The organism is Acidimicrobiia bacterium (assembly GCA_036271555.1).
Taxonomy (GTDB): Bacteria; Actinomycetota; Acidimicrobiia; order IMCC26256; family PALSA-610; genus DATBAK01.
In genome coordinates this window covers 1-57,671 of sequence record DATBAK010000008.1, presented here as the reverse complement: position 1 = coordinate 57,671, position 57,671 = coordinate 1, and the positions used below count along the sequence as shown (strand labels likewise).

Annotated in this window: 53 protein-coding genes and 1 tRNA gene (1 of these 54 running past the window's edge); 23 read left to right on the top strand and 31 right to left on the bottom strand. The window is 70.0% G+C overall.

The features are described from left to right. The 3 genes from VH914_03185 to ligD form a co-directional block, all read right to left on the bottom strand. A protein-coding gene (locus tag VH914_03185) for a helix-turn-helix transcriptional regulator (protein ID HEX4490186.1) crosses the window boundary here: on the bottom strand, positions 1 to 290 show its 5' portion. It extends 205 nt beyond the left edge of the window; the window shows 290 of its 495 coding nt (coding positions 1–290); its start codon is at positions 288 to 290; its stop codon lies off the left edge, out of view. An 86-nt stretch (positions 291 to 376) separates the two neighbouring features. After that, the gene (locus VH914_03180; protein HEX4490185.1) at positions 377 to 1,093 is read right to left on the bottom strand and encodes a dienelactone hydrolase family protein; all 717 of its coding nucleotides are present in this window, start codon (positions 1,091 to 1,093) and stop codon (positions 377 to 379) included. Between the two features lie 141 nt (positions 1,094 to 1,234). Next, positions 1,235 to 2,191: a non-homologous end-joining DNA ligase gene (gene ligD / locus VH914_03175; GenBank protein ID HEX4490184.1), complete on the bottom strand. Its 957-nt coding sequence runs from the start codon at positions 2,189 to 2,191 to the stop codon at positions 1,235 to 1,237. Between the two features lie 81 nt (positions 2,192 to 2,272). Between ligD and VH914_03170 the strand changes: the two genes are divergently transcribed. Next, positions 2,273 to 2,656 (top strand): limonene-1,2-epoxide hydrolase family protein, encoded by a 384-nt coding sequence (locus VH914_03170; protein HEX4490183.1) that lies wholly within the window; start codon positions 2,273 to 2,275, stop codon positions 2,654 to 2,656. A 19-nt stretch (positions 2,657 to 2,675) separates the two neighbouring features. Here VH914_03170 and VH914_03165 read toward each other — a convergent pair whose 3' ends face one another. Continuing rightward, positions 2,676 to 3,293: a GNAT family N-acetyltransferase gene (locus tag VH914_03165; GenBank protein ID HEX4490182.1), complete on the bottom strand. Its 618-nt coding sequence runs from the start codon at positions 3,291 to 3,293 to the stop codon at positions 2,676 to 2,678. Positions 3,294 to 3,350: 57 nt separating this feature from the next. On the opposite strand from VH914_03165, the gene VH914_03160 reads away from it, so the two are divergent. Next, a complete protein-coding gene (locus VH914_03160) occupies positions 3,351 to 3,833 on the top strand; it encodes a VOC family protein (protein HEX4490181.1) in 483 nt (160 codons plus the stop codon). A gap of 46 nt (positions 3,834 to 3,879) precedes the next feature. Next, complete coding sequence (locus VH914_03155) at positions 3,880 to 4,695, top strand: hypothetical protein (GenBank protein ID HEX4490180.1); 816 nt, start codon at positions 3,880 to 3,882, stop codon at positions 4,693 to 4,695. A gap of 31 nt (positions 4,696 to 4,726) precedes the next feature. Here the strand turns inward: VH914_03155 and VH914_03150 are convergent, their stop codons facing one another. Together VH914_03150 and VH914_03145 are read right to left on the bottom strand one after the other, a co-directional pair. Further along, positions 4,727 to 5,056 carry an STAS domain-containing protein gene (locus tag VH914_03150; GenBank protein HEX4490179.1) on the bottom strand — a complete coding sequence of 110 codons (330 nt, stop codon included), beginning with the start codon at positions 5,054 to 5,056 and terminating at the stop codon, positions 4,727 to 4,729. 19 nt (positions 5,057 to 5,075) lie between these two features. Next, complete coding sequence (locus VH914_03145) at positions 5,076 to 5,936, bottom strand: tyrosine-type recombinase/integrase (protein HEX4490178.1); 861 nt, start codon at positions 5,934 to 5,936, stop codon at positions 5,076 to 5,078. Between the two features lie 478 nt (positions 5,937 to 6,414). On the opposite strand from VH914_03145, the gene VH914_03140 reads away from it, so the two are divergent. The 6 genes from VH914_03140 to VH914_03115 all read left to right on the top strand — a co-directional run bounded on the left by VH914_03140 (position 6,415) and on the right by VH914_03115 (position 11,278). Continuing rightward, positions 6,415 to 7,260: a class I SAM-dependent methyltransferase gene (locus tag VH914_03140; GenBank protein HEX4490177.1), complete on the top strand. Its 846-nt coding sequence runs from the start codon at positions 6,415 to 6,417 to the stop codon at positions 7,258 to 7,260. 105 nt (positions 7,261 to 7,365) lie between these two features. Next, complete coding sequence (locus VH914_03135) at positions 7,366 to 8,187, top strand: ferritin-like domain-containing protein (GenBank protein HEX4490176.1); 822 nt, start codon at positions 7,366 to 7,368, stop codon at positions 8,185 to 8,187. Then, complete coding sequence (locus VH914_03130) at positions 8,184 to 8,495, top strand: hypothetical protein (protein HEX4490175.1); 312 nt, start codon at positions 8,184 to 8,186, stop codon at positions 8,493 to 8,495. Before VH914_03135 ends, VH914_03130 begins: the two co-directional genes overlap by 4 nt. A 66-nt stretch (positions 8,496 to 8,561) precedes the next feature. Further along, entirely contained in the window at positions 8,562 to 10,064 is a 1,503-nt protein-coding gene (locus tag VH914_03125) for a class F sortase (protein ID HEX4490174.1), read from the top strand. Positions 10,065 to 10,102: 38 nt separating this feature from the next. Then, on the top strand, positions 10,103 to 10,663 hold the full coding sequence (locus VH914_03120; GenBank protein HEX4490173.1) for a dihydrofolate reductase family protein: 561 nt from the start codon (positions 10,103 to 10,105) through the stop codon (positions 10,661 to 10,663). A gap of 45 nt (positions 10,664 to 10,708) precedes the next feature. Further along, entirely contained in the window at positions 10,709 to 11,278 is a 570-nt protein-coding gene (locus VH914_03115) for an amino acid transporter (protein ID HEX4490172.1), read from the top strand. A 36-nt stretch (positions 11,279 to 11,314) separates the two neighbouring features. On the opposite strand, the gene VH914_03110 is transcribed toward VH914_03115, so the two are convergent. Continuing rightward, positions 11,315 to 12,457 (bottom strand): hypothetical protein, encoded by a 1,143-nt coding sequence (locus tag VH914_03110; GenBank protein HEX4490171.1) that lies wholly within the window; start codon positions 12,455 to 12,457, stop codon positions 11,315 to 11,317. A 288-nt stretch (positions 12,458 to 12,745) separates the two neighbouring features. On the opposite strand from VH914_03110, the gene VH914_03105 reads away from it, so the two are divergent. Continuing rightward, entirely contained in the window at positions 12,746 to 12,994 is a 249-nt protein-coding gene (locus VH914_03105; protein ID HEX4490170.1) for a Calx-beta domain-containing protein, read from the top strand. Between the two features lie 53 nt (positions 12,995 to 13,047). Here the strand turns inward: VH914_03105 and VH914_03100 are convergent, their stop codons facing one another. Beyond that, positions 13,048 to 15,234 (bottom strand): ATP-binding protein, encoded by a 2,187-nt coding sequence (locus VH914_03100; protein HEX4490169.1) that lies wholly within the window; start codon positions 15,232 to 15,234, stop codon positions 13,048 to 13,050. Between the two features lie 212 nt (positions 15,235 to 15,446). Between VH914_03100 and VH914_03095 the strand changes: the two genes are divergently transcribed. Then, on the top strand, positions 15,447 to 16,277 hold the full coding sequence (locus tag VH914_03095) for an acyl-CoA thioesterase domain-containing protein (GenBank protein ID HEX4490168.1): 831 nt from the start codon (positions 15,447 to 15,449) through the stop codon (positions 16,275 to 16,277). A gap of 1,269 nt (positions 16,278 to 17,546) precedes the next feature. Further along, positions 17,547 to 17,619, top strand: a tRNA-Arg gene (locus tag VH914_03090). A gap of 41 nt (positions 17,620 to 17,660) precedes the next feature. Here the strand turns inward: VH914_03090 and VH914_03085 are convergent. Together VH914_03085 and VH914_03080 are read right to left on the bottom strand one after the other, a co-directional pair. Beyond that, complete coding sequence (locus VH914_03085; protein ID HEX4490167.1) at positions 17,661 to 17,996, bottom strand: hypothetical protein; 336 nt, start codon at positions 17,994 to 17,996, stop codon at positions 17,661 to 17,663. Positions 17,997 to 18,109: 113 nt separating this feature from the next. Further along, positions 18,110 to 22,402, bottom strand: coding sequence for an alpha-(1->3)-arabinofuranosyltransferase family protein (locus VH914_03080; GenBank protein ID HEX4490166.1), 4,293 nt, complete (start codon positions 22,400 to 22,402; stop codon positions 18,110 to 18,112). Positions 22,403 to 22,571: 169 nt separating this feature from the next. On the opposite strand from VH914_03080, the gene VH914_03075 reads away from it, so the two are divergent. Together VH914_03075 and VH914_03070 are read left to right on the top strand one after the other, a co-directional pair. Further along, positions 22,572 to 24,131, top strand: a complete 1,560-nt coding sequence (locus tag VH914_03075; protein ID HEX4490165.1) for a hypothetical protein — start codon at positions 22,572 to 22,574, stop codon at positions 24,129 to 24,131. Next, a complete protein-coding gene (locus tag VH914_03070; protein ID HEX4490164.1) occupies positions 24,128 to 26,179 on the top strand; it encodes a hypothetical protein in 2,052 nt (683 codons plus the stop codon). Before VH914_03075 ends, VH914_03070 begins: the two co-directional genes overlap by 4 nt. A gap of 1 nt (position 26,180) precedes the next feature. Here VH914_03070 and VH914_03065 read toward each other — a convergent pair whose 3' ends face one another. The 9 genes from VH914_03065 to VH914_03025 all read right to left on the bottom strand — a co-directional run bounded on the left by VH914_03065 (position 26,181) and on the right by VH914_03025 (position 34,587). Further along, positions 26,181 to 26,987 carry a hypothetical protein gene (locus VH914_03065; protein ID HEX4490163.1) on the bottom strand — a complete coding sequence of 269 codons (807 nt, stop codon included), beginning with the start codon at positions 26,985 to 26,987 and terminating at the stop codon, positions 26,181 to 26,183. Positions 26,988 to 27,003: 16 nt separating this feature from the next. After that, positions 27,004 to 28,905: an acyltransferase family protein gene (locus VH914_03060; protein ID HEX4490162.1), complete on the bottom strand. Its 1,902-nt coding sequence runs from the start codon at positions 28,903 to 28,905 to the stop codon at positions 27,004 to 27,006. Between the two features lie 66 nt (positions 28,906 to 28,971). Further along, positions 28,972 to 30,891: an acyltransferase family protein gene (locus VH914_03055; GenBank protein ID HEX4490161.1), complete on the bottom strand. Its 1,920-nt coding sequence runs from the start codon at positions 30,889 to 30,891 to the stop codon at positions 28,972 to 28,974. A gap of 72 nt (positions 30,892 to 30,963) precedes the next feature. After that, positions 30,964 to 31,395, bottom strand: coding sequence for a universal stress protein (locus VH914_03050; protein ID HEX4490160.1), 432 nt, complete (start codon positions 31,393 to 31,395; stop codon positions 30,964 to 30,966). Positions 31,396 to 31,467: 72 nt separating this feature from the next. After that, complete coding sequence (locus tag VH914_03045; GenBank protein ID HEX4490159.1) at positions 31,468 to 32,274, bottom strand: hypothetical protein; 807 nt, start codon at positions 32,272 to 32,274, stop codon at positions 31,468 to 31,470. 81 nt (positions 32,275 to 32,355) lie between these two features. After that, positions 32,356 to 32,916, bottom strand: coding sequence for a DinB family protein (locus VH914_03040; GenBank protein HEX4490158.1), 561 nt, complete (start codon positions 32,914 to 32,916; stop codon positions 32,356 to 32,358). A 10-nt stretch (positions 32,917 to 32,926) separates the two neighbouring features. After that, on the bottom strand, positions 32,927 to 33,328 hold the full coding sequence (locus VH914_03035) for a VOC family protein (protein HEX4490157.1): 402 nt from the start codon (positions 33,326 to 33,328) through the stop codon (positions 32,927 to 32,929). 34 nt (positions 33,329 to 33,362) lie between these two features. Next, positions 33,363 to 34,139: a helix-turn-helix domain-containing protein gene (locus VH914_03030; GenBank protein HEX4490156.1), complete on the bottom strand. Its 777-nt coding sequence runs from the start codon at positions 34,137 to 34,139 to the stop codon at positions 33,363 to 33,365. Between the two features lie 10 nt (positions 34,140 to 34,149). Then, positions 34,150 to 34,587, bottom strand: coding sequence for a hypothetical protein (locus VH914_03025; GenBank protein HEX4490155.1), 438 nt, complete (start codon positions 34,585 to 34,587; stop codon positions 34,150 to 34,152). A 90-nt stretch (positions 34,588 to 34,677) separates the two neighbouring features. Between VH914_03025 and VH914_03020 the strand changes: the two genes are divergently transcribed. The 6 genes from VH914_03020 (at position 34,678) to VH914_02995 (ending at position 44,101) form a co-directional block, all read left to right on the top strand. Then, complete coding sequence (locus VH914_03020) at positions 34,678 to 35,994, top strand: alkaline phosphatase family protein (GenBank protein ID HEX4490154.1); 1,317 nt, start codon at positions 34,678 to 34,680, stop codon at positions 35,992 to 35,994. A gap of 83 nt (positions 35,995 to 36,077) precedes the next feature. Continuing rightward, positions 36,078 to 37,508: an aldehyde dehydrogenase family protein gene (locus VH914_03015; GenBank protein HEX4490153.1), complete on the top strand. Its 1,431-nt coding sequence runs from the start codon at positions 36,078 to 36,080 to the stop codon at positions 37,506 to 37,508. A gap of 82 nt (positions 37,509 to 37,590) precedes the next feature. Next, positions 37,591 to 38,409 (top strand): SDR family oxidoreductase, encoded by an 819-nt coding sequence (locus tag VH914_03010; protein HEX4490152.1) that lies wholly within the window; start codon positions 37,591 to 37,593, stop codon positions 38,407 to 38,409. A 130-nt stretch (positions 38,410 to 38,539) separates the two neighbouring features. Then, a complete protein-coding gene (locus VH914_03005; protein HEX4490151.1) occupies positions 38,540 to 38,965 on the top strand; it encodes a proteasome activator in 426 nt (141 codons plus the stop codon). Positions 38,966 to 38,984: 19 nt separating this feature from the next. After that, positions 38,985 to 40,340 (top strand): 3-deoxy-7-phosphoheptulonate synthase class II, encoded by a 1,356-nt coding sequence (locus VH914_03000; GenBank protein HEX4490150.1) that lies wholly within the window; start codon positions 38,985 to 38,987, stop codon positions 40,338 to 40,340. Positions 40,341 to 40,420: 80 nt separating this feature from the next. After that, positions 40,421 to 44,101, top strand: a complete 3,681-nt coding sequence (locus VH914_02995) for a multifunctional oxoglutarate decarboxylase/oxoglutarate dehydrogenase thiamine pyrophosphate-binding subunit/dihydrolipoyllysine-residue succinyltransferase subunit (GenBank protein ID HEX4490149.1) — start codon at positions 40,421 to 40,423, stop codon at positions 44,099 to 44,101. A gap of 127 nt (positions 44,102 to 44,228) precedes the next feature. Here VH914_02995 and VH914_02990 read toward each other — a convergent pair whose 3' ends face one another. The 4 genes from VH914_02990 to dapA form a co-directional block, all read right to left on the bottom strand. Further along, entirely contained in the window at positions 44,229 to 44,795 is a 567-nt protein-coding gene (locus VH914_02990) for a TetR/AcrR family transcriptional regulator (protein ID HEX4490148.1), read from the bottom strand. Continuing rightward, the gene (locus tag VH914_02985; protein ID HEX4490147.1) at positions 44,792 to 46,405 is read right to left on the bottom strand and encodes an MFS transporter; all 1,614 of its coding nucleotides are present in this window, start codon (positions 46,403 to 46,405) and stop codon (positions 44,792 to 44,794) included. Before VH914_02985 ends, VH914_02990 begins: the two co-directional genes overlap by 4 nt. Positions 46,406 to 46,509: 104 nt before the next feature. Further along, the gene (locus VH914_02980; GenBank protein ID HEX4490146.1) at positions 46,510 to 46,770 is read right to left on the bottom strand and encodes a hypothetical protein; all 261 of its coding nucleotides are present in this window, start codon (positions 46,768 to 46,770) and stop codon (positions 46,510 to 46,512) included. Positions 46,771 to 46,882: 112 nt separating this feature from the next. Then, positions 46,883 to 47,803: a 4-hydroxy-tetrahydrodipicolinate synthase gene (gene dapA / locus VH914_02975; GenBank protein ID HEX4490145.1), complete on the bottom strand. Its 921-nt coding sequence runs from the start codon at positions 47,801 to 47,803 to the stop codon at positions 46,883 to 46,885. A 35-nt stretch (positions 47,804 to 47,838) separates the two neighbouring features. Here dapA and VH914_02970 point away from each other — a divergent pair, with 35 nt between their 5' ends. Next, positions 47,839 to 48,648 carry a sulfite exporter TauE/SafE family protein gene (locus tag VH914_02970; GenBank protein HEX4490144.1) on the top strand — a complete coding sequence of 270 codons (810 nt, stop codon included), beginning with the start codon at positions 47,839 to 47,841 and terminating at the stop codon, positions 48,646 to 48,648. Here VH914_02970 and VH914_02965 read toward each other — a convergent pair. Then, positions 48,641 to 49,330 carry a uracil-DNA glycosylase gene (locus VH914_02965; GenBank protein HEX4490143.1) on the bottom strand — a complete coding sequence of 230 codons (690 nt, stop codon included), beginning with the start codon at positions 49,328 to 49,330 and terminating at the stop codon, positions 48,641 to 48,643. The genes VH914_02970 and VH914_02965 overlap by 8 nt on opposite strands. A gap of 58 nt (positions 49,331 to 49,388) precedes the next feature. On the opposite strand from VH914_02965, the gene VH914_02960 reads away from it, so the two are divergent. After that, complete coding sequence (locus VH914_02960; GenBank protein HEX4490142.1) at positions 49,389 to 50,303, top strand: diacylglycerol kinase family protein; 915 nt, start codon at positions 49,389 to 49,391, stop codon at positions 50,301 to 50,303. Here VH914_02960 and VH914_02955 read toward each other — a convergent pair. Continuing rightward, positions 50,300 to 51,007 (bottom strand): glycerophosphodiester phosphodiesterase, encoded by a 708-nt coding sequence (locus VH914_02955; GenBank protein ID HEX4490141.1) that lies wholly within the window; start codon positions 51,005 to 51,007, stop codon positions 50,300 to 50,302. The genes VH914_02960 and VH914_02955 overlap by 4 nt on opposite strands. 207 nt (positions 51,008 to 51,214) lie before the next feature. Here VH914_02955 and VH914_02950 point away from each other — a divergent pair, with 207 nt between their 5' ends. Next, the gene (locus VH914_02950; GenBank protein ID HEX4490140.1) at positions 51,215 to 51,505 is read left to right on the top strand and encodes a WhiB family transcriptional regulator; all 291 of its coding nucleotides are present in this window, start codon (positions 51,215 to 51,217) and stop codon (positions 51,503 to 51,505) included. 12 nt (positions 51,506 to 51,517) lie between these two features. Here the strand turns inward: VH914_02950 and VH914_02945 are convergent, their stop codons facing one another. The 6 genes from VH914_02945 to VH914_02920 all read right to left on the bottom strand — a co-directional run bounded on the left by VH914_02945 (position 51,518) and on the right by VH914_02920 (position 57,587). Next, the gene (locus VH914_02945; protein ID HEX4490139.1) at positions 51,518 to 52,363 is read right to left on the bottom strand and encodes a sulfotransferase domain-containing protein; all 846 of its coding nucleotides are present in this window, start codon (positions 52,361 to 52,363) and stop codon (positions 51,518 to 51,520) included. A gap of 144 nt (positions 52,364 to 52,507) precedes the next feature. Beyond that, entirely contained in the window at positions 52,508 to 53,962 is a 1,455-nt protein-coding gene (locus VH914_02940; GenBank protein HEX4490138.1) for a sensor histidine kinase, read from the bottom strand. Then, complete coding sequence (locus tag VH914_02935) at positions 53,959 to 55,206, bottom strand: ArsA-related P-loop ATPase (GenBank protein ID HEX4490137.1); 1,248 nt, start codon at positions 55,204 to 55,206, stop codon at positions 53,959 to 53,961. Before VH914_02935 ends, VH914_02940 begins: the two co-directional genes overlap by 4 nt. After that, positions 55,203 to 56,168, bottom strand: coding sequence for an ArsA family ATPase (locus tag VH914_02930; protein HEX4490136.1), 966 nt, complete (start codon positions 56,166 to 56,168; stop codon positions 55,203 to 55,205). Before VH914_02930 ends, VH914_02935 begins: the two co-directional genes overlap by 4 nt. A 9-nt stretch (positions 56,169 to 56,177) precedes the next feature. Next, the gene (locus tag VH914_02925; protein HEX4490135.1) at positions 56,178 to 56,405 is read right to left on the bottom strand and encodes a DUF3107 domain-containing protein; all 228 of its coding nucleotides are present in this window, start codon (positions 56,403 to 56,405) and stop codon (positions 56,178 to 56,180) included. Positions 56,406 to 56,462: 57 nt separating this feature from the next. After that, entirely contained in the window at positions 56,463 to 57,587 is a 1,125-nt protein-coding gene (locus VH914_02920) for an Mrp/NBP35 family ATP-binding protein (GenBank protein ID HEX4490134.1), read from the bottom strand. Positions 57,588 to 57,671 lie beyond the last annotated feature (84 nt).

The window sequence follows — 57,671 nt, the reverse complement described above, 5'->3', positions numbered from 1 at the left end:
CCGACGTTCGGCATGATGCGCACCGACCCCCGCGTGACGCCGGTGCCGCTCTCCAACAGCTTCCACTCGCGCTCGGACACGTGTGCGCGGCGCGCCGCCTCCCTGCGGCTGAGGCCCAGATCCTCGCGGCGCTCCGACATCACCCGGCTCAGCTCGGCCCAGGGCAGCGGCTCGCGCCGGCGAAAGTCGTCCTGACCCGGCGTGCTCGCGCTCCGCAGCCGACGCCGGCGCCGCGCCGGCGGCTCCGACTCGCGCGTGGCCGACTCGACGCGATCGGCAGGCTCCGACATCGCGACCTCCTCGGCTCGGACCCTGCCCAATCTCGCGCGCGGTTACGCCCGTGTCCGCGCGCGCGATCTCAATTTTCGCGATTCGTTCACGCGTCGATCGTCTCCGCGAAGAGATCGCGCATCGCGCGCCACGAACGCTCGTCGGTCGGCCGGTGATACGCGAGGCCGGGCAGACCCGTGTTCGCCGAACGCGGGTGCGTGAAGCTGTGCTGCGCGCCGCCGAACACGTACATCCGCCAGTCGATCCCTGCGGCGCGCATCTCGGCTTCGAACGCCGTACGCGCGTCGATGCCGATCAACGGATCGTCGGCGCCGATGCACACGAGCACCGAGCCGCGGATTCGGGCGGAGTCCTGCGGTCGTGACGTCATCAGCCCGGGATGAAACCCGACGATTGCCTTCAGGTCCGCGCCGCTGCGCCCGAGCTCGAGCACGAGCGCGCCGCCGAAGCAGTAGCCGACCGCGGCGACGCGTGCCGCGTCGGTGTGCTCGTCGGCGAGCAGGATGTCGAGACCGGCCTGCGCGGTCGCGCGGGCGAGCATCGCGTCTTCGGCCAGCTCGGTGATGCGCGCGCTGATCGCGGCGCGCTCGGTGAGCGGCACGCCCCCGCCGTGGTAGTCGAGCGCGAACGCGACATAACCGAGCGCGGCGAAGTGCTCCGCCCGCTCCTTCTGGAAGTCGTCGAGCCCGTTGCCCTCGTGCGCGATGAGCACGCCGGGCCGGCGGCCGTCGCCGTCGGGCACCGCGAGCCGGCCGATCATCGTCGTGTCGCCGACCTCGTATTCGATGTCTCGGATCTCCACGTTGCCGGCCTCCTGAATCTGCAACTCGACGGTTGCATGTTAGGCCTGGGCCGAACCTCCGGCGACGTTCGTCGCGCGTGAGCAGAACGGCGCGGTCGTCGCACCGAGCGGCCGCCATCCGCTCGATCTGCGTCTCGCGACCTAGGACTCCGACGCGCGGCGCGACCGGGCGCGGCGCTTGCCTTCGTGCATCGCCTCCACGCGCGCGATCGGGATCTCGTGACCTTCGTCGAGCAGGTCGGCGGGAAGTTCCTGCGGTTCGGGCATCTGCTCGGCCCACGGGTCGGCGTCGCCGAGCCGGTCGAGCGCGGTGTGCACGGTGAAATCGGCGGGGGTGACGGAGTCGAGCTCGTCCCACGAGAGCGGGAACGAGACCGGCGCGCCCGGCCGCACGCGCGGGCTGTAGGCCGCGACGACGGTCGCGCCGCCGGCGCGGGTCGAGTCGACGAACACCTTGCCGCCGCGGTCGTCCTTGATGAACGCGGTCGTCGCGATGTCGGGATCGAGCTGCTCGGTGCGCGCCGCGATCGCGCGTGTCGCCGCGGCCGCGTCGTGCGGTGATGTCGTCGTCGCGATCGGCACGAACACGTGCACACCCTTCGCGCCGCTGGTCTTCAGCGCGCCCACGAGCCCGACATCGGCGAGCGCCCGCCGCACGAGGTGCGCGACGCGCGCGGCCATCGCGAACGAGTCGCCCTCGGGTGGATCGAGGTCGAGCACGATGTGCGTCGCGCGGTCCGGATCCTCCATGCGCATGAGCGCGGGGTGATACTCGACCGCGCGCTGGTTCGCGAACCACAGCAGCGTGCGCCGGTCGTTGCAGAGCGCGTAGCTCACCTCGCGCTTCGAGCTCTCCGCCCACATCGTGACCCGCTGCACCCATTCCGGCGTGTACTTCGGGACGTTCTTCTGCATGAACGCCTCTTGCCCGCGGTGCACGCGGATCACCGAGAGCGGACGCTGCTCGAGCACCGGCACGATCCGATCGCGCACGGCGTCGAGGTATTCGACGAGATCGCGCTTCGTCGCACCCGCACCATCGAACAAGGGCTCGTCGAGATGAGTGAAGCTGACGCCCTCGCGTTCCTCGCCGGCCATCTCCAGACGGTAGCGACCGTGCGTTGGCCCCGTTGACGGCCGGAACCTAGGGTCACGAGACTCACGACCGGGGAGCGAGCGATGAGCGCCGAAGCGAACGAACGACTGGTCCGCGACTTCTGCGACGCGTTCGCGAAGCACGACGCCGAGGCGATGCGACCCTTCCTCGCCGACGACGTCGTGTACCACAACATCCCGATGGACCCCGTCGTCGGCGCGGACGCGACCGTCGGGTTCATCGCCGGGTTCTTCGGCATGTGCGACAGCATGACGATCGAGACCCTGCACCTCGCCGTGCGCGACGACATCGTGCTGACCGAGCGGATCGACACGTTCACGATCGGCGACGTCGTCGCGCCGCTGCCGGTCATGGGCACCTTCGAGATCCGCGACGGCAAGATCGCCGCGTGGCGCGACTATTTCGACATGGCGCAGATCACCGCCGCGATGTCCGGTTCGTCGTAGACGCGAGCGACGCGCGATCTCAGAAGTCGATGCGCATCACGAAGCGGCGCGTCGTCGGGTGGCTCACCTCGGTGAAGCCCGCATCCGCGAAGCTGCTCCGACTACCGACGCGCAGCTCACCCCACGTGATCACTTGCTCGGGGTGCGTGATCATCGGATAGCCCTCGACCGCACGCGCGCCACGCTCGCGCGCGAACTCCGCGGCCGCGTGCACCAATGCCGCGCTGACTCCGCGTCGACGGAAGCCGACGCGTGTCACGAAACACGTGATCGCCCACACGCCGTCGTCGTCCGCATTCTCGGCGCGCCCCTTCCAGGCCACGGGCGAGCCGCGCAGGTGCACGTAGACGTTCCGCGGCTCGACCGCGCACCAGCCCACGGGCTCACCGTCGAGGTACGCAACGAGACCACTGGTCTCCGGCGAGCGCGGGTCGCCGCACGCGGTCTGCTCGTGCAGGCGCGCCTTGCGTTCCTCGATCGGAATCGAACGCCACTCGCTCGCCGGCGTCTTGTTCCACTGGCAAGAGCAACGCGCGGGGTCGCCGCGCGTGCCGAACACGAGCTGCAGGTCGTCCCACGACGCTTCGTTCGCGGGAACGATCTCGATCCCACCGGCCTTCTTCTGCGCGTGTGCCATCGCGCGAGCACCGTACCCCTAGGCTCGCGGCGCGGCGGTGGGTGGAGTGGAGTCGCGATGACCTCGACGATCTGCGCGAACTGTGAGCAGAGCCCGGGCGCGATCCGGCTCTGGTCGGATCGCGATCTGTGGATCTGTTACGAGTGTCTCGATTGGATGAACGACCAGCGTGCGCGCCAGACCGCCGGGCGACCGCAACGGCAGGAAGTCGCCGGCTTCGATCCGATCTTCTCCGTCGCCGACGTCGGCCGCGCGGTCGAGCACTACCAGCGGCTCGGCTTTCAGACCCGCTTTCACGACGACACGTATGCGTTCGCGCAGCTCGGCTCGCTCGTCATCCAGCTCGCGCAGCAGGCCGACCCGCCGACGAGCAGCGCGCTGTACATCCACGTCGACGACGCGGATCGGGTCGCGAACGCGTGGCGCAGCGCGGGGATGAACGTCGTCGGTCCGGTCGACGAGGAGTACGGCAAACGCGAGGGCCGGCACGTCGATCCCGACGGCAACCTCATTCGCTTCGGCGGCCCGATCCGCCGCTGACCGCCGCGTCTTGACGGACGCGCGGCGCTGCCGCCACCCTGCTCCGATGAAGGCCTGGGCCGCGACCGCCGCGCTCGTCGCGTTCTTCGCCGTCGGCGGCTGGTACTTCTGGCACGGCGACACGCCCACCAACCCGACGGCGACGCCGACACCCGTCACCGTTCCCAATGTGGCGGTGCAGGCCGCCACCGACGCACGCGTGAACGGCGCTCCCGACGCGACGCGGATCATGCTCGTCGGCAACTCCCTCGCGTACGAGCTCGCGCCCGCGTTCAAGGCGTTGCCCGGTGCGAACACCTTCGACGCCGCGGTCGTCGCGTGCGCGTTCCCGCCGTCGGTCACCGCGACCTACCGCAACCCGGCGACCCGCGCCGAGATCGCGGAGCGGCCGTGTCACCCGAGCGGCGAGTCGGCCGAGCTCGAGGCCTTCCGGCCGAAGATCGTGCTCTGGCTCGTGAGCGATCCGCCCGAGCCGTGGAGCTCGAACGGGAAGGCGCTGCACGCGTGCTCGCAGCCGTACGACTCGATCTACGAATCGAGCCTCGAGCACGAGATCACGCGCCTGCGCTCGACGGGCGCGTCCGTCGTCCTCACGACCGAGGCGTACGTGCGGTTCGTCGTGCCCGGCGGCGGGCTGGGCGCCGCGTCGCTCCCCGATCGCACGGTCGACTGCAACAACCGACTTCGACGCGCGGTCGCGACGAAGACGCACTCCACGATCGTGGATCTGTTCGGTTACACGTGCCCGAACGGCGAATGCATCGTGCGAACGAACGGCGTCACGTTGCGACCCGACGGACTGCACTACTCCGGCGCGGGCGGCACGCTCGCGGCGCGCTGGATCTTCGACCAGATCCGCTGACGGTCCCGCTTGCAGCGACCGTGGTCGCCCCCTACTGCTCGCGCGCGATGTTCAGACGCTCGTGCACGCCGGTCACGTCGAAGACCCGCCACACATTGGGGAGCAGGTTCCGAAGCAGGAGACGCTTGCGCGCGCCGTCCGCCGTCTCGTGCGCCCGGAGGAACATCGCGAGCCCGATCGAGTCGCAGAACGTCACGTTTCCGAGGTCGACGATCACTTCGTGAGCGGTTGCGAGCGCGGCCGTCAGCGCCGGCTCGACGTGCTCCCGGCAGGTGATGTCGAGCTCGCCGCGCAACGACAGCACGAGAACGTCCGGACCCTGCGAGACGTCGACCGATACGACGGGATCGGTGAGTTCCATGACCATCCTCCTGTTCGGCTCAGTCAGGTTCGACATCGGAGTCGAGGTAGCGGCGGGTAGTGCGGGACTGCTGGTGTCCGACGCGGTACCGGATCGCTTCGAGATCGCTTCCGCGCGCATGCGCGGCGACGACGTAGCGGCGGCGCAATACGTTCGCGGAGATGCTCTGCGTCAGGCCCGCCGACACCGCCGTCTGTTTGATGATGAAATCGACGCCGAAGCGGCTGATGCGTTGCGTCTCGTTGCCGCGCTGCTCGCTCCGGACGAGCGGGCCGCGTCGGCGCACGCCGACATACCGACGCAACCGGTTGACCGTCGTCGCGTGCAACTCGAGCCGCCGCGCGTGACGCGCGTCGCGGATCTCGAGCTGCGCCGACCGGCGCGCGAACGCGACGTCGCCGACGTTCGTGCGCGTGAGCTCGCCGACCTTGAGACCGTCGAGCATCAGGAGTCGGATCACCGACGACGTTCGATCACTGAGCCCGTCGGCCGCGTCGAGCAACGCGCGGGCGTCGTCGTCGTCGAGCAGCTCGGTCGTGGTGTGCGCGTCAATGGTGGGTCGGCAGGGTCGCACCGTTCGCTGCGGCATCGCGAGCGACGCGGCCTCGCCGCCGCGCGCGAAGGTACTGAAGGACGAGACTGCAGAGAGCCGGCGGGCCACCGTGCCCGAGCTCGCGCCACTTCCCTCGCAGGCGGCGCGGTAGCGCGCGAGGTCTTCGGTCGTGAGCCCGAGCAGCTCGAGCGAGCCGTGCTCGTGACACCACGCGGCGAGATGACCGAGATCGCTGCGGTACGCCGAACGGGTGTTCATCGATCGGCAGCTGTCGAGGAACGCGACGACCGCGAGGGTCTCGGCGTCGCGACGGGCCGGCGGCGTCATGGGCGCATCATTCCCACCACGGGCTCATCGTCAACATAATGACGAGCCGTTCTGTTGACGAGCTCCGGTCCAGTCCCCGGTCGGGTGCTTCGCCCCGCGCCGAGGTGCTCGCGCCAAGGAGACGGCCCTGCGCGCGTGTGCGTGGCGGTGCGGGGGCAAGCTTCGCGACATGGACGACGACCTCGCGCGCCGGCTCGCGGCGCGTAACCCGGAAGCCGACTGGAACGCGGCGGCCGAGGTCGCCCGCCGGCTCGCGCCGACGCTCGTCGGCCTGAGCGTGTCGGCGGCGAGGCCGCGCGCTGGCCGACCGCGTCGGGTTTCGCGTCGTGCGCGGGGCCGGCGCGCCGCGCGCCGTCACGCGGGATTTGCGACCGAACCGGATCAACGTCGACGTTCAGAACGGCGTGATCGTCGCCGCCGAGATGTACCGACGCCGGGTGCGTCGGCGACGACGGGCGCGGTACCGTCGCCGACACGTATGTCGAGTGGCGACGAGATCCGAGACCGTCAGCGCGCCGCGTGGACCGGGCTGTCGGCGGGCTGGGAGAAGTGGGACTCGATCATCATGGATCAGCTCGGTCCCGTCGGGACCGCGATGATCGAGCGGCTCGAAGTCGCGGATGATCAGCAGCATCTCGATGTCGCCGCGGGGACGGGTGAGCCGGGACTGACGATCGCGAAGCTCGCGCCGCGCGGACACGTCATGCTGACCGACCTCGTCGCGGAGATGCTCGACATCGCGATGCGCCGAGCGACCGCGCAACGGGTTGCGAACGTCACGACCAAGGTGTGCAGCGCCGACGACCTGCCGTTCGCGGACGCGACCTTCGACAGTGTCTCGGTTCGGTTCGGTTACATGTTCTTTCCAGATCTCGCGCGCGCAACCGCCGAGTTCGCGCGCGTGCTGAAGGTGGGCGGGCGGCTCTGCGCGTCGGTCTGGGTCGATCCCGAGAAGAATCCGTGGACGACGATCGTGACGCGGGCCGTCGCGTCGGAGGTGGCGTTCGCACCACCCGACCCGAGCGGGCCGAACATGTTCCGGTGCGCGGCACCGGGCTCTGTCAGTGCCTTGTACGAAGGCGCGGGATTGCGTGATGTCGGCGAGTGGGAAGTCGACGTCGAGCTCGTGACGCGGTCACCCGAGGAGTACTGGGAGATGATCAGCGAGCACGTCTCGCTCGCGGTCGCGGCGCTCCAGCAGGTCGACAACGCGGCGCGGGAGCGGATCGCGAACACGGTCATCGCCGAGATCCGCGCGTACGAGCACGACGGCGCGGTGAACGTGCCGGGCGTCGCGCGCTGCATCGTCGGCACGAAGGCCTGATCTGGCCGAAGCGGCACCGGCTCGACGCGGACCGACCGGGCACTGATTCCGAGCGCGACGCGTCTGTGACCGTCCGGCAGCGCGGATGGCCTCGTAGACGCGGAGATGCGGGCAGCTGCGGAGATCATCGACGACACCCGACACCTCGGTGACCGGTCCGAGGGCGGACCGGCCGAAGCCGGCGCGCTCGACGTCGACGCGTACGACTGGGCCGCAGCCACACGCACGCCGGTGCGCGACGACGAGCTGTTCGAGTTGACGTTCGCGGCACAGGTCGAGTGGGCGACCGAGGGCACCTATCTGAGCCTCGCCGTCACCAAAGATGTCGAGACCCGGCGATTTCTCGACGTCTGGCTGACGCAGGAGCGCATGCATGCCGTGCTCCTGCGCAAGTTCCTCTCCGAGCACGGCGTCTATGTCGAGCCCCGTCATCGCACTCCGCGCCAACGGCTCGCGGCGCGGCGCGGACGGTGGGTGAACGGCTTCGCGGTTCGCGTGTTGGGGCGGCGCTTCACGGCGGTGCACATGAGCTGGGGCGCGATCAACGAGCTGACGACGTTGCGCCTGTACTCACTGATCCGCGAGCACACGGGCAACGAACTCTTGCGGGACCTTCTCGCCGACGTCATTCGCCAGGAGTCCGCGCACTACGCGTACTACCGCTCCGCGGCGACGCGAGAGCTCGAGCGCAGCCGAGTCAGTCGGGTCGTCACGCGGTGGCTGCTCGGACACGCGTGGGACGTCGTCGGCTCGGGACTGCAGCCGCCCGCGGAGATCACCCGGCTGATGCGCGCAGCCTGCGCGATGCAGCCCGATCTCGTGGCGCAGCTCGACGCGACGATCGAGCGGCTGCCCGGTCTCGAGGGACTCGCGCTGGTCCGCCGCGCGCTGGCGAAGCGAGTTGAGGCCGAGGCCGAGGCCGCATGAGTCGCGCGCGGTGCGCTCGAGCGTGGCGAGCGGCCGCGGTGTGCGCACTGCTCGCCGCCCCGATCGTGATCGCCGCGCCGGCGGGCGCGCGCGTGACGTGCCTGACGCCCGACGGCGGGTTCGGACCGTGCGCGACGACTCCGAGCACGACCACCTCCGCACCGAGTCGCGTGTCGGCCGCGCACGACCTCCGGACGAGCGCGCGCACGTCGGCGCCGGCCGGATTCGACGCTGCGGGCCTCGGCGTCATCGTCGTGGCCACGGCGATCGTCGCGTTCGCGATGGTCCTCACGGTGCGGGACGGCTGAATCAGGAACACGAGAGACGGCATTGTGCAGGCAGGCGCGATTCGCGTCGGAGGAAGGGGCGAACAGATGAACGGACGACGCGCACGCGCGCGCATCGTGGCGATGCTCGCGAGCACGGCAGCCGTGCTCGCGTTGGTGATCGTGCCGTCGACGGCGGCGAACGCGGCAACCGCGACGACCGGAACGGGGTGGCTGAGGTTCGCGCACTTCGCGATGGGCGTCGGTCCCGTGCGCGTCGCCGTCGACGGCACGCTCGTCGATCCGGCCGCGGCCTACAAGACCGTGACGCCGTACCGCTCCGTGGCGGCCGGTCGGCACGTCGTGTCGATCTCCGGCGGCGGGCTCACGCCGCGGCAGGAGGCCGTGACGATCGGTGCGAACCAGGCCGTGACGGCGAGCGCAGTCGAGCAGTCGGGCGGTCCGCATCTCGCGGTCTTCCACGACAACCTCGCGGCCGCGCCGGCCGGACGCGCCAAGGTACGGATCATCGACGTCGAGGGCGTGGCGCGCACGCTGGCGGCGGAGTTCCGCCCCGACGGACAGACGACGGGGGCCGCGCCGGTATCGGACTCCGTGTTCGGGATCGCGGCCGTGCCGTTCGGCCACGCCTCCTCGTACGTCGCGGTGCCCGCCGGTCAGTACCAGGTCACGGTCGTCGACCAGGCCGGCTCGACGGTGGTCGCCGGTTCGCACTGGCCGGTCGCCGCGGGCACGGTCGCATCGCTCGTGGTGCTCCCGAGCGCGACCGGTGCGACCCTCGAGGTCGTGAGCGACGCCGCGGGCGCGTCGGTCACACCGGCGGGCGGCATGCAGACCGGCTTCGGAGGCATGGCGGGCGCCACCGGCTCCCCGTCGCCCTGGCCCGTCGGTATCGCGATCGTCGTCGGCGTCGCTGCGGTCGCCATCGCGTTCGGTGCAACGCGTCGTCGTTCGACACGCGCACTGGTCGCGACGGGGACTGCATTGGTGCTCGCGACCGCCGTGCTCACGATCACCGCGACGCACGGCCGTGCGCGTTCGAACCCGCGTGAGGCGGCGAGCGCGCGTTCGACCGCGACGACGACCGCAGCACCGACACCGCGCGTGCGACCTGCGGTCGATCTCGCGGCCGCGAGCGCCGCGGCCCGACCGACGCGACTGCGCATCGCTTCACTCGGAGTCGACGGTCCGCTCGTCGCGCTCGGCGTCAATGCCGACGGCACCGCGCAGGTCCCGTCGACCGCCGACCAGATCGGCTGGTTCGCCGACGGACCGGCGCCGGGGCAGCCGGGACCGGCCGTCGTGCTCGGCCACGTCGACTCCAAATCGGGTCCCGGCGTCTTCTACCGGCTCCGCGAGCTCACCCGCGGCGCCGAGCTCGACGTGTGGGACGGCGCCGTCCGCCACGACTTCCGTGTCGAGCGGGTCGAGACGGTCGCCAAGTCCACGTTCCCGACCGCGGCCGTCTTCGGGCCGACACCCGACCGCGAGCTTCGCCTCGTGACGTGCGGTGGCGCGTTCGATCGCGCGACCGGTCACTACGTCGACAACGTCATCGTCTACGCGACCGAGACGCCGCTCGCGACCTGAGCGCGCGGCGTCGCGCGAGCGGGCAGGATGGGTCGCGCATGGCCGAGCTCATCTACGTGACCAACGTGTCGCTCGACGGTTTCATCGAGGACGAGCACGGCGCGTTCGACTTCACCGAGCCGAACGACGACCAGTTCGCGTTCATCACCGACCTCGTGCGCCCGATCGGCACCTACCTCTACGGGCGGCGGCTCTACGAGACGATGGCCGTGTGGGAGACAATGCCCGCGCTGGCCGCGCAGTCGGAGCTGCGGGCCGACTTCGCGCAGGTGTGGCAGGCGGCGGACAAGGTCGTCTACTCCACGACGCTCGACGCGGTCTCGACCGCGAACAGCCGGCTCGAGCGCCGCTTCGATGCGGACTCCGTCCGCGAGAGGAAACGCGCGGCAACGCGTGACGTAATGGTGGGCGGCGCGAACTTCGCAGCGCAGGCGTTCGGCGCCGGGCTCGTCGACGAGTGCCACCTCTTCATCGCGCCCGTCGTCGTCGGCCGGGGCAAGCCTGCGCTCCCCACTGATCAGCGCGTCGAGCTCGAGCTACTCGACGAGCGCCGGTTCGACAACGGCGTCGTGTACGTCCGCCATCGCGTTCTGACCTGACGGCTCCGACGCGCGCCGCGCGCTGCGCCCTGCGATGATGCGCGGGTGGAGTCGGCGGTGGTCGAACAGGTCGCAGCCGTCATGCGCCGGGTCGACGTCTGGTGGGCGATCGCCGGTGGATGGGCGATCGATCTCTGGCTCGGTGAGCAGACGCGCGAGCACCACGACGTCGAGGTCGTCGTGCGCCGAGTCGATCAGGCCACGGTGTGGGAAGCGCTACACGACGACTGGGAGCTCGCGTGCATCGACCCGCCGGCGAGCGGCTGGTCCCCGTGGCCGCGCTCCCGACGCATCGAACCACCGTCGTTCCAGCTCAAGGCGCACGCACGCTCGCTCGAGTTCGATCTCTTCCTCGAATCGACCCGCCGCGAGACGTGGGTCTTCCGGCGAGACGCGCGCGTGCAGCGGCCGATCGACGAGCTCACAACGACGCGCGCCGGCATCCCGATCGTCGATCCCGCGGTGCAGTTGCTGTACATGGCGAAATCAGAGGAACCGAAGAACCAGCACGATTTCGAAGTCGCGCGTCCGATGCTCGACGATGCATCCGTTGAGTGGCTCCGCCGCGCGCTCGCGTCGACTCATCCGGGCCATCCGTGGCTCACGCGACTCTGACCGCGACGCCCCTCGTCAGCCCTCGGGCGGTGAGCGTCAGGGCAACTTCGCCACGATCGCCTTGGCGACGGCGACGAACCGGGCGTTGCTCTGCGGCGCCGGCAGCGGCGTCGCGTGCGCGCCGCCGACAATCGTCACCTCGAGACCGAACCGGCCCTTCCGCGCGTCGAAGATCGTGATCGGCGACGTTCCCGGCGGGTAGGCAACCGCCGCGTCCCCGACGTCGGGCATCGTTCGGTATCCCGCGTAGCGTTGGAAAAAGGCGCGCATCGCCGCCGCGTCGGGCGCGCGATAGACGGAGTACTGGATCACCGCGCCCGATCCGTTGAGGCTGTCCGCAACCGTTTCGACGCGCCCGTTGCTCACGTCGATGCCGGGCGCGTACGCGACACGGCCGCCGTTGGCCACGGGCGTCTTGCACGGTTCTCCGAGCAGGCGGGTCGCAGTGTCCGCCGTCATCAAGGAGGCGGCATAGTCGCCGGTGACGAACGCCGTCGCGCTCGTTGCCTGGTCGAGCGAGGGATACGCGGGGCGCGTCGAGCCCTTCGCGGCCGCGAGCGCGCCCCGTTGGGTCGAGCCGCCGGCCATGGCGATCGTGTAGGTGATGTTCGCCGCCGTCGGTGTCTCGATCACCGCCTTGACGTCGACCGAAACGATGTCGCGATGATCGGGAATGTCGGTCGCGCGCAACTGGACATGGCCGAACCCGTCGACGGTCACCTCGACCCGGCCCAGCTGCGGGGTCACCGCGACCGCGTGGTCGGACGTCGCGTCGTACTGGTCGACGTTGACGACATAGGTCGTGGGCTTCGGGCTCTCCCCACCGAGCAGTGGTCCGTCGAAGGTGACCGTGTACGTCGCGACGCGCCGGGCGACGTCGAGCGCGAGCGTGGCGTCCGCCGTTCCGCGTCGTCCGCCCTCCTCGATCCACGCGCTCGTCCATGCTCCCGCGTATTGATTGCGAAACCGCGTGAGCTGCGCGCGGGTGAACCGTTTCGACGCCGGTTGCGCCGGACCGTTCATCGTGAACGTGACCGGCGATCCCGCTGCGGTCGAACCGGGCGCGCCCGACGATGCGGTGCCGCGGGCCTTCGCCGAGGTACCCGAGCACGCCGCGAGAAACGCCACGCCGCCGAGCAGCTCGATCAGCTCGCGGCGTCCCATCTTGCCGCCGTCCATCCGTGCCCCCGCTCGTTTCCGGCGCGATCGATCGCGACCATCATGCTCGCTCGCGACGAACGCCGCGCGCGGCGCGCGACGACCTCGCCTGGCGCACCACGGCCCTCGGAACGATCGCCGGCGCGAATCCGACGAGACGTTCAGCGTCGACCTGTCCTCACCGACCGGCGCCGGCCTCGGCCGCGCGTCGGCAACCGGGACGATCATCGACCCTGACCGGACCGAGCTCCCCGCGGTCTCCGTCGGTGACGTGAAGGCGATGCCGGTACGAGCAGGGCCGCGTTCGACGTGACGCGGGATGACGCGTCCGCGTCGACGGTGACCGTTGCGTGGTCGACCGCGCCGGGAACCGCGAAGGCGGGAGCCGACGACGCGTCGGCGTCGGGAACCGTCTCGTTTCCTGCCGGAACGACCTCGAAGACCGTCGGTGTCGTCGTCAAGGGCGACACGGCCGTCGAGGCGGACGAGACGCTCTCGCTCACGCTCAGCGCGTCGACGGGCGCGCGACCATCGGCCGCGCCACCGGCAGCTCCGTGATCCTCAACGACGACTGAACGACCGCCCCGCCGTCGCGCGCATCTCGCCCCGTTTCAGGGAACCAGCGCGCCGTCGTACGTGGACGCGGCGCGGTCGATCGCGGCGAGGAGCGCGCCGATGTCGAATGGCTTCGTGACGTAGTCGGCGGCGCCGAGCGCGCGCAGACGCTCGATCTGGGTGGGCGTGGCGTCGGCGCTCACGACGATCACCGGGATGGCGCGCGTCCGCGGATCGGCACGGAGGCGTTGGAGCACGAGCTCGCCGGAGAGGTCGGGCAGGTTCAGGTCGAGGAGCACGAGATCGGGTGGTGAATCGGTCGCCGCGGCGATTCCCTCGGCGCCCAACTTGGCCGTGCGCAGCGTGATGTGCGGACGGCGGTCGAGCAGGCGGCGGACGAGCATGATGTTGGCGGGGTTGTCCTCGACGTAGAGCACCGTGCGGGCCGCACCGTCGGTGATCGGAATCTCGGCTCGGCCCGGTTCGCGGTTCAGTGCGGCGATGGGCGCTTCGTCGTTCGGGAGCTCGATCCAGAACGTGCTCCCGGTTCCCACCTCGCTGTCGACGCCGATGGTCCCGCCGAGGGCATCGATGAGCCGGGACGTGACCGCGAGGCCGAGCCCGGTTCCCTCGATGTCGGTCTCGTCGGCGCCGAGGCGCTCGAAGGGGCGGAACAGGCGCGTCTGGTTCTCGGCCGAGATGCCGCCGCCGGTGTCGGTGATCGACACGCGCACGCGTCCGTCGGCTTCCTCGCAGCCGATGTCGACGCGGCCGTGATCCCGGTTGTACTTGACCGCGTTGGCGAGCAGGTTGACGAGGATCTGCCGCAGCCGATGACGGTCGGCGCGGACGAATCGATCGCACCCTTCGGGGGCGCGCGCAGGGACTTCGATGCCCCGGTCCGCGGCGATCGGGCGCACGAGCTCGATCGCCTCGGTCACGACGTCGGCCAGGTTCACCGGCTCGATCGACACGCTGAGGCGACCGGCCTCGATCCTCGAGATGTCGAGGACTTCGTTGATGAGCTCGAGCAGGTGGCGTCCGGCGCGCCGGATGAGCGCCACACTTTCCCGCTGATCGTCGTCGAGCGCGTCGTGTTCGAGTAGCTGCGAAAAGCCGAGGATCGCGTTCAACGGCGTGCGGAGCTCGTGGCTCATCCGCGAAAGGAACTCGCTCTTCGCTTGGTTCGCATGCTCCGCCGCGTCGCGGGCGAGCGCGAGACGTTCTTCGCCCGCGCGGAGCTCGTCCCGGCTCTCGCGAAGCTCGCGGTCGGCGCGTGCCTGGCGCCGAACGGCTCGCAACATGAGCAGCACTCCGGCTCCGACGATCAACGCGAGCAGGATGGCGACGAGGGTGACCGTCTTGCGCAGACCGTTGACGCGACCGAGCACGCTCCGCCGGGGCACCTCGGCGAGCAAGGTCCACCCGAGCGGATGGATCGGCACCGACGCCGCGATGGTCGCCCCGGTCGACGCGTGTCGGACCGAGACGACGGAGCGCCCGCGCAACGCCGCCGCGATCTGCGGATCGCGCCGCAACGATGACGTTGTGCGTACGGACGATCCCGGTGTCGCGACCTCGACGCCCGTTTGGTCGGTCACGGTGATCGAGACGCCTTGCGCTCCGGAGAAGTGATCGACGTAGTCCTGCAGGGTGTCGAGTCGGTAGGCGACGACGAGGATGCCGACCCGCGACGACGTGCCCGGCGCGAAGATCGGCGCCGCGGCCGCGACGACGAGCGGATGCCCGGTCGCGGCCGTCCGGTAGACGCTCGAGACGTAGGGCGCGTTGGTTGCGGTGACGCCGCGGTACCAGTCGCGATACGAGAAGTCCTTCCCGAGAATCGACGGCGTCTCGGGCAGGATGTCGAGGAGCACGCCGGCGTCGTTGCTCACGAACGCGAGCGCGATGTTCGATCGAGTGCGGCGCAGCTCGTCGAGGTCGGCGTGCAGACCCGCGCGCGCGATCGATCCACTCCGACCGTCGCCGACTTCGGCCACGAGTTGCGGTCGGCGCGCGTACGACTGCACCAGTTCCGACAGGCCGCCGAGCTCGTCGTTCACCGCGACCGCGCTCGCCTGTGCCGACGCCGCGACCTCGCGCTTCGCCTCGCCTTGCACCGCGTTGCTCGACACCGTGACCGCCGAGTACGCCAGGACCGCGAGCGCAGCGAGCGCGATCACCGCGACGAACGCCGTCGTCGCGATCAGATGCGATCCGCTCCGTGCCCGTCGATGGCCCACGCGCTTCCCGTCCCGCTGCCTCGCTCGCCGCGCGGTGAGCGCGGTCGAGTCTCTCGACTCATCGGCATCCGCGGTTGCCGACTGTCCGCTACGACTGAGCAACAAACACAACGGACGGCGGCCGCGGGGTCCGACTACCGAAGGAGCAGACACACCAGAGCGCCGTCCGCAGTCGAGAGGGCGAACGCCTGGTCCTGGCAGAATCGCAACCCTTGGACTTCGCGACGATGATGGCGCTCGAACCTCACGGCCCCGACACGTTCGTCGGTACCGGACCGGAGTACCCGTGGGGCGGCCTCTACGGCGGACAGATCGTGGCGCAAGCGCTGCGCGCGGCCGGGCACAGTGTCGACGCGCGCTTCCTGCCGCATTCGCTCCACGCGTATTTCATCCGCGCCGGCAATGCCACCGAGCCGATTCGGTTCGAGGTCGACCGCGACCGCGACGGCCGTTCGTTCTGCACCCGGCGGGTCGTCGTACGCCAGTCGACCGGCGTCATCCTCAACATGGCCGCGTCGTTCCACATCGTCGAGCAGGCACCCTTCGCGCAAGCCATCGCGATGCCGGACGTGGATACTCCGGAGACGCTCGCGAGTCCCAGCTGGAGCGAGTTGTTCGAGCGGCGCTTCGTCACGACGACCGGCAGTCCGACCGGGCGGGCGACTGCGTGGCTCCGCCTCCACGACTCGGTCGCCGACGATCCGATCCTGCACGCGTGCGGATTGGCGTACGTATCCGATGACCTGCCGACCGACGCGGTGTTCACGGTGCACCCGGATATGCCGAGCGGCTTCCCGCACGAAGTCGCGAACCCGCACGAGATGCTCAGCTCCGCGAGCCTCGACCACTCGATCTGGTTCCACGGCCTCGCCGATCCGTCGAAATGGCAACTGCACGACTTCACGTCGCACGGCGTCGGCGGTTCGCGAGGACTGGCGAGCGGCCAGGTGTATACCGAGTCGGGCCGGCACATCGCGACGATCAGCCAAGAGGTGCTGCTTCGCAAGCGCCGGACGGGCCTCGATTCGAACCCGACTCGCTAACTTGTGACGAGCGTGACCACCACGCCCGTCCTCGGGACCCGGACTACAAGAAGGTCGCGGGACGACGGAGCGACTCGGAGAGCATCAACCGGCATCGCGACGACGACCTCTACCTCCGGCGCGCACATAGTGTCGGCGCCTAGCGACAGTTGTACGACTACCTCGCCTACGCGCGCACCGCGAACGCACTCGCGTTATTCAGGTACCGGAAGGGCCATGCGGCGCGGCTCGCCGACGCCGCATGAACTGCCTCCCATAACGAGCGCCGAGCGGGCATCATGCGCTGGTGGGAATGAGCAGATCCTTACGGGCAATCGCGTGCGCTGGCGCACTGATCGCTGCGGCTCCCGGCTGCTCACATGTGCGCGATGCCGCGGCGTCTCGCACCAGCACTACGAGCGCCCCTCGCAGCCGGCTTCTTGTCTCGTGTACCCGTCCCACCCGGATCGGCGGCGACGGTGGCGCCTCGAACGAGATTCATCCTGCGCGCTCGGACGGCGATATCTGGGGGCTGCTTCAGGGTCCACTACCGCCTCGGGTCGGCGAGCAGCTCAAGATCGTGTGGCGTGTGACCGGCAGCGGACCTCTGCGAGTGTCGTTCACCGCGCCGGACGGCCGACAGCGCCCGTTGATCTTTGGCCCCGAAGCTCATCTCGCCAGCAGCTACCACCGTCCCGGCGATGAATGGGGCACCGGCTTCGAGTTCGACGCCAGCGGCTGTTGGCACATCCACCTTGCGAGGCGTGATGCGTCAGGCGACGTCTGGTTCACCGTCTGATCTCCGCCCATAACTGCCGCTCGGCCGCTCGGCGCTCGCCGGTAAGGGTCCCGTCGGGTCCGCGTTCCACTTCACGGAGCTGCTCGACTGAGCCGCGCTCGCCGAACGAGCGTCAGGCAGGCCATTCTGAAGGTGTGATCGCCTCGATTTTCAGTCGCGCAGATGGCGAACCGTGCCCGGGATGCGGAGTGCCGATGCACTTCGCCCGGCTCTTCGGTCCGCCCGCACGCGTCGACGACAGGCCGCGGCATCGACGGCCCATCGCCGTGTACAGGTGCGACGAGCACGGTGATTACCGACCGGGTGCGGACGGCGCACTCATTTGGCTGGGACCCGCTCCGGCCAAGTAGCGCGGCGAACGCGGCCCGTCCGCAGCGCCCATAACTGCCCGATCTGCTCCCCTGAGCTGGACCGCCGCGCTCCCTTCGAGCCGAAGAGCCTGCCCGGTAGGTTTGTCAACAGGTTTGTCACCGAGTTTGTCACATCCGCCCGCCCTCGTAGCTCAGGGGATAGAGCATCGGTTTCCTAAACCGTGTGTCGCAGGTTCGAATCCTGCCGAGGGCACAAATCGACAGCGAACGTGATCGGCGAAGGCACCGCGACGATCAGGTGCCGAGGGCCCGATGACACTCGGCTTCGACCGCGGTCGCCGCGTCGTCGAGCTGCGAGATGTTCGTCGTCGAGTCGCTCACGCTGAGCCCGTCGATGAGCTCGGCGAGGTGCGTGCCCGCCGCTTGTCGGCGGGCCTTCGACATCGCGGCCGTCGTCGCCGGGCCACTCGACTGAGACGCGAGCAAGGTCTTGCACGCGGTCGCCTCCTGCGCGTACGCGTTGGGCTTCGCGTGCGCGTCGGACTTCGCTTGCGCGTGCGTACCGGAGCTCGAACAGCCCGCGACCGTCAGGCCGGCGACAGCGATCAGCCCGAAAATGCGGAGTTTCATCGTGGCGTCCCTCTCGTCCGTCAACCCGCGCCGCAACTCTGAGGCACTCGAGCGGCCGGGCCAATAGGTCGATCGGCTCGTCTTGCGAGGGACAACCGGCGGCGACGGGACCGCTACGGCGGCGAGGTACGCCGCCACAGCCACTCGACGGTCGCGTCGACGAGCAGCAGGAACAGCGCGATCCACATCGGCACGCGCGCCCACGAGAAGATCGACGGCCAGTGCGTGCCGGTGGCGTAGTGCTCGATCGCCTGCGCGCCCGCCATGTACAGCGCGATGAACGCGACGATCGCGACCGGCGCGTAGCGGACGACGAGCCGCGCGCGACGATCGCGAATCGAGGCATACGTCAGCGCGCCGACCAGCAGTCCGACCCACGGATGCACGACGACGCCGGCGAGCACCGCGAGGACGACGACCGCACCGACGGACAACCGCGTATCGCTCGTCAACGCGGGCTCGAGCAGCGGCGGGCGCACGGTGATCGACGCATCTTCGCTCGGCACCGGCGCGACCGCGGCAACCCGTCGGCGCGCGGTGAGCAACGACCACCCGAGGATCACGAGACACGCGATGCCGCCGACGAGCGACAGCCACAGCGCGATCCACACGTACCGCTGCGGAGTCCACACCACCGACACGGTCACCGCGTGCCCGACGGTGCTCGCCGGCAACAACCAACCGTTCGCGTAGCCGTCGACGAGTTGCGGCGGGCCGAGATCGTGGCCGGCGATCGTCGCATGCCACCCCGAGTTCAGGCTCTCGCCGAGCACGAGCCAACGGCGAGAGTCGGACGCGGGAACGAGCAGCTTCATCGACGTGCGCGTCTGATGCTGCACGGTCACCGGCGCGGTCACCGACCGATCGGGCGCCGTCATGATCGACGCCGCCGGCGCGGCCGAACCGCCGCCCGCCGACGCGAGCACCACGCGCGAAAGATCGAACGGCGTCGAGCTCGTGACGCCGTGGCGGTTGCGCAGCGACACCACTTGGTGCGATCCCGAGCCGAGCGCGACCGACTCGGCCGCCTCGGACGCCTCGGAGGAACCGCACGCCGAGACCGCGACCGGTCGTCCCTGGAGCGCGTCGACAGTGGAGCCGGTGACGCGAACCGAGACCTCGTGACCATCGATCGTGACGAGTCCCGACGTGCACGTTCCGGGAAGTTGTGCGGGCGCGGGTGCAAGGGAAACACCCGGAATCCCGAGCTCCGCGACGCCGGCCGGCAACAGGTGCACACCGTCGTTACTGCGCATCACGAACGGTTTTGCCCTCGTGATCGTGACGCTGAGCCGGCGCGTGTGCAGCGGCGCGAACGACACCGATTCCGAGTCGACACCGCTCGTCGCCACAAGGGGCGCCGACGGGAGCTTCACCACTCGCGTGCCGTCGTCGCCGGTGATGCGCAACTGCGTCGGCAACGAATGCCGGCCGTCGGCGCGCAGCTTCAGATCGAGATGATCGATCGTGCGCGCCGTAGGCAGCGCGACGCTCATCCGTGCGCCGTCGACGTGGTCGACGGGCGTGTTCCACGCAGTCGTGGCGTCGCCGTCGAGCGCGTTGAACGCGCGGCCGGCCGGGCTCGCGAGCTCTCCGAAGCCCGTCACCGTGACCCCGCCGTGCGCGGCATCCGGCCGTCCGAGCATCGCGTCGATCGCGCCGTCGGTGGCGGCGTCCGACAGAACCGCGCTCCCCGAGACGGAGAACGTGCGCGCGGTCGGCAGCGTGAACGTGCGGCGCACCGCGAGCTGATCCATCGTCGACTCAGCCGACATCACGACGACGAGCGGGTGCTGTGAAGACGACGTGCCGAGCGCGGCGAGCAGATCGGTCGGCAGTCGCATCGACTCGACGGCACGCACGAGCCGAGCCTCCCCCGGCCCGTTGTCACCCATCCGCACCTCGGAGATGCCGACCGGATTGAACGCGGCGAGGCCGTGGCCCTTGTGCACGCGGTCGACGTCGATCTCGAGCTTCGAGAACTGGCGCGTCGGGAACTGTGCGCGCTCCCCTGACAGCTGCTGCGCCGACGGGTCGAGTTTCACGCGCACCGGGTGCGCGCCGTCGAAGCGGAGCGTCACCGCGCCGATGTACGACGCGCCCGCGGTGAGTGCGATGTCGACGTGGTCCGTCGTGATCGGCTTGTCGAGCGTGATGACGAGCTTCTGCTTGCGTGCGTTCGACGGCACCCACGCGGTCGACGGATCGCCGTCGAACGCGTTGGCGGGTCGGCGCGACGGCGTGTAGCCGAAGATCGAGCCGTAGCTCGTCGCCTCGACCGAGCGGACGCCGGGGATCTCGGCGACCGTGCGCGACGCGTCGGTCTCGCCGGGGAACACCTCGATGCGCTGATCGCTCGGATCGGTCACGAGCGGCTTCTCGCCGGCGGTCTCGGTCAGGCCGTACACGTCGGTGAGCCCGCCTCGTTGCGCGCGCCGACGGTTCGAGTCGGTGAGCACGAGCACCGCGTTCTGGGGCAGCGCGCGCAACGCGCTCGGCTGCTTCGCGTAGGACGCGGAGTAGAGGATCGGTCGCGCAGCGTCGAGGAGTCCCGCGGACGCGAGATCGACGAGTCCTTCACCATCCCCCGCGACGACGACCGGCGCGTCGGCGCCCTGTACGCGCACGATCGGTTGCGGGTTCTCGACCGGGAAGATCGCGACCGGCGGTGGCGTGTCGTTCGACGACGGGACCGCGGTGAAGTCGGGCAGCGCGGGCGCGATGTGGCGGCCCTTGGGTTTCGTGCCGTAGTGCTGCGGTGTCGCCAGACCCGACGGTTGCGGGGCGGTGAAGAGTCGCCACGCGACATCGGCGGGCACGAGGTTGAACGCGTCGGTTTGCAGGTCGTTGCGCAACAACACGTCGCCGACCGCCATCAGGCGCGCGATCGGCGCGACCGCGTTCGCGTCGAGCGTGCCGTCCTGCAGGCGCCCGTCGAGTGCCTGCAGGAGCTCCGCGCCCGCGACCGAACCCATCGGCACGAGCTCGCGCGCGTCGAAGGGACGGTCGATGAGTCCCGGCTCGATGGGGTCGATCGTGTTGCCCCAGGTGTACGCGGCCTCGCCGGAGCCGGGCATGGAGAGCACACGCGTGTCCTGCGGACCCGCGTTCGCGGCCTTCAGCGCGCTGCGCCAGTATGCGGGCACCGCGCCGCGCTCGTAGTTCGGCGTGTAGTAGGTGCCCTTCCAGCTGCCGACCGCGTTCACGAGGCACAGCGCGCCCACGACGAAGGCGACACCGACGCCGAGACCGGGACGGCTCGTGGTGCGCATGCGTACGACGAATGCGTTGATGCCCGCGGCGAGCAGCGCCGCGAAGCCGAGTGCCACGAGCGGCGTCGCGCGCGAGGTGCTCCGCAGCGCGAGCCCGAGCGTCGACGACGTCGCGAACGACTTGAACGCGCCGCCCACGATCGACGGGTGGCTGTACGGCGCCGCGCCGACGGCGATCGCGACACCGAGCACGATGAGGATCACGCAATAGAGCCGGTAGCGCCAGCGCACGATCGCCGACGCGAGCATCGCGAGCGTGGGGATCAACAGGCTCGCGAGCAGGATCACCGGGTCGCGCGTGAAGTCGAGCAGCCCGCGGTCCCACCAGTTCACCGGGTTGCGGCCGTAGAACAGCCAGTACCCGAGCCCCCGCACGATCTCGAAGGGGTACGCGGTCGCGGAGACGTCGGTGATCTTCTCCGTGAAGCGCAGCACGTCGAGCCCGTAACGCGATTCGACGAACAAACCTGAGAGCCACCACAGCGAGGTGATCGTCGTGAGCAACGCGGTCCGCCACAGCGCCGACCACAGCCGGCGGCGGTCGGTCTCGCGCGTGACCGCGACCGCGAAGATCGCGTACACGAACGGTCCGATGAGCGCGTACAGCAGCGCGGTCGCGTTGACGCCGCCGACGAGCTGCACCGTCAGCGCGATCAACGCCGGATAACGCCAGCCGCGCGTTCTCAACGCGAGCGCGGTGAAGGCGATCAGCCACGGCAGCGCCGCCCACGGACCGAGCAGCACGCTCAACCGGTCCGAGTACTCGAGGACGTAGGGCGTGAACGCGTAGGCGAGCATCGCGACGGGCAGGCCGGGTCCGGCGACGCCGAGCGTCTTCAGCAGGTACCGCATGCCCATGCCCGCGGCGAAGAGCAAGGTGCCGAGCCAGAGCCGTTGCGCGACCCATGAGGGCATTCTCAGGATCTGCTCGAGGACCCAGAAGAACGGCCCCATGGGGAACAGGTAGCCGACGTTCTGGTGGGTGACCGTGCCCAGTCCGACGTGCGGATCCCACATCGACGGCGCCGCCGCGAGCATGCGCGACGGATCGAGATACAGGTACGACTTCGTGTCCGACGCGACCTTGCCGGGATCGGTCAGCAGGAGCGGCACGTACGCGACGACGGCGAACAACCACCATCGAGCCCCACCAGTGCCGGACGGCTCGCGAGCAACGTCGCGGACGCGGGGGGCACCGCGAGCGAGCGTCTCACGAGCTCCCGCTCGGCCGCCCGCCATACGCGCAGACCGTACCGTTCGCCCCGTCTTGCGCGCCAACGCGCACGTCGATGACACTGCCTCGGTGGAGGGGCGGGAACAAGCGCTCGCGCCGCGCAGCGGCGCAGTCCTCCGCGCGGGACTCGGCGCGGGCATCGTCGCGGCTGCGATCGGCGCGGTCTTCGCGTGGCTCGGCGTCGTCAACGGCGACGAGGGCTGGTATGCGCTCGGCGCGCGCTTCGTCAGCCAGGGCCGGCTCCCCTACCGCGACTTCGCGTTCACGCAGGGTCCCGCGTACCTCTACGTGCTCGCGCCCTTCGTGCGGCTGCTACCGGACGTCTACACCGCGCGGGCGGTGTCGGTCGTGTGCACGGCGGTGTCGATCGGGCTCCTGATCGCGGCGGCGCGCCGCATCGGCGGGAAGTGGACGGCACTCGTCTCGTGCGCAGCCCTCCTGGCGACGGTCCCGTCGCTGCCGTACTGGCTGTCGATCACGAAGACCTATTCGCTCGCGTGCCTCTTCCTGTCGGCCGTGTTCTTCACGCTCACGTCGAACACGTCGCCGGGCGTGCGCTATCCGGTCGCGGCCGCGCTCGCGGTCGGATTCGCCGAGACCCGGTCGACGGGCTTCGCGCTCGCGGTGGTGCTGGTCCTGGCCCTGCTCGTGCTCTCGCCGGACGAGCGGACACGCGTCCGGGTCGTTCTCGCCAGCGCGGCCGCGATCTTCCCGGTCGTGGTGCTCGTGCTGCTCGAGTGGAGCCGGTCGTCGTGGGGCCTGCTCGCCTATCACCACCTCGGTTCGCACGGCAGCGCGGGCATCGGCCGCTACTGGTCGCGGAGCTACGCGATGGCGCACTCGTGGCCGGGACCCTTCCTGCTCGGCGCGCTCGCGCTCGTCGCCGTGCTCGTGAACGCCGACATCCGAGCGACGCTGCGCCGCCGCCTGGATCTCGTGGCGCTCGTCGTCGGCGTCGTGCTCTTCGTCTTCCTGCACGAGACTGCCGCGCAGTTCTTCTCCGAGGAGTACTTCGCACCGGTCGCCGCGCCGGTGATCGTGATGTCGACGATCGTGCTCATGCGCGCGGCATCAAGGGTGCCGCGACCGACGAGCGGGGTCTTCGCACGGCTCGCGTCGGGCGCGCTCGCGGTCGGCATCGTCATCTCCGCGATCACCGGCGGGCATCAGTACTATCTCGGTGCGCCGGGGTGGGGCGGCAGTCCCGCCGGTCTGAACGAAGTCGTGCGCTGCGTGCAGGAATTCTCGAAGCCTCACGACACGGTCTTCGCGCTCTCGCTCGAAGAGGTCGTGTTGCAGGCGCACCGTCGCCCGGTGCCCAACGTCACGCTCGGCCCGTTCTCCTACGAGGACGTCTCCACGCAGCGCGCCCGGCAGCTGAAGATCATCAACGACGTCGAGCTCGCGACCACGTTCAAGAACCGGCCACCGCGCGTCGCGGTGTTGACCGTCGACGACATCTTCGAGACGCATCGTGCGGGCTACTTCTCGAAGAAGAAGGTCGAGAACAACGCCTGGTACTTCCTCTTCCAGCGGTACAAGCCGGTCTGCAAGGCCACGCTCATCCGCCACGTGTTCAAGAACGTCAAGGAATCCGTCACCGTCTACGCCCTTCCACCTGACAAGTGAACGACCTGACGGAGACGAATTGGTTCGCGCGGCCGTCGCGCCGTTTGCGCGATCTCGTAGGCCGCGATCGGCAGCTCGCGATCGCGATGTTCGTCCTGCTCGTCGTGCCGTTCGTCGTCGCGGTCGTCCGCTCCTACCACGACCACTGGATCCCCAGCGGCGACGAGGCGAACATCGCGACGCGTGCGCTCGACGTGTTCAGCCGGCATCCGCCGCTCACCGGCCTGCCGTCGACATCCGGGCTCTACGGAGACCTGATCTCGACGAACCACCCGGGTCCGATGGAGTTCTACCTCCTCGCGATCCCGTTGCGACTGCTCGGCATGACGTGGGGGCCGCTGCTCACCGCCGCCGCGATCAACGCGGCGGGCGTGCTCATCGCCGCGTGGGTGTTCTTCCGCCGCCTCGGCCTCAACGCAATGTTGTGGGCCGGCGTGTTGCTCCTCGCGGTCATGTTCTCGGGCGGCACTGCGGTGCTCGTCGACACGCTGAGCTCGAACATGACCATGTACTCGCTGTTGTGTACGGCCGTGCTCGTGTGGGCGGTGATCGACGGCGACTTCCGGCTCCTGCCGCTGACCGCGTTCGTGGCGAGCTACGCCGCGCAACAACATCTTGCGAACGCGCTGCTCGTCTTCGTACTCGTTGCCGTCATGCTGATCGCGATCGTCGTGCAGCTCGCTGCAGCCCGACGCAAGCACGTGTCCGCGCCGCGCGGAACGCTGCGACCATGGTTGCTCGTCTCGACCGCGATCTTCGCCGTGTGCTGGTCGCCCGTGCTCGTTCAACAGTTCACGGGTCACCCCGGCAACCTCACCGCGATCGTCCGCTTCGCGCGCGACAACACGCGGCCGACGCTGGGCTTCTCGGCCGGCCTGCACCAGGTCGTGCACGCGATCGCGCCGAACGGCGTGCTGACGCGAACCGACACAACCGGGAACTTCTTCATCTTCTCCGCCGGTGCGCTGCGCACGGTCCTCGCGATCGCGGTCGTCGTCGTGCTGGGTGCGATCCTCGTGGGCCAGCGGCGCCGTTCCCCCGCGCTGGCGCGACTGGCGGGGGTCGCGCTGGTGCTGCTCGTCGCCGGCGCCGTCAACGGCAGCAACGTGCCGCGCAGCTTCGAGTCGAGCCGCGTCAACCTCTACCGCTGGACGTGGACCGCAGCCCTGCTCACCTGGGCTGCGATCGGCATCGCCGTCGCGCCGCTGCTCCGACGCGCGCTCGAGCGCGCGCCGAGCGCTCGAACCTGGCGCGTCGTTGCTCCGGCGCTCCTCGTCGTGTCCGCGCTGATCGCCGGTTCCGTCGTCGTCGTCAACGACAAGGACGATCACAACCGAGAGGTCAAGGAGTTCGCGATCGAGCGCCGTCTCGACCGCGCGGTGCTCTCGCACATCAACCGCAACGCTCCGGTGCTCGTGACCGAAGTCGGCACCGACGCCACCCTCTCGCTCGCGCCGCAGCTCATCTTCCGCCTCGTGCAAGCCGGCGTACGCGTCGAGGTGCCCCAAAGCGATGCCGACACCATCTACGGCAAGCAGCGGAGCTACCACTGGACCAAGAAGATCCAGACGATCCAGGTCTCGAGCGAGCTCGCGCGCACCCCGACGGGCCCCGGCGCGCTCTTGCTGTGGGAACCGTACGGACCCGGTCGGACCGCGGAGTTCAACGATCTCGTGGCGCGTCGCACGAAGCTCCTCGACGAGCTCGCGAGCGAGGTGAAGGGCAAGGAGATCGTCCTCGCGCCCGGTGCGATCGAACGAATCGACCGCGCCTATCCCGCGCTCGAAGCGCTCGCGCTCACCCGCGCGCTCGGCCGCATGCAGACCGACCCCGTCGCCGCGCTCGCGTCACCAACGGTGCAGAAGCTGCTGCGGCAAGGCGTTGTGCAGTCGCCCACGCTCGACCAGGGCAAGCTGCTCCAGCTCGCGTTGATCCCGCCGTACAGCCGCCGCGGCACCTACGGCAACGATCAGGTCGATGTACATCTGCTCGACGCGTTCTACTCGGCGTATTGCAACAAGGTCACGTGCTTCCCGCTCTCGTCGTGAGCTAGGTACCACGGACCTGCCCGAGCAGCCACCGCGCGACGAACTCGCCTCCCGGGCCTTCGTAATGGAAACCGTCGGGCCGGAGCACCAACCCGTTGCGCTTCGTCACGCAGTGTCCGCTCGGGCACACGAACGCCGCGAGATCGACGAGGCGAGCCGTCGACCGCGCCACGGCCGCGCGCTTCGCGCGGTTCTGGCAATCGTCGGCGCGGTCATCGCCGTGTCCGGCGATACCCGAGTACGCCGACGTGGTCACGACGACCGTTGCACCCGTCGCGCCGAGCTTCGCGATCTCGGCGCGCAGGTCGCGTTCGTACAGCGCGTCGTAGGTCGCCGAGCACGGCGCAATCGGCTTGCCGCGATAGGTGCCCCCGCCACGGGGCGGGTCATCGTCGAGCCAGAACACGATCGACGGGTGGAAGGCCCTCACGACATCGGACTCCCACGCGGGCGCACACGGCTCCCGCGACAGGGACGCACCATCGGCGAGCGCGATTCGCTGTCCGACGATCTGAGGGGGAAACGTGCACGCGGTGACCGCGGCGTCGAGAACTGCGACCGACGGAATCGCCTTGAACGAGCTGCCGATGTAGTACGCGAGTGAGTTCCCCACGAGGAGCACCCGCGTCGATCCGGTGGGCGCGGTCTCGGCGGCGGAGCGTGCGGCCGTGATCCGTGCCGCGGCCCCCTTCTCGACCGCGGCGGCAGTCGGCGCGGGAGGCGTGTACGGCGTGTCGCCGTGCCACATGTACCAGCCACCCACAGCGAAGAACGCCACGAGCGCGGTCGTCGCGACCCACACCTTCATCGCGCCGCGTCCGGAGTCAACGGAGGTGCTTCAGCAGCCAGGCGCCGATGAGCCGTCCGCCGGGCCCGGCGTAGTGGATGCCGTCCGAGCGGAGGAACACGCCGTCCTGCTTCGTGCGGCACTTGCCGTGCGGGCAGACGTACGAGAACAGATCGACGAGCTTGGTGCCGGTGGCGGACGCGACCTGGCGCCGCAGCCGGTTCTGGCAGTCGGCCGCGGCGTCGTTGTCGGCGTTCCGGAACCGCGGGTACGCCGACGTCGTGAGCACGACATGCGCGCCGTGCGAGCCCAGCACGCCGACGACGCGCGTGAGCTCGCGCCGGAACTCGTCCGCGTACCGCGCGCCGCACGTCGAGATCCAGTGCCCGTGCTGCATCAGGTCGTCGGCCGGGCTGCTCGTGAGCCACACCACGACGTCGGGATCGAACGCCTCCAGTGCCGGGAGCTCCCACGCCGGATCGCACGGCGCGGTCGGTTCGACGACGGTCGAGCCGTCGGTACGTCGCGACCGATTCTCCGTCACGCCCGGCAGCGAGTTACAGCCTGCATATCCCGCGTTGTACACGGCGACGGGCGGCGTGGTCCGCATGCTCTGGAGCGTCTGCGCGAGGAGATCGGCGACCGAGTCGCCCGCGATCATCACGCGGGGCTCGTCCGCCGACGCAAGCGCTCGTGCGCGGTGCGCGGCGAGCAGCTCGAGCTGCGCCGACTTGCCCGTGATCGCGCCGCTCCCGCTCGCGCTCGCGCTGCTGCCGGTGCCGGCCGTCGTGACGAACAACGCGACCGCGAGCCCGAGCGCGATTGCCGGTGACAAGCGGCGCAGCTGGAGCGCGCTCACACGGCCACGACGAATCGGCTGCTCGATGTAGTGGTACGACACGAGCGCGGCGGCGAGCGCGACCGCGGTCTGCAATCCGAACAGCGGCCAACCGTGCAGGTGCGCGCGTTGCGCGTCGAGCGCGATGTCGATCGGCCAGTGGTACAGGTACAGCCCGTAGCTGATCAGACCGAGACCACACAGCGGACCGAACGACAGCGCCCGCGCGACGAGCATCCGGTCGGGATGCACCGCGGTCGCGATGATCGCCGTCGCCGCGAGGCCGCAGACGAGGAAGCCACCGCGATAGAGGTCGGCCGATTGCCCGTCGAGCCCCGTCCACGCGACCGCGAGCACCGCGACACCGACGAGACCGACGGCTTCGAGTGCGATCCGATCATTGCGGCGCGTCGGCGGTCCGTACGCAGCGAGTGCCGCCGCGAGCGCGGCACCGAACAGGATCGCGGCCGCGCGCGTGTCGGTCCCGAAATAGACGCGGTTCGTGTGCGCCGGGTTGTACAAGGCGATCATCAACCCGCTCGAGATGCTCGCCATCGCCAGCGAGGTGACCAGCACCGCCTTCGGCGTCGCACGCTTGAACCGCGTGAGCAGCACGACGAACAGCAGCGGCCAGATCACGTAGAACTGCTCTTCGATCGCGAGGCTCCACGTGTGGTTCAGCGGCGACGGCGCGAGGAACAGAGTGAAGTAGCTGGTGTGCGAGAAGATCTCGTGCCAGTTCGCGAAGTAGAACAACGTCGCGAACGCGTCGCCACGGATTTGTGAGAGCTCACCGGGCTTGGCGAGCACCTGCGCGTAGATCGCGACGCCGACCATCAGCACCGCGAGCGCGGGCAGCAGTCGTCGCGCCCGCCGAGCCCAGAAGTTGCCCAGGCTCACGGCACCGCTGCGACTCGACTCCGCGAGCAACAGCGTCGTGATCAGGAACCCAGAGAGCGTGAAGAAGAAATCCACGCCGAGATAGCCGCCCCGCAAGTGGTCGCCATGGAAGAGCAGCACCCCCGCGACCGCCATCCCGCGCGCGCCGTCGAGCGCCGAGATGTGCGCGATTCTCGCGGCCCCGTCCCTGGCCCCCTCCACTCCGAAAGGGTATCCGCGCCCTCGAAAACGGCACCATCGCGCGCGCCCGGGCAGGATCTGCGGGCGTTACGGCGAGCGCACCTGCGAGTAGAGCCAGCGCGCGACGAGATCCGCCCCTGCACCCTCGTAGTGCAGACCGTCGGACCGCAGGGTGACACCGTCGATCTTCGACCGGCACTCGCCCTTGGGGCAGACGTATGAGAACAGGTCGACGAGTTGCGAACCCGTCGCCGCCGCGACGCTCCGCCGCATCGCGTTCTCGCAGTCGTCCTGTGCAGGATCGTTCGCGGCGCCGTCGCGGCGTGAGTACGCCGACGTCGTGATCACGACCTTGGCGCCGAACCGGCCCAGCTGCGCGATCTCGCGCCGGAGGTCGCGCTCGTACACCTCGTCGAACAGAGGTGAGCAGCCGGTCATCGTCTGCCCGCGGTACTTACCGCCGATCGCGCCGCGCGTGCTCGCGATCCAGTAGACGACGGTCGGACGGAAGGCCGCGACCGCGCGCGCTTCCCATGCCGGATGGCACGGGGCGAGGTCGACGATGCCGCCGTTCACCTCGGCCGGCGGCCGCAGGATCTCGGGCGGAAAGATGCATCCGAGCACGGAGCCGTTGAACACGACCGGCTTCGGCGTCGCCTGCAGATCGACGAAGCCGCGCGCGAGCAGGAACGCGACCGAGTTCCCGACGACCATGACGCGCGGCGCGTCGGCTGTCGCTCGTTGGCGCGCCACGAGCGCGCTCTCGACCATGAGGTTCGCCGAGCTCGGCGTGTTCGGCGCCGCCACCGCCGGCGCCGAGCTCGCTCCGCTCGTCGTGGCAAAGAGCGCGAGCGCGAGCGCGACCGCGACCACGGGCGTGAGCCGGCGGAGCTGCACGGTGTTCACGCGCCCGCGCCGGATCGGCTGCTCGATGTAGCGGTACGACAACACCGCGGCGGCGAGCGCGACGGCGGTCTGCAATCCGAACAGCGGCCATCCGTTCAGATGGGCGCGTTGCGCGTCGAGCGCGACGTCGATCGGCCAGTGGTACAGGTACACGCCGTAGCTGATGAGGCCGAGCCCGCAGAGTGGACCGAACGAGAGCGCGCGGGCGACGAGCATCCGGTCGGGATGCACCGCCGTCGCGATGATCGCCGTGGCCGCGAGGCCGCACACGAGGAACCCACCGCGATAGAGCGTCGACGACTGCCCGTCGAGTCGCGTCCACGCGATCGCGAGCACCGCGAGCCCCGCGAGGCCCGAGATCTCGAGTGCGATCCGATCGCTGCGCCTCGTCGGCGGTCCGTACGCCGCGAGCGCCGCCGCGAGCGCGGCACCGAACAGGATCGCGGCCGCGCGCGTGTCGGTCCCGAAGTACACGCGGTTGTTGTGCGCGGGGTCGTAGAGCACCACCATCAACACGCTCGAGACGGTCGCGAGGCCGAGCGACGTCGCCAGCACCGCCTTCGGCGTCGCGCGCTTGAACCGCGTGAGCAGCACGACGAACAGCAGCGGCCAGATCACGTAGAACTGCTCTTCGATCGCGAGGCTCCACGTGTGGTTCAGGGGCGACGGCGCGCTGAACAACGCGAAGTAGCTCGTGTGCGAGAAGATCTCGTGCCAGTTCGCCGCGTAGAGCAAAGTCGCGAACGCGTCGCCGCGGATCTGTGAGAGCTCACCGGGCTTGGCGAGCACCTGGGCGTAGACGACGACGCCGACCATCAGCACCGCGAGCGCGGGCAGCAGTCGTCGCGCCCGCCGGGCCCAGAAGTTGCCCAGGCTCACGGCGCCGCTGCGACTCGACTCCGCGAGCAACAGCGTCGTGATCAGGAACCCAGAGAGCGTGAAGAAGAAGTCGACCCCGAGGTAGCCGCCCCGCAAGTGGTTGCCGTGGAAGAGCAGCACCCCCGCGACCGCGAGGCCGCGAGCGCCGTCGAGCGCGGAGATGTGGGCGATCTTGGCGCCCCCGCGCTCGATCCTTTCACCGCCTCGCTCGGCCCCCTCCACTCCGAAAGGTTATCCGGCACCCCGAAACGTCCACCATCGCCCGCGGCCGAGACGACGCCGGTGCCGGGCCGGCTACGCGGCGGGTGCGGGCACCGCGACGACGGGCCGGACCGCGTGGTGCAAGAGGTCGTGGCGCGTGCTGCCGAACACCAACTCGGTGAGCGTGCCGCGCGCCGTCATGCCGACCACGATGAGCGAAGCGTCCTCGGCGCGCGCGACCTTCATGAGCTCGTCCGCGACTCGACCTTCGGTCACGCGCGCTCGGTACGGCACCCCCGCCTCCCGCAGCGGCGCGGTCCACTCCCCCGCGAGCCGGCGCTTCGCCTCGGCGCGCATCGGGTCGGTGTTGATCTGCGCGGCTGCGAGCTCCCACGCACGCGCGGCCGACGAGACGTACACGAGGACGAGCTCGGCGCCGACGAGTTGCGCCTGGCACTTCGCCCATTCGAGCGCGGCCAGGGCCGCCGGTGAGTTGTCGAACCCGACGACGATCCTCTCGGCCATATCGGGCCGCGTACCCGATTCGGCGGCGTCGCAATCGGCGCGCGCCGGCCGAAGCGAGTACGCGATCGGCCGTCAGCTCGTCTTCGTCGCGTACCAGTCGAACACGCCGCTCGTCGGCTGGAAGTAGTGCCCGGGCGTGCCCGCGCCGTTGAAGCCGCTCGTCGTGCGCGTGCCGATCATGACGACGCCCGCGTCCTCACCACTCGAGATGCCGAGCGCGACGTGCTTGCCCATCTGCACCCAATTGCCGGTGTCGGCGAGGTTCACGAGCGAGAAGCGACCCGAACGCGACGAGAACCGGTCGTGGCTGAGCACGAGCGTGTCGGAGAACGTCGGACCCTGCGGGAACTGCACGCCGTACGTGCCCGACGCGTTACCCGGCGGCTGCTGCTCCTGCGCCGCGAGCTGGTTCCGCTCACTCGCGACGCGCTTCGCCGCGCTCGCGGTCGAGCCGTCGCGCGTCGCCGACCACGTGATCTGGCCCCAACCCGGGATGTCGACCCAACCGGCGATGCCGTGCGGCGTGACGTGGCCGACGAGCACGACGCCCGCGTGCCCTTGTTCCGACGACGCGATCATCATCGCGATCGAGTGGCCCTGCGTGATCCAGTTGCCGTAGTCACCGATGTCGGTGAACTCGAACGTCCCGGAGTTGGCGGCCTCGGGACCTTGCGTGATCACGAGGTGGCTGTTGATCCGCGCCGCGGGCACCGTCGCCTCGTAGCTTCCGGCCGCGCTGAGGTGCGCGCCGGCCGGTGTGGCATGCGCCGGTCGCGTCGCGACGCGCGCACCTGCGGGAACCGCACCCGCACCCCACACTGCGGCGGCGAGTGTGACCGCCCCGAACGCGCTCACCGCGCGCGAAGTCATGCGTCGCATGTTCCCATCCTCCTTGATGCAACCCCCGACGGGCCTCCGGCGGCGCAGGCTAGCGGCGGGCGTTTCGCACGGGAAATGCGCCTATGAACCGAGACCGTGCCCGCGGTACAAGTCGCGCAGCAGCGCGATCTCGGCGCCGTGGTGCACCACCTCGCGTTGCGCGTGCAGGGCGAGCGCGAGGTAGGTCTTGTCTGCGTCACCGCGCCACTGCGGACCGAGCAGCTCGTACAGGCCGTCGGGCGCCCGCGTCTCGAGCCCCGCGACGAACACCTGCCACGCCTGCCTCAGGAGATCCCGAGCGCGTGACGTCTCGAGCACCCACGCGGTCGCGTGCAGCCCGGTTCCGGTCCGGTCGAACGCGCGCGCCGAGTACGAGTCGAGGCAGTCGACCGCGATGTGCCACAGCCTCCACGCGATCGTCGTGACCGGTGCCGGATCGGGATCGTCGGGCCCGTCGAGCCAGTCGGCGGTCACGGAGCCGTTGGGGCTCGCGCGCACCGACCAGCAATCCGCGACCGGTTCCCAGAGCGCCTCGGTGTCGGTCAGGCCCGCGAGCCGCGCGTCGAGCTGCGTCCACGTCTGCTCGAGGGAGTCCGACAACGCGCGCCAGGTCTCGTCGGCATCACTCCCAGCCGCGCGCACTACGAGCGTCTCATTGCAGATGCGGTGTGACGCAGACGCCGACGATGAGGCCGTTCGGGTCGAGCACACGCGCGATCGTCTGACCCCACGGCTCGGTGCGCGTCTCGTGCACGAGCTCGTAGCCCGCGGCCTGGAGCTCGGCTGCGGCGGCGGGCACGTCGTCGACCTCGAACTCGACCGACGCCTGCGGCACGGGCACGTCGGCGGGCCACTCGGCGGTGCCGTAGCACGCCTTCGCGGCTTCGGTGAGCGGCCACAGCCCGAAGTGCTTCACACCGTCGAGCTTCTCGGTGAAGGAGTAGTCGTCGGCCTCGCCTTCGAACGTGAGGCCGATCGTGTCGCGGTAGAGCGCACGGGTCGCCGGGACATCACGGACGATGGGCGCGAAGCTGGCAACGAAACGGACGTTCATGACGGCACCTTTCAGTCAGGCGTTCCTGCCGCCATCATCCGCGCGCGACCGTCAACCCGTCTTGTACGAATCGGACATCGCGCTCGGAGTGCGCGCCGGCGAGATCCGCGGGCGTCCGGTCCGCCAGCGCGCGGCACTCACGCGCGAGGTGGGCCTGGTCGGCATAGCCGACGGAATGCGCGAGATCGGCGAGGCTGAGCGCGTCGCGGCGCGACGCGAGCGCAAGGAAGCGACGGAAACGCACGATGCGGGCCAGCACCTTCGGCCCGTAGCCCACGGCCCCGAGCACGCGTCGGTGCAGCGTGCGCTCGCTGACACCGAGTCGATCGGCGAGCGCGTCGACGTGGGTCGACGGCACACGCGCGATCGCGCGCACGGCCCCGGTCGCGAGCGCGTCGACGGGCTCGTACGCGTGCTCGAGCACCGCGCGCTCGAGCATCGAGGTCGCGGGCATCGAACCCGTCACGAGATCGTCGGTGAGTCGCCGCGCGCGTGATCCGTCCCACAACGCGTCGAGCGGGACGCGTTGATCGCGGATCTCACTCGCAGGAACGCCGAGGAACGCGGGCGACACACCGGGACGGAACCGCAACCCGCTGTGCGCGCGCCGAGCCTCGAGTGAGTCGAGCACGACCGGTCCGGTGTCGGGACCGGCGACGAAGAGCGACTCGCCGTCCCACACGATGTCGACACAGCCATCGGGCAGGATCACGTCGCGCTCGCTCTGCGATCCATCGCGCGACCACGTGCACACCACGACGGCGCGCAGCGCCGACGACGGCGCGTCCTCTCGGTATGCGGGCGTGCTCACGCCGGCGCCGTCAGAACGTCTGCGGGACGCCGGCGCGCGTCAGCGAATCGCCGAAGCGGTCGGGCAGCTGCACGTGCCAGTTCGCGGCCGCGAGGTCGGCGCGACTCATGACGACCGCGCCGACGGAACGGCCCTGCGACGAGAACCGGAACGTCCACGTCGAGCCCTCGTCGAAGACGGACCGCACGGTCGTGTGATTCTTCGCCGAAATGTTGCCGAGCAGCAGCGTCGCGCCGTGCGACCCACCCGAGACCGATGCCTCGAACGCGTAGGTGTTCGGGTTGTCGAACGTCACGCTCGATACGTAGGGACCGGTGCGCAGCGCGGACGCGAGCACGGCGACCGCAGCCACGGCGACGACGATCGCGATCGGGATCCAGAGATCGAACGGAAGCCGTCGACGCACGCGCCCTTCGGGCAGATACGGCTTGACCGGAGCACTCGGCATCGAGACGAGGCTACCCAAACGGCGCCGCTTCTCACCTCACGGCGCGCGCCGGCGTTGACCGGGCGTGACGCGGCGCGCGACTCTCGCCCGATGACGGACGATCGTGCGGATTCAGGTCTCAGCCGGCGCGAGCTGCTCGCGCGGGGTGCCGGGCTGGCGGGCGTGGCCGGTGTCGCATCGCTGCTCGGGACGACGGGCAGCTCGGCGGCCGACATGCTGCTGCCCCGGCGGACGGCGTTGCCGCAGCCCAAGAAGTCCGGTATCGAGCACGTCGTCGTGGTGATGATGGAGAACCGCTCCTTCGACCACTTCCTCGGATGGCTGCCCGGCGCGAACGGCACCCAAGCCGGGCTCTCGTTCGCGGATCCCGCAGGCAAGCGCCATCGCACCCAGCACCTCACGGAGTGGCAGGGCTGCGGCCACCCGGATCCCGACCACTCGTGGGACGGCGGCCGCACCCAGCTCAACGGCGGCGCGTGCGACGGATGGCTGCTCGGCGCCAACGACGAATACTCGATCGGCTACTACAAGGGCGCCGATCTCGATTTCTACCGTCATGCGGCGCCGTACTGGACCGTCTGCGACAAGTACTTCGCCGCGATCATGGCGTCGACGTACCCGAACCGCTTCTTCATGCACGCGGCGCAGACCGACCGACTCAACAACGGCGGTACGTACCCCACCACGCTGCCCACCATCTGGGACTCGCTGGCCGCCGCCGACGTGAGCGCCGCGTACTACTACACCGACCTCCCGTTCATCGCGCTGTGGGGGTCGAAGTACTCGGATATCACGCATCCGTACACGCAGTTCCAGGACGATTGCGCGAGCGGCAACCTTCCCGCGGTCTCGTTCGTCGATCCCAAGTTCCTCGACGAGGGTTCCGGCACCGCGGGCGACGACCACCCGCACTCCGACATCCGCGTCGGCCAGTACTGGCTGAACCAGGTCTACGACGCGATCACGAACAGCCCCGCCTGGGACAGCACCGTGCTCGTGATCAACTACGACGAGTGGGGCGGTTTCTTCGACCACGTGCGACCGCGCAAGGCCCCCGACGCCAATCCCGACGCGCGCCTGCGCGGCTTCCGCGTCCCCGCGTTCGTGATCTCGCCGTTCGCTCGTCGTCATCACGTCGCACACGATCTCTACGACCACACGTCGGTGCTCAAGATGATCGAGTGGCGCTGGGGTCTCGAGCCGCTGACCGTGCGCGACGCCGCGGCGAACAACATCGCCGAGGTCCTCGACTTCAAGAACCGAGACCTCCACGCGCCGAAGTGGAACGTGCCCGAGGTCGTCGGCGTCGCCTGCCCGGAGGAGAGTGCCGAGGCCGACTTCGAAGACTGGCTGATCCTGCGTGAGCACGCGGAGCGCAGCGGCTTCGATCTCCCCACGCACGCCTGATCCGACCCGATCGGAAGGCCCTCCGCCGCCATTAGGGTGGCCGCGCGCCGCGACGAAGCGACGACGCGACGGGAGGAGCGACGATGACGAGCACCGACCACGCGCTGCCGATCGGTTCCGACGAGGTCACCACCGGCGAGTGGATCGAGGTGCGCGCGCCGTACGACAACGAGCTGCTCGGCCGCGTCCCCGCGTGCGGCGCGCGCGAGGTCGACGCCGCGGTGGCCGCGGCGCGCTCGGTCTACCAGGCCGATCCCCTGCCCGCCTGGAAGCGCGCCGAGATCCTCGACACCGCGGCGCGCCTGATATCGGAACGGATCGAGCCGTTCGCGCGCATCATCGCGACCGAGTCGGCGAAACCGATCAAGACGGCGCGCGTCGAGGCGCAACGCGCGATCTCGACCTTCACGTTCGCGGCGGTCGCCGCACGCTCCCTCACCGGCGAGATGGTGCCGATGGACGCGAGCGCCGCGGGTGAGGGAAAGCTCGCGTTCACCCTGCGGGTCCCGATCGGCGTCGTCGGCGCGATCAGCCCGTTCAACTTCCCCTTCAACCTCGTCGCGCACAAGCTCGCGCCCGCGATCGCAGCCGGGTGCCCGGTCGTGTTGAAGCCGGCGAGCCAGACACCGCTGTCGGCGATCGCGCTCGCGCGGCTCCTCCTCGACGAGTGCGGACTGCCGCGCGGGCACCTCAACCTCGTCACCGGCAGCGGCGGCAGCGTCGGCAACGCGATCGTCGAGCACGACGACATCGCGATGATCACGTTCACGGGGTCACCCGACGTCGGCTGGGGCATCCGCGCCAAGGCCGCGCGCAAGAAGGTCGGGCTCGAGCTCGGCAACAACGCGCCGCTGATCCTCGAGCCCTCCGCCGACTTCGAGACCGCCGCGAAGAAGGTCTCGGTCGCGGGCTTCAGTCACGCGGGCCAGTCGTGCATCTCGACGCAGCGCATCTACGTGCACGAGTCGATCGGCGATCGTTTCCTCGACGCGCTCACCCCGTTGGTCGAGGCGCTGAACGTCGGTGACCCGCTCGACGAGGCGACCGACGTGTCGGCGTTGATCTCGGCGGGCGAGCGCGACCGCGTCGCGTCGTGGGTCGAGGAAGCGCTGAGCCAGGGCGCGCAGCTCGCGTGCGGCGGCAAGATCGGCGAGGACGGCGTGCTCCGGCCGACGGTCCTCACGCACGTGACGCCGGAGATGAAGGTGTGCGCGGGCGAGGTGTTCGGCCCGGTGGTCGGCGTCGCGACCTACACCGACTACGGCGAGGCCCTGCGCCTCGCGAACGACTCGCGCTACGGCCTCCAAGCCGCGGTCTTCACGCGCGAGCTCGACGCCGCGCTGCGTGCCGCGCGCACGCTCGACTACGGCGGCGTGCTCGTGAACGAGGTGCCGACGTTCCGCGCCGACCAGCAGCCGTACGGCGGCCTGCGCGACAGCGGGAACACACGCGAGGGCCCGCGATACGCGGTGGAGGAGATGACGGAGTCGCGCCTCGTCATCTTGAACCCGTGAGCGGCCAGGCGCAGACCGGAGGCGCGGTCAGCGCACGAATGATGGGGCGTCCATCGGATCGAGCGCCGGCGGTCGGAGCCGCATGAGCGCCGACGGCCGCCTCGACGGCAAGGTCGCGCTGATCACGGGCGGGGGTTCCGGCATCGGCCGGGCAACCTGCCGCCGGCTCGCGGACGCGGGCGCACGCGTCTTCGTCGTCGACCGCGACGAGGCATCGGCCCGCGCGGTCGCCGAGGAAGTCGGCGGTTCCTTCTTCGTCGCCGACATGGGCAACTCGACCGAGGTGAACGCCGCGTTCGGCGCGTGCGTCGAGACGTTCGATGTGGTCGACATCGCGTTCCTCAACGCGGGCATCTCGATCGGCGTCGCGGATCTCACCACGCTCGTCGACGACGATTACCACCGGCTCATGCGCGTGAACGTCGACGGTGTCGTCTTCGGGCTGCGCGCCGCGATCCGCGCGATGGAAGCGCGCGGCGGCGCGATCGTCGCGACGTCGTCGCTCGCGGGCATCATCCCGTTCCCTCCGGATCCCGTGTACGACGCGAGCAAGCACGCGGTCGTCGGCCTGGTCCGCTCCGCCGCGCCGACGCTCGTCGCGAAGAACATCACCGTGAACACGGTGAACCCCGGGATCGTCGACACGAACATCCTCACGCAGGCGGCGAAGGACGCGCTGCGTGGCGCGGGGTTCCCGATCATGGAGCCTTCGCAGATCGCGGACGCGGTGCACGGCCTCGTCACGTCGGGTGTCACCGGACAGTGCTGGGTATGCCAACCCGGACGCGAAGCGGTGCCCTATGCATTCCGCGACGTCCCGGGTCCGCGCGGCGGCGGCACCGAGGGGCGGCGGATGCCCGCCTTCGCAGCCGACGAGGAGTCCTGGGCCACGCGGTCGTAGCCGCTCCAGGGGCAGCTCGCGCGTCGGTCCCGCGTACGATGGTCAGGACCAGCCAAGGAGTTTGCCGGTGTCGGACACCGAAGCCACGTTCCCACCGAGCGCCGACGGCCACCGCGCCGAAGTGCCCGAGGTGCTCGACGCGCCGGGCGCCGACGACGACCAGGACGGCCTCGAGCAGGTCGCGCGCCCGACCAAGCTGATCCGTATCGCCGCGATGGTGCGGGCGCTGCTCGACGAGGCGCGGCGCGCGCCGCTCGACGACGCCGGCCGCCGCCTGCTGCGCGAGATCCACGAGCGTTCGGTGCGCGAGCTCGAGGGGATCCTCTCCGACGACCTCAAGGCCGAGCTCGAAGAGGTGTCGCTGCCGTTCACGAGCGAGACGCCGAGCGAGTCGGAGCTGCGCATCGCGCAGGCCCAGCTCGTCGGCTGGCTCGAAGGCTTGTTCCACGGCATCCAGGCGACGCTGTTCACGCAGCAGGCGCAGGCGCAGAGCCAGCTCGACGAGGTGCGCCAGCGGCGCGCGCTCGGCGAACGCACGCCCGGCGCGTACCTCTGATCGGGAACGCGCAGCGCGGATGAGCGTGCTCGAACCCGTCTCCGACTGGGAGCCCACGAGCTGGCGGGCACTGCCCGCGCTCCAGCAACCCGACTGGCCGGATCCCGCCGCGCTCGAGGCCGCGCTCGACGAGCTGCGGCGCCAGCCGCCACTCGTGTTCGCGGGTGAGGCGCGCACGTTGCGCGAGTCGCTGGCGCGCGTGTCGGCCGGCGAGGGCTTCCTCCTGCACGCGGGCGACTGCGCGGAGTCGTTCGCCGACTTCTCGGCCGACAACATCCGCGACAAGCTCAAGGTCATCCTCCAGATGTCGGTCGCGCTCACCTACAGCACGGGCGTGCCGACGACGAAGGTCGGACGCATCGCCGGCCAGTTCGCGAAGCCGCGTTCGGAACCGACCGAGCAGCGCGACGGGCTCGAGCTGCCGTCGTTCCGTGGCGACATGGTGAACGACTTCGTGTTCGAGGCGTCGGCGCGCCGGCCCGATCCCCGGCGGCTCGTACAGGCGTACCACCAGTCGGCGTCGACGCTGAACCTCTTGCGCGCGTTCACGAAGGGCGGCTTCGCCGACATGTCGCGCGTGCACCAGTGGAACCTCGAGTTCGTGGCGACGAGCAAGGAAGGTCAGCGCTACGACCGGCTCGCCGCGGAGATCGACCGCGCCCTTCGGTTCATGGCCGCGTGCGGCATCGAGATCGAATCCGAGGCGCAGTTGCACGAGGTCGACTTCTACACGTCGCACGAGGCGCTGCTGCTCGGATACGAAGAGGCGCTCACCCGGCGCGACTCGATCACGGGCGACTGGTACGACTGCAGCGCGCACCTCGTCTGGCTCGGTGAGCGCACGCGCCAGCCGAACGGCGCGCACGTCCACTTCCTCGAAGGCGTGCAGAACCCGGTCGCGGTCAAGCTCGGACCGAAGACGACACCGGAAGAGGCCATCGAGCTCTGCCGCCGCCTCGATCCCCTTCGAGAGCCCGGTCGCCTGACGATTGTGAGTCGTATGGGTCGCGCGAACATCGAGTCGAGGTTGCCGCCCATCGTGCGCGCCGTCGAGCAGGCCGGCTACCCGGTCGTGTGGGCGTGTGACCCGATGCACGGCAACACGTTCGTGCACGAGAGCGGCTTCAAGACGCGCGACTTCGACGACGTGATGGCCGAGCTCGAGTCGTTCTTCGGCGTGTGCCGCGCCGCGAACGTGTGGCCGGGCGGCGTGCACGTCGAGCTCACCGGCGACGACGTGACCGAGTGCCTCGGAGGCGCGGAGGAGGTCCTCGGCACGCAGCTCGAGCGCCGCTACGAGACGATCTGCGATCCGCGCCTCAACGCGCGCCAGGCGCTCGACCTCGCGTTCCGCGTCGCGGAGCTCGTGCGATGACAGATCAGGCGGAGACCGAAGGCGCGGTCAGCTCGAACGACCTCAAACCGTCGGGATCGAGCGCCGGAGGTCGGAGCCGCATGATCACCGACCTCGGCAGCAACGCCGGGATCGTCGAGGACATGTACCGCGAGTACGTCGAGCATCCGGAGTCGGTGTCGGCGGCGTGGCGCGAGTTCTTCGCGGACTACGTGCCACGCGAGGCGAGCGCGCCGACCGCGCCCGCGCCGGCGACGACTCGTTCCGCGCCGCCTTCAGCCGCGCCCGCACCTCCACCGGCCACGGCGGCCGCACCGCCCGCGCCCACACCGACGTCGGCACCGAGTCCGTCGAGCACCCCAGTCGCCGCGGGCGCGCCCGTCGTGCTCGACGGCGAGACGCCCGCGATCCTGCGCGGCGCCGCGGCGCGCATCGTGTCGAACATGGAGGCGAGTCTCGGCGTGCCGACCGCGACGTCGGTGCGCACGGTGCCCGCCAAGTTGCTCGAGATCAACCGGCAGATCCTGAACAACCAGCTGGCGCGCAGCGGCGGCGGCAAGGTCTCGTTCACGCACATCATCGGGTTCGCGGTGCTGCGCGCGCTGCGCGACGTGCCCGCGATGAACTCGGGCTTCGGTGTCACCGACGGCAAGCCGTCGGTCGTGCGCCACCAGCACGTCAACCTCGGCATCGCGATCGACCTCTCGAAGTCCGACGGCACGCGCACGTTGCTCGTGCCGAACATCAAGGGCGCCGACACCCTCGACTTCTTCCAGTTCCACACGGCGTACGAAGACGTCCTCCGGCGTGTCCGCGACAACAAGATCACCGTCGACGACTTCGCGGGCACGACCGTCTCGATCACGAACCCCGGCGTCATCGGCACCGAGCACTCGGTGCCGCGGCTCATGCCCGGGCAGGGCCTCATCGTCGGCGTCGGCTCGATCGCGTACCCACCCGAGTACGAGGGCGCGGACCCGCACACGATCGCGCGCGTCGCCGTGAGCAAGGTCGTCACGCTCACGAGCACGTACGACCACCGCGTGATCCAGGGCGCGGAGAGCGGCGAGTTCCTCGCCGCGGTGCACGACTACCTGCTCGGCGAGCACGGCTTCTACGACGCGATGTTCCAGAGCTTCTCGATTCCTTACGAGCCTGCGCGCTGGAGTCGCGATCGCTCACCGCTCGACGACGAGCAGGGTTGGGCGGAGAAAGCACTGAAGGTCCAGCAGCTCATCAACATCTACCGCGTGCGCGGTCACCTCATCTCGAACCTCGACCCGCTCGGCCGCAAGGAGCCGAAGACGCACGAGGAGCTCGACCCGATGCACTGGGGTCTCACGATCTGGGACCTCGACCGCGAGTTCCCGACCGGCGGCCTCGCGGGCAAACGGACGATGCCGCTGCGCGACATCCTCGGTCTCCTGCGCGACGCGTACGCGCGCACCGTCGGCGTCGAGTACATGCACATCCAGGAGGTCGACCAGAAGAACTGGATCCAGGATCACGTCGAAGGCGTGCAGAACGACATCACGCGCGACGAGCGCGAGGCGATCCTCACCGCGCTGAACGCGGCGGAGGCGTTCGAGCGCTTCCTGCACACGAAGTACCTCGGGCAGAAGCGCTTCAGCCTCGAAGGCTCCGAGACGCTCATCCCGATGCTCGACTTCCTGCTCGACTCCGCCGTCGACGACGGGATGCAGGAGGCCGTGATCGGCATGTCGCACCGCGGTCGGCTGAACGTCCTCACGAACATCGTCGGCAAGGCGTACGCGCAGGTCTTCCGCGAGTTCGAGGGCGAGCTCGACCCGAACGTGCCCGGCGGCAGCGGCGACGTGAAGTACCACCTCGGCGCGACCGGCAAGTACGAGGGGCGCGACGGTGGTTCGATCGCGGTCACCCTCGCGGCGAACCCGAGCCACCTCGAAGCCGTCGACCCCGTCGTCGAGGGGATCGTGCGCGCGAAGCAGGACCGGCTCGGCGACCAGGACCGCCGGCTCGTATTGCCGGTGCTCATCCACGGCGACGCCGCGTTCGCGGGCCAGGGCGTCGTCGCGGAGACGCTCAACCTCTCCGAGCTCCCCGGCTACGACGTCGGCGGCACGGTGCACATCGTCGTCAACAACCAGCTCGGCTTCACCACCGCGCCCGACTTCGCGCGTTCGACCGTCTACGCGACCGACATCGCCAAGGCGGTGCAGGCACCGATCTTCCACGTCAACGGCGACGACCCCGAAGCCGCGTGCCGCGTGATCGAGCTCGCGTACGCGTTCCGGCAGGCGTTCGCCAAGGACGTCGTCGTCGATCTCGTCTGCTACCGCCGCTACGGCCACAACGAGGGCGACGAACCCGCGTTCACGCAGCCGCGGATGTACGAGCTCATCGAGAACCGCCGGTCGGTGCGCAAGATCTACACCGAGACGCTCGTGAACCGCGGCGACCTCACGCTGCCCGAGTGCGAGCGGACGCTCGAGGACTACCGCGCGCGCCTCGAAGCCGCGTTCGAGAGCACGCACGACTCGAAGCCGCCGTCGGCACCGGTGTTCGACACCGGGTCACCCCGCCCCGCAACGCCCGAGCCTGCGGTCGCGACCGCGGTGGCGCTCGAGCGCCTGCGACCGATCGTCGCCGCGCTGTCGACGTTCCCCGAGTCGTTCACACCGCACCCCAAGCTCGCACGGCTGTTCGCGCAGCAGACGAAGGGCTTCGACGACGGCCACGTCGACTGGGCGCTCGGCGAAGCGCTCGCCTTCGGCACGTTGCTCGAGTCGGGAACGCCGGTGCGCGTCGCGGGTCAGGACACGCGGCGCGGCACGTTCAGCCAGCGTCACGCGGTGCTCGTCGACTTCAACGACGAGCACGAATACACGCCGCTCGCGCACATCGCGTCCGCCGACGGCGAGGGTCCCGAAGCGCCGTACATGATCTACGACTCGGTGCTGTCGGAGTTCGCCGCGCTCGGGTTCGAGTACGGCTACTCCGTTGCCGCACCCGACACGCTCGTGTGCTGGGAAGCGCAGTTCGGTGACTTCGCGAACGGCGGCCAGACGATCATCGACCAGTTCATCGTCGCGGCCCACGACAAGTGGGGTCAGCAGAGCGGGCTCGTACTGCTCCTCCCCCACGGGTTCGAGGGCCAGGGCCCCGAGCACTCGAGCGCGCGCCTCGAACGGTTCCTCACCCTGTGCGCCGAGGACAACCTGCGCGTCGTGTATCCGACGACCGCCGCGCAGTACTTCCACGTGCTGCGGCGCCAGGTGCTCGCGCCGCGGCGCCGGCCGCTCGTCGTGCTGACGCCGAAGCGCTACCTGCGGATGCCCGCGACGCGTTCGCCGGTCGCCGAGCTCACCGACGGCTCGTTCCACGAGACCCTCGTCGACGACGGCGGCGCCGACGCCGCTTCGGTCACGCGCATCGTCGCGTGTACCGGCAAGATCGGGCACGAGCTGATCGCGAAGCGCGACGAGCTCGGCGCGACCGCCGCGGTGGTGCGGGTCGAGCAGCTGTATCCCGTCGCCGACCGCGACTTCGCCGAGATCGTGGCCCGCTACGGCTCGCTGCGCGAGATCGTATGGGTCCAGGAAGAGCCCGAGAACATGGGCGCGCGCATCTTCGCGTTGCCGCTGCTCAAGGAGCTCGCCGGCGACGGCATCCGCATCAGCTGGGTCGCCCGCAAGGCGAGCGCGAGCCCCGCGAGCGGGAGCTCCAAGGTTCACGACGTCGAGCAACAGCACATCCTCGAAGCCGCCTTCGCACCGCTCGAGTCGCCCGCGACGTTCTAGACGCTGCCGCGCGTCCGGCCGCGAGCCGGGCACGAGCACGCAAGCGGCCGCACTTTGCGACGTTGAGTGCCCTCGAGGGATATCGGATGTCGCAAGGTGCGCCGCGCCGAGAGCGGGAGCGACTCGCTCACGCGCCGGCGGCCCGCAACACGTTGTCGACGACGGCGTCGAGGAAGGCGTCGTCGACGGGATCTCCGCTCACGAACAGGCGGTAGAAGACGGGCGCGGCGAGCAGGTCGGCCACGAGGTCGACGTCGACGTTCGCGGCGATCTCACCACTCGCGGCCGCGGCGCGGATCCGGTCGCGCGTGAACGCGCGTCGCTCGGCGACGAGTCGGTGAAACTCGTCGGCGAGCTCAGGATGCGACTGCGCATCGGCCACGAGCATGCGCGCCGCGCGTCCGTGCTCGCTTCCGAAGAGCGCATGCAGCTTGTCGAGCACCCCGCGCAGAATCGTGCGGAGGTCGTCGCTCGCCGGCGGTTGCCAGCTCTCCTCCACCAGCGCGGCCGCCGCCGCGAGCACGAGATCGGTCTTGCTGTCGTGGCGCCGATAGATCGTGGCCTTGCTCACACCCGCGCGGGCCGCGACCGCGTCGACCGAGAGCGCCTCGTAACCGCGTTCCGCGTACTCGTCGAGCGCGGCGCGCAGGATCGCCTCGTCGCACGCGGCGCTCCGAGGCCGCCCCGGGCTCACGGTTCCACCAGCGCCGGCGCGCCGATGACCGCCGCGACCTCGTCGGTCGTCGGACCGGCAGCCTCGACGTCGGCGACACGCGCCACCGCGCGCGCCGGCAGCCACTTCGCCGCGATGAACGCGCCGAGGAACGCGGCGACCGCACCGACCAGCACCGCGAGGTGCAGCCCGTCGACGAACGCGGCCTTCGCCTGCGCGGCGACGAGCACACCCGTGTGTCCGCCCGCGCGCTGCGCGACCTCGAGCGCGCCACCGAGCGAGCTGCGGATCTGCGCGGCCGCGGCGTGCGGGAGCCCCTGCCCTGCGATACGGCCCGCGACGCGGTCCTGGTACACGGACGACATCACACTGCCGATGATCGCGACACCGAGCGCGCCACCGACCTGTCGGGTCGTGTCGTTCACCGCGGAGCCGACCCCGGCCTTGCCGAGCGGCAGCGAGCCCATGATCGACTCGGTCGCGGGGGCCATCACAAGGCCCATGCCCGCGGCCATCAGCATCATCCGCCACATCACGTCGGTGACGTAGTGACCGTTCACCGGCAGGCTCATCATGAGCACGAGCGCCACACCGACGGTCGCGAGCCCCGTCGCGACCGTGACCTTCGTGCCGTAGCGATCGACGATGCGGGCGCTGCTCGCCGACGTCACCATCATCACAGCCGCCCACGGCAGCAGCGCAAGACCCGCGTTCAGGGGTGAGAAGTTGAGTGTGAACTGCAGGTACTCGGTGAGCAGGAACGTGGCGCCGAACATCGCGAAGAACACCAGCGTGATGCCCGAGCTGGCCGCGGTGAAGCGCGGGTTCTTGAAGAAGTTCGTGTCGAGCATCGGGTGGTCGACGTACGACTCCCACCAGGCGAAGGCGCCGAGGACGACCGCGGCCACGACGAACGCACCGACGATGCGCGGCGCGGTCCACCCGGACACCGGGCCGTCGATGATCGCGTAGAGCAGTGAGCACAAACCGACGATCGACAGCACCGCGCCGACGGGATCCTGACGCGGGTGCGAGGGGTCCTTCGAGGTCGGGATGAGGAACGCGCTGCACACGAGCGCGAACGCGACGATCGGCAGGTTCACCGTGAAGATCGAGCCCCAGTAGAAGTGCTCGAGCAGGAAGCCGCCGCTGATCGGTCCGAGCGCGGCCGCGACACCCGCGACCGATGCCCACAACCCGATCGCCTTGCCGCGCTCGTCGTCGGGGAAGAGGTTCGTGATGATCGACAGCGTCGCCGGCATGATGAACGCGCCGCCGACGCCCATGAGCGCGCGGGTGGAGATCAGCTGGGTCGGTGTCGACGCGAACGCGGACGCGAGCGAGCCGAGCCCGAAGATCGACAGGCCGACCTGCAGTCCGCCGCGGCGCCCGAAGCGGTCACCGAGGCTGCCCGCGGTCAGCAGCAGACCCGCGAACACGAGCGTGTACGAGTCGACCATCCACTGGAGCTGGCTGTTGCTCGCGTGCAGGTCGCGCACGAGGGTCGGCAGCGCGACGTTGAGGATCGAGTTGTCGACCACGATCACGAGCAGGCTGAGACACAGCACGCCGAGGATCAGCCAGCGGCGCTGGTAGGCCGCACTCTCCCGGTCGACCGTCACGTCCGTCATCGGTCCCCTCCGTCATCCCATAACGAGACACTGTCGTTTCGTTATTGGACGTTACCGAGGAGATTTCCGAAACGCAACCGACTCGTATCGAAATGAGTCGGGTGTCACACCCGGCGGGAGCCGACCGCCTCCGCCGGCGCCGACGGGGCGTCGACCGCGGGTGCACCGGCCGCCGATCGCCGGGCCCGCCAGCCCATGACGCCGATCGCGATGCCGAAGCAGATCGAGATCAGCGCGAGCACCCCGTGCACGACCTTGAAGCCGACGGATGTGTTCTGTCGGGTCTGGATCACGACGAAGCTGATCCACACGTAGATCGTCCAGACCGCGGCGGCGATGAGCAGGTTGCTCTGGCGGCGCGTCATGCGACCGAGCCTAACGACGCGGTACGAGTGGGCTCCGGTCGGGGGCCAGAACGGGCGGCTGGCTTCGCGGGCCGCCCGACCGCTCCCATCCCGCGTCAGGAGCGCGCGAGCGTCAGCGAGCGCGACCAGAAGACTCAGCGGATGAAGCCGCGATCGCGGCGAGGCACGCGTCGATCGTGGCCGGCGCCGCCGCGGTCATCGGCAGCCGCAGCGCGGGCGACGCGATCTTCCCCTGCGCGTGGAGCACGCCCTTCCACACCGCGGGATTCGGCTCGACGAACCCGGCCTGCACGACCGGAAGGAGCGCCTCCGCGTGCGCGCGCCCGTCGTCGAGCTTGCCCGCGAGCGCGCACTCGACCATCTCGACGAAGCGCGCGGTACACACGTGCGCGGGCGCGCTGATCCCGCCGTACGCGCCCATCAACACCATCGGGTACAGGATCGAGTCTTCGCCGCTGAGCACATGGAAACCGCGCGGCGCGTCACGGATCACCGTGAGCGTGTCGACGTCGAGCGCGCCGACCGACTGCTTGAGGCCGACGACGTTGTCCGTCGCGGCGAGCTCGAGCAACGCCGCGCTGCCGAGCGCGCGACCGGTGCGGTACGGGATGTTGTAGACGACGATCGGTACGGAGCTCGCGGCCGCGACCGCCTTGAAGTGCTCGACGATCCCGGCCTCCGACGGCCGCACGTAATACGGCACGACGACCAACGCGGCGGCGAGCGCCGGAGTGCCTGCGATCGCCTGCGTCGCACCGATCGTCGCCGCGGTGCTGTTCGTTCCGGTGCCGATGATGAGCGGCGCGCCGCGCTGCGAGCAGACGCGCGCGCACGTGTCGACGACGGCTTGCTTCTCCGCGGCGTCGAGTGCCGTCGGCTCACCGGTCGTGCCGAGCGCGACGATGCCGGTGACGCCCGCGTCGAGGTACTCGGTGCAGAGGCGCTCGATCGCGTCGATGTCGACGGAACCGTCGGCGGCGAAGGGTGTGATCAGCGGAATCCACACACCGCGGAGATCGAGATCACCGGCCACGAGGGCAGCGTACCCCCCTTGTAGTCTCGAAATCCGTGAGCGCATGGTTGCAAGTCGTGCTGACGCTGATCCTCGGCGTCGTGACCGGAATGCTCTCTGCGATGTTCGGCCTCGGCGGCGCGGTCGTGTCGACACCCGGCATCCGCGCGTTGGGTGCGACGCCTCTGCAAGGAGTCGGCTCGACACTGCCGTCGACGTTTCCGTCCGCGCTCATCGGAACGTGGCGCTACCAACGCGAAGGATTCGTGACGTGGCGCGCGGTCGCGTGGATCTCGAGCTTCGGCGTGCCCGCGGCCGTCGTCGGCTCACTCGCGACGGGCGCGATCCCGGGCAAGGGTCACCTCCAGATGATCGCGACCGCGGCGCTCGTCGGGCTGACCGCGTACCGAATGTCGAAGGTCCCGGCGCCGAAGCCCGCGCCGGTCGGCGCGCCGGCGGTCGAGCCCCAAGCCGACGTGCTCGGAACGTGGGCGACATGGTGGAAGTACGCGCTCATCGGAACCGGCGCGGGAATGCTCTCCGGTCTGCTCGGCGTCGGCGGCGGAATCCTCATGGTCCCGGCGTTCCAGGGCTGGCTGCGCATGGGTTTGAAGGAGACGATCGCGACGTCGCTCGCGTGCGTCGGGCTCTTCGCGATCCCGGGCACGATCACGCACACGCTGAAGCACCACATCGACTGGACCTTCGCGGTGCCGCTCTGCATCGGCGTCATTCCCGGCGCGCGCATCGGCGCGCGCTTCGCGATCCAGGCGGCCGACCGCTCGCTGCGACGGATCACCGGCTTGGTGCTCGGCTCGATCTCGATCGTGTACGCGATCGTCGAGATCGTCGCGGTCGTCAAGTAACGGCAAGCGCTCGCGCGCGCGCGAACACCGCGTCGAGCATCTCGGGTGTCAGCCTGCCAGTGAAGGTGTTCTGCTGGCTCGGGTGGTAGCAGCCGATCACGACCAGCCCGTCGAGATCGACCTCGCGCGCGTGGCCGAACTTCGGCCGCGGCGACGGCAGCGCGTACCCCGCCGCGCGCAACGCGGTCCACAGCGCTTCGTACGCGAACGAACCGAGCGCGACGATCACGCGCAGGTGCGTGAGCAGCTGGAGCTCGCGCACGAGATACGGACGGCACTGGTCGCGCTCCGCGGGCGTCGGCTTGTTCGCGGGTGGCGCGCAGCGCACCGCGGCGGCGACGAACGCGTCGCGCAATCGCAGGCCGTCGTCGAGCGCGGTCGACGTCGGCTGGTTCGCGAACCCGATGCGATGCAGCGACGCGAACAGGAAGTCGCCCGAGCGATCGCCCGTGAACACGCGGCCCGTGCGGTTGCCCCCGTGCGCGGCCGGTGCCAGGCCCGCGATCAGCACTCGCGAGCGCGGGTCGCCGAATCCCGGCACGGGTCGACCCCAGTAGCGCTCGCCCCGGAACGACGCACGCGGCTCGGCCGCGACGGCTTCGCGCCACTCGACGAGTCGCGGGCACGCGCGGCACTCGCTGATCTCACGCGCCAGTGCGTCGAGATCACCGGCCGCCGACATCGAGCCGGATGCTACGAACGCACGGTCTCGCGAAGCGAGCCCGATACTCTGCCCGCCCGTGCGGGTTGCCCTTCTCGTGAACGCCACCGCGTCCAAGGTCACCGCGACCGATCGCGACGCGGTGCGCGCGGTGCTCGCGCGTGAGCACACGGTGGAGCTGCTGCCGACGCAGCGACCGCAGCACGCGACCACGCTCGCGCGCGAGGCCGCCGATCGCGGCTTCGACATCGTCGCGGTGCTCGCGGGCGACGGCACGCTCAACGAGGCCGCGAACGGTCTCGCGGGAACCGACGCCGCGCTCGCGCCGCTGCCCGGTGGCTCGACGAACGTGTACGCGCGCACGCTCGGCGTCTCGCTCACGCCGACGGTCGCGGCCGAGCGCCTGCTCGGGTCGCTGCGGCGCGGCTCGCGGCTGCGCATCGGGCTCGGCGTCGCCAACGACCGGCACTTCCTCTTCCACTGCGGCATCGGCTTCGACGCCGCGGTCATCAAACGGGTCGAGCGGCGGCGCCCGCTCAAGCGCTACTTCGCACACCCGCTCTACGTCGCCGCCGCGCTCGACACCTGGTTCCGTCACTACGACCGCCGGCGGCAGCGCTTCGACGTGCGCCTCCCCACCGGCGAGACCGTCACCGACGCGGGCTTCGCGATCGTCTCGAAGACGAGCCCGTACACCTATCTCGGTCGGCGCGGACTCGTGGTCGCACCGGAAGCCGGCCTCGACACACCGCTCTCGGTGAACGCCTTCCAGGCGATGGACCCCGTGACGCTGCTCGCTGGTGCGGGCTCGGCGATGCTCGGCGGCCACTACCTCGCGCGCCGGCCGGGCGTCGTGCACCGCTCGGGGCTCACGCAGCTCGAGATCACCGCGACCCGTCCGTTCCCCTGGCAGGTCGACGGCGACTACGTCGCGATCGCGACCCGGCTCGAGCTCGGCTACGCGCCCGACGTGCTCGAGCTCGTCCTTCCCTAGCCCAACACCGCAAGCGCGACGTCGGGCACGTTCGTGATGATCGCGTCGACACCGGCGGCCGCGAGCGCGCGCATCTCGTCGGGATCGTCCACCGTCCACACGTCGATGCGACGGCCGAGCGACACGGCTGCGCGCATCGTGGCCTCGGCCGCGGCGCCGCGCATCGTCTCGCGGTCGGGATGCACCCACGTGTGACCGCGCTCGACCGCGATGGGCAGCGACGTCGCCGTCGGCAAGCTCATCGTGAGCCACGCGGTCGTGATGCGAGGATCGAGCCCGTGCACGGCGTCGACGCAGTCGAGCTCGAACGACGACACGATCACGCGCTCGCGCAGGTCACGCGCGTCGACCAGCTCGACGACGCCGCGCGCGACGATGCGCTCGGGATCGGCGTCGGGTTCCGTTGGGAAACCCTTGATCTCCACGTTCACCACGAGCCCTTCGAGCGCGTCGAACGCCTCGGCGAGCGTCGGGACCGACGGCGCAGTCGCCCGCAGCTCGGCGAACGAGTGCTCGACGAGCACGCCCGCACCCGCGACCATCGGATCGTGGCTGACGACCAGCACGCCGTCGCGCGTGCGTCTCACGTCGAGCTCGACACCATCGGCGCCCAGCTCGCGCGCCCGTGTGAACGCGTCGACCGTGTTCTCCGCTGCCTGCCGTGAAGCCCCGCGGTGGCCGAGCACGAGCGGGCGACGGATCACGGGGGTCAGGCTACGCACACCGTGGGGACGACCGGCCCGCGAACCGGGAACCGGTTCCACCCCCGAGCGCAAACCAGCAGGTCAGAGGCCTTGCGGGAATGTCAAGGACCCTCATAGCCTGTGGGTAACTGCGGGGCAGTCGCCCGCCCCGCATACGTGAGAAGGCGCACAAGCCGGCGGGCTGTGCGACCGCGAGGGGGGAACACCGTGGCACTGACCTGGATCCGGACGCACGACTGGGACGAAGACGACTGGCGGGTCGACGCTTCGTGTCGCGACTCGAACCCCGATCTCTTCTTCCCGATCGGCACGACCGGCCTCGCCCTCGACCAGATCGACGCGGCGAAAGACGTCTGCCAGTCCTGCCCAGTGACCGAGCGCTGCCTCGAGTTCGCGCTCGCGACGAACCAGGAAGCGGGCGTCTGGGGTGCGACGACCGAGGAGGAGCGCCGCAAGCTCCGCAAGAGCTGGCTCGCCGACCAGAGACGAGTCGGCTGAACCGCGAGCTCGCTACCAGTCCTCGGCGTAGCCGAGGCGGGCGAGGAGCGTCGGGTACGCGGTCTTGAACTGCGTGACGTGCTCGGCGGTGAAATGGGTGCGCCAGTCGCCGGGCGTGCCCGAGCGGTAGTGGCTCTGCTCGTCGACGTCACCGCGCCGACGCCCACCGGCCTTCGCCGCGAACGAGTGCGCGCCGATGATCGAAGCGAGGCGCTCGCGCTTCAGGCGGCGGGTCGACGCAGCCAGGCCGAGCCGGCGCCGCACCTTCTGCGCGACGACGTGCAGGGCTGACGGGCCGTCGAGCGCGCGTCCGCCGCCCGGACCGAGGCCGATGAACTCGATGGCGCGCGTGAGACCCCCGACGTCGTCGGCGACGAGATCCTCGAATCGCAGCTCGAGGACGTCGGGGCGCGTGTAGTCCCACGCTTCCATCGACTCGAAGACGGGCGCGAGGAACTCGAGCTCGAACGCGAGACCTTCGTCGACGCCGATCTCACCGAGCCGTGTCCGTACCGGCGCGAGTTGCGGCCACACCTCGGTCGAGTGCGAGTGCCGGTGCGAGTAGTACGCGGAGACGCAGATGTCGCGTGGGTCGCGCACGACGTGAAAGCCGCGCAGCTGCCCCACCGCCGGGAGGAAGTGCGGGTGCGCGTTCGTGAACGACACGACGTCGATGCGCTCCCGTTCGGCCCAGGTCGCGACCGTGCCGTCGGCAAAGGGTCCGGCGTCCGCGGTGCTCCAGTTCGAGAGCCCCGACTCGTCGCAGACCTGCTCGACGACCTCGGCGATCCAGCGGCTGCCGCACTTGTGATGACCGAAGTAGGCCGCAACGGGCCGTCGCCCATGTGTCCCCCGCACGAAGAGATTCTTGACGTCGGGCGCCTCGACTAAACCACGTGCTTCAGCCCGCGGGAACGGCCGGGTCGCTGGGCGTCCCGCCCGACTCGGAGCCTGAGGCGTCAGGGACGGGTGAAGCTTGCGAGCCCGACCAGAAAGCGAGTCTCAGAGTTCGACGCGCGGCATCGCGATCGGCACCTGGACGTGCACGGTCGTGCCGTCGCCGTCGCGCATCTCGATCGCGCCGTCGAGCTCACCGGTCACGAGCGCGTGCACGATCGACAGGCCGAGGCCGCGTGAGCCGTCGAGCGAGAAGCCGGGCGGCAAGCCGACGCCGTCGTCGACGACGTCGACGAGCACGTGGTCCTCCGAGCGGGCGAGCCGCACGGTGACCTGACCTTCGTGCCGGTCGGGAAACGCGTGGTCGACCGCGTTCTGCATCAGCTCGTTGAGCACGACGGCGAGCGGCGTCGCGACCTCGCCGGGCAGGTCGCCCGCGTCACCCTCGACGTTGAAGTGGATCGTGCGGTCGGGCGACGCGACGCTCTCCTCGACGACGCGTACGAGCGGCCGGAGGATCTCGCCGACGTGCACGACGTCGCCGGCATCGCGCGACAGCGTCTCGTGCACGATCGCGATCGAACGGATGCGGCGCTCCGACTCCGCGAGCGCGCCGCGCGCCTCCGGTGATCCCAACCGGCGCGCCTGGAGCCGCAGCAGCGATGCGATCGTCTGGAGGTTGTTCTTCACGCGGTGGTGGATCTCGCGGATCGTCGCATCCTTCGAGAGGAGCATGCGATCACGCCGGCGCAGGTCGGTGACGTCGCGGATCATCATGATGGCGCCGATCGGACGACCCGATTCGAGCATCGGCAGCACGCGCAGCAGCACCGACACGTCGCCGCGTTCGAGCTCCTCGGTCACGGGCAGGCTCGCGTTCAACGCCGCGTGCGGCGCGGCGTCGTCGAAGCCGACCTCGCGCAGCAGCTGACCGTTCGCGTACGCGTGGATGCCCATCCGGTGCATCGAGCTGACCGCGTTCGGACTCGCGAACTTCACGCGCGTCTCGTCGTCGATGATGATCACGCCGTCACCGACGCGCGGCGACGTCTCGAGCTCGATCTCCTCGCGCGCGAACGGGAACGAACCCTGCGAGATCATGCGGGCGAAACGCTCGAAGGTCTCCTGGTACGTGCGCTCGAGCTCGCCCGGTCGCCGCGACGACGTCATCGAGAGATCGCGCGTGACGAGCGCGACGATCTCCTCGTCGCAGCGCACCGGGATGCATTGCACGCGCACACGCTCTTTCGTGCCGATCGCGGGCGTGTCGTTCTCGACGATCTCGCCGGTGCGCAGCGAGCGCATGAGCAACGGGCGCTCGACCTCGTCGACGATCGTGCCGACCATGTCGGTCGGGTAGATCGTCTGACCGGTCGTCGGCCGTACCTGCGCGAGCACGACGAAACGGTGCCCGGCTTCCTCCGCGATCGGCGCGAGCAGCAACAGATCCGAGAACGAGAGGTCGGCGAGCGGCCGCCATGTGCCCGCGAGCCGCAGCACGTGGTCGAGCTGCTTGGCGTTCAGCTCGGTTCGGCTCAGCGCGATCGGCAGCAGGGTCACGCGTCGTCTCCGAACAGTGCGCGACCGATGCGCGCGAGCCCGGAAAGGTCGGTGATCTCGTCGTCGAACGACGGCACGCGTGCGACGACCTCCGGCCGACCCGTGAGCTCGACGCGCAGCTCCGCTTCGCGCTTTGCGACGAGCGAGAAGTTCTGGAACGAGCTGCCGACCGTACGCAGGACGCGCGCCGTACGCGCCTCGTCGGCGACGACCGGATGCTCGTCGCCGATCGCGCGTGCGAGGTCGGCCGCGACCGCGGGCGCGTCGTCGGTGAAGCGGGCGGCCGTGCGCGCGCCCTCGGAGGAGAGCAGCGAATCGGGAAGCGTGCGATTCAGCACGAGCGCGCCGAGGTGGAACTTGCCCGCGTCGAGCAGGTCTCGGAAGTGCTCGGCTTCGTGCAGCGGTGCCGCTTCGAGCGTCGTCACGACTGCGAACGTCGTGCGCCGATCGTGCAGCAGCTTCTCGACCGCCCGCGCACGCTCACTGAACCCCGCGTACATCGACTGGAAGTTGAGGAAGAACTCGGCGATGTCCTCGAGGAACTTGCTGCCGAGGATGCGGTCGGCGACTTGATAGAACGGCCGGCTCGCGACGTTGATGACGCGGCTGCCGCGCTTGCCACCGACGCGATACGGCAACGTGAGCCAGCGCAGCAACCGACCACCGAAGAAGTCGGCCATCCGCTTCGGCGCTTCGAGGAAGTCGGCCGCGTTGCGCGTCGGCGGGGTGTCGATGACGATGAGGTCGTACTCGCCGCTCTGGTGCAGCTCGTAGAGCCGTTCCATCGCGATGTAGTCGTGGCTCTGCACGAAGCGCGCGGTGATGTTGTGGTACAGGCGGTTGTCGAGGATGCGGTACGCGGTCTCGTCGTCGGGCGCGTGGCGCAGCACGAGCTCGTCCCAGCTCTGCTTGGTGTCGAGCATCGCGGCCCACAGCTCGCCGCGCGCCTCGACCCCGGCGGCCTTCAAGACGTCGGCCGGAACACGGCGCGCGAGGTTGCCGACGCCGTCGAGACCCAACGCGGTCGCGAGCCGGCGCGCGGGATCGATCGTGAGCACGAGCACCTTGCCGCCGAGCCGGCACACCGCGCCGAGCGCGCACGCGGCCGCGACCGACGTCTTGCCCACGCCGCCCGAGCCGCAGAAGACGACGATCTCCTTCGCTGCGAGCAGCTGTTCGAGGCCGTTGCCCGACGACGCGCTCGACGCGCTCGCCGCGCTCGACGCGTTTGCGGTCGGGCTCACAGACCGAGCTCCTCGCCGAGAGCGTCGGCGACCATGCGCAGCACGCGCCGGCCGTGCACGCGCGCGAACAGGTACGGCACGTAGAGGAGCGGCAGGTCGACCGCCTCGTCGAGCTCCGCGAGGTGCGTCGCGCCGGTCCGCCGCAGCGACACCGCGAGGCGCGCGCCGTCGAGCACCTCCGTGGTGCCCGAACCTGCGACGCCCGCGAGCGCGCCGGACACCGCGGGCTCGCGCAGTGCCGCGAACGTCTCCTCGTCGGCGACCGTGAACAGCTCGGGCAGCACGCGGTTCACGATGACCGTGCCGAGCGGAACGGTCACCTCGGTGCGCAGCCGCCCGACGAGCTCGATCGTCTCCGCGACCGGCATCTCCTCAGGCGTCGTCACGACGTTCACCGCAGTGAGCGCGGGGTCGGAGAGGATCTCGACGAGCCAGTCGGTCTGCGATCGCACGGGACCGACGTCGACGAGCTCTTGGATCGCGGTGGGCGCGCCGAGTTGAGCGACGATGTGACCGCTCGCCGACGCGTCGACGACGACCATGTCGAAGTCGGCGCGACCCTCGATCGACTCGCGCGTCTCCCAGCAGATCTTGCCGATGGTCAGGATCTCCTTCACGCCCGGCGCCGCGGTTGCGACGAAGTCGAGCACGCGCGCGAGGGGGCCGAGGCGACCGAGCACCGGCACCTTCAGGTTGAGCCGCAGGTACTCCTGGAGCGACGCCTCGGTGTCCATCGACATCGCGAGCACGCCCGGATGCACCTGTACCGGCGAGAAGCCGACCGGCGCGTGCTCGAAGAGCGTCGCGAGATCGCCCTTCCCGTCGACGTCGACGAGCAGGACCCGCCGACCGCGGTCGGCCGCGAGCATGGCGGTCGCGGCCGCCATCGTGCTCTTCCCGACCCCGCCCTTCCCCGTGAAGAAGAGCAGCCGGCAGTCGAGCAGGTCAGGCGCCGGACCCACGGCGATCCGTCAGCGACCGAAGCCGATCTTCGGCGTCGAGTCGTCCGAGCCGATCTCCACGTACGCGATCTTGTCGGTCGGCACGCCGACGCGACGGCCCTTCGAGTCGGTCAGCCAGACGATCGGCTGCTTCGCCGAGACGGCGCCGTCGATCGTCGCGCGCACGTCTTCGGCTGCGCCGGGGAGCTCGAGGATCAGCTCTTTGGGCGTGTAGACCACGCCGATCTTGACGTCCATGCGCCGACCCTACCGGATGGGTCGCGGTGCCCTTGCCCCGGGCCGAACCGATGCGGCTCAGACGATCTTGAGCTCAGTGCGATACACGCGGTGCGGCGCGAGCTCGTGCGTGAGCGCGTGAGCGATCGATCGGAACACCTGCGCGGCTTCGTCGTCGGGATCGGCCACGACGATCGGCCGACCGGAGTCGCCGCCCTCGCGCAGCTCGGGCACGAGCGGCACCTGACCGATGAGCGGCACTCCGAGATCCTCGGCGAGCTCGTGACCGCCGCCCTCGCCGAAGAGCCGGTACTCCTTGCCGTCGTCGCCGCGGAACCACGACATGTTCTCGATGACGCCGATCACTTGCAGGTTCACGCGCTTCGCCATGTACGCGGCGCGCTGCGCGACGCGTTGCGCGGCGGGCTGCGGTGTCGTGACGATGAGCACTTCCGCGCGGGGCAGGAACTGTGCCATCGAGAGCGCGATGTCGCCGGTGCCGGGCGGCATGTCGACGATGAGGAAGTCGGGCTCGCCCCAGTGCACGTCGGTGAGGAACTGCTCGAGCGCCTTGTGGAGCATCGGCCCCCGCCACACGACAGGCTGGTCCTCGCGGGCGAAGAAGCCCATCGAGATGAGCGTGACGCCGTTGGCCTCGGGCGGCACGATGAGGTCGTCGATCACGACCGGCGGCCGGTCGATGCCGAGCATGCGCGGCATCGAGAATCCCCACACGTCGGCGTCGACCGCGGCGACCTTGTGGCCGGCCTGCGCGAGCGCGACCGCGAGGTTCGTGGTGACCGACGACTTGCCGACGCCGCCCTTGCCCGACGCGACCGCAATGATTCGGGTGCGGGAGTCGGTGAACGGGTTGACGCGACCGGGCTGACCGCCGTCGCCGGCGCCCGCGGTCGGACCTTCCGACCTCAGCCGCTGGGCGAGGGCCTGGCGCTCCTCGTCGGTCATGACCGTGAAATCGAGATCGACCGCGGCGACGCCGTCGAGCGCGACGACCGCGTTGCTCACCCGGCTGGTGATCTCGTTCCGGAGCGGACAGCCGGCGACCGTGAGCGCGACCGTGACCTGCACCCGATCACCCGAGAACGCAACGCCTCGGACCATGCCGAGATCGACGATCGAGCGGTGGATCTCGGGATCCTCGACCGGCCGCAGGGCCTCGACGACTTGGGCCTCGGTCGGCATCGGCGTCTCCGTATGGCCGGGGGATTTGCACTACGGACGTAGGTAGAATACCCGCATGCCCCCGGCGGTCCTCAGTCCGGACGA

What these genes read in the sequence shown, in the direction of transcription:
- VH914_03160 (HEX4490181.1), top strand. Translation starts at nt 3,351, where the DNA reads ATGACCTCGACGATCTGCGCGAACTGTGAGCAGAGCCCGGGCGCGATC.
- VH914_03020 (HEX4490154.1), top strand. Translation starts at nt 34,678, where the DNA reads ATGACGGACGATCGTGCGGATTCAGGTCTCAGCCGGCGCGAGCTGCTC.
- VH914_03140 (HEX4490177.1), top strand. Translation starts at nt 6,415, where the DNA reads ATGTCGAGTGGCGACGAGATCCGAGACCGTCAGCGCGCCGCGTGGACC.
- VH914_02995 (HEX4490149.1), top strand. Translation starts at nt 40,421, where the DNA reads ATGATCACCGACCTCGGCAGCAACGCCGGGATCGTCGAGGACATGTAC.
- VH914_03065 (HEX4490163.1), bottom strand. Translation starts at nt 26,987, where the DNA reads ATGAAGGTGTGGGTCGCGACGACCGCGCTCGTGGCGTTCTTCGCTGTG.
- VH914_03145 (HEX4490178.1), bottom strand. Translation starts at nt 5,936, where the DNA reads ATGACGCCGCCGGCCCGTCGCGACGCCGAGACCCTCGCGGTCGTCGCG.
- VH914_02980 (HEX4490146.1), bottom strand. Translation starts at nt 46,770, where the DNA reads ATGACGCGCCGCCAGAGCAACCTGCTCATCGCCGCCGCGGTCTGGACG.
- VH914_03010 (HEX4490152.1), top strand. Translation starts at nt 37,591, where the DNA reads ATGAGCGCCGACGGCCGCCTCGACGGCAAGGTCGCGCTGATCACGGGC.
- VH914_03110 (HEX4490171.1), bottom strand. Translation starts at nt 12,457, where the DNA reads ATGGACGGCGGCAAGATGGGACGCCGCGAGCTGATCGAGCTGCTCGGC.
- ligD (HEX4490184.1), bottom strand. Translation starts at nt 2,191, where the DNA reads ATGGCCGGCGAGGAACGCGAGGGCGTCAGCTTCACTCATCTCGACGAG.
- VH914_02925 (HEX4490135.1), bottom strand. Translation starts at nt 56,405, where the DNA reads ATGGACGTCAAGATCGGCGTGGTCTACACGCCCAAAGAGCTGATCCTC.
- VH914_03000 (HEX4490150.1), top strand. Translation starts at nt 38,985, where the DNA reads ATGAGCGTGCTCGAACCCGTCTCCGACTGGGAGCCCACGAGCTGGCGG.
- VH914_03045 (HEX4490159.1), bottom strand. Translation starts at nt 32,274, where the DNA reads ATGCGACGCATGACTTCGCGCGCGGTGAGCGCGTTCGGGGCGGTCACA.
- VH914_03085 (HEX4490167.1), bottom strand. Translation starts at nt 17,996, where the DNA reads ATGAAACTCCGCATTTTCGGGCTGATCGCTGTCGCCGGCCTGACGGTC.
- VH914_03150 (HEX4490179.1), bottom strand. Translation starts at nt 5,056, where the DNA reads ATGGAACTCACCGATCCCGTCGTATCGGTCGACGTCTCGCAGGGTCCG.
- VH914_03135 (HEX4490176.1), top strand. Translation starts at nt 7,366, where the DNA reads ATGCGGGCAGCTGCGGAGATCATCGACGACACCCGACACCTCGGTGAC.
- VH914_02985 (HEX4490147.1), bottom strand. Translation starts at nt 46,405, where the DNA reads ATGACGGACGTGACGGTCGACCGGGAGAGTGCGGCCTACCAGCGCCGC.
- VH914_02920 (HEX4490134.1), bottom strand. Translation starts at nt 57,587, where the DNA reads ATGCCGACCGAGGCCCAAGTCGTCGAGGCCCTGCGGCCGGTCGAGGAT.
- VH914_03125 (HEX4490174.1), top strand. Translation starts at nt 8,562, where the DNA reads ATGAACGGACGACGCGCACGCGCGCGCATCGTGGCGATGCTCGCGAGC.
- VH914_02965 (HEX4490143.1), bottom strand. Translation starts at nt 49,330, where the DNA reads ATGTCGGCGGCCGGTGATCTCGACGCACTGGCGCGTGAGATCAGCGAG.
- VH914_03050 (HEX4490160.1), bottom strand. Translation starts at nt 31,395, where the DNA reads ATGGCCGAGAGGATCGTCGTCGGGTTCGACAACTCACCGGCGGCCCTG.
- VH914_03165 (HEX4490182.1), bottom strand. Translation starts at nt 3,293, where the DNA reads ATGGCACACGCGCAGAAGAAGGCCGGTGGGATCGAGATCGTTCCCGCG.
- VH914_03155 (HEX4490180.1), top strand. Translation starts at nt 3,880, where the DNA reads ATGAAGGCCTGGGCCGCGACCGCCGCGCTCGTCGCGTTCTTCGCCGTC.
- VH914_03015 (HEX4490153.1), top strand. Translation starts at nt 36,078, where the DNA reads ATGACGAGCACCGACCACGCGCTGCCGATCGGTTCCGACGAGGTCACC.
- VH914_03120 (HEX4490173.1), top strand. Translation starts at nt 10,103, where the DNA reads ATGGCCGAGCTCATCTACGTGACCAACGTGTCGCTCGACGGTTTCATC.
- VH914_03035 (HEX4490157.1), bottom strand. Translation starts at nt 33,328, where the DNA reads ATGAACGTCCGTTTCGTTGCCAGCTTCGCGCCCATCGTCCGTGATGTC.
- VH914_03025 (HEX4490155.1), bottom strand. Translation starts at nt 34,587, where the DNA reads ATGCCGAGTGCTCCGGTCAAGCCGTATCTGCCCGAAGGGCGCGTGCGT.
- VH914_03170 (HEX4490183.1), top strand. Translation starts at nt 2,273, where the DNA reads ATGAGCGCCGAAGCGAACGAACGACTGGTCCGCGACTTCTGCGACGCG.
- VH914_03130 (HEX4490175.1), top strand. Translation starts at nt 8,184, where the DNA reads ATGAGTCGCGCGCGGTGCGCTCGAGCGTGGCGAGCGGCCGCGGTGTGC.